We start from the raw sequence: 57671 nt of genomic DNA, 5'->3' as shown, positions 1-57671 counted from the left end.
GATTTAGAATTAAAAGGACATGATGCGCTACTATTTATTAATAACACTTGGTTTCCTAATTCACCAACTAGTACTTCTGGAAACAATAATGCTTTAGTGTATAATAATACATATACCATAAATACAGATGTTACATTAAACAATTTGATTGTAAACCCTACTTCAACTATTGAAGTTTTACCAGCATCGTCTTTAGTCGTAAATGGAAATATTGATAATAGTGGTACAATAAACTTAAATTCACAATCAACTCAATATTCAAGCCTCATTGTAGAAGGTGAAGTTTTTGGCGAAGTAAATTACAAAAGACACATTAATGGCTATAATGGAACGTCAGGTAATGACTTAATTTCTTCTCCTGTTTCTGGTCAAACCTTTGGTGATTTTGCTCAATTAAATCCAAATATTTACGAGAATCCTAACAATACAGATCAAAAACTATTTGGGCCTTTTAACAAAACGACAGGAACTTATCAAACCTTTTCGATAGCCTCTGGATCTCCTGAATTAACAACAAATTTAAGTAGTGGTGTTGGCTACCGAACCGCTAGAGATGAGGCTGAAGACGGATTATACGGAACAACATTTACATTTTCAGGAAAAGTGGTTTCAAGTAATGTTAATGTAGGTCTAGTAAATTCTGGACCTATTGAATCTAAATGGAACCTTATTGGTAACCCATACTCTTCTTATATTAACGTTCAAGGTTTTCTTAATCATGAAGTTAGCTCTGGTGTTACTAACATTAATTTATTTGATACTAATACTGCTGCTATTTATGGATATGATGGTAATTCTTCAAATGGGCGGATTGTTTATAATTTAGCAACTACAACTGCTTCAACTGTTATTGCCCCAGGACAAGGATTTTTTGTAAGTGCTGATGCAATTAATGCTCCACTTTATGATTTAGAATTTACTCCAGCTATGCGTTCTCTTGGAACAGCTGATGATTTTATTTTAGGACGAAATAGTGAATTAACCTATTTAAAACTGAGTGCGAGTACTAATACAAATACTTATACCACAGATTTTTATTTCACAGACAATGCAACTTTAGGTTTAGATTCTGGATATGATGCTAGTGTATTTGGTGATTCAGCTCCTAGTTTTGCTATATATTCTCAATTAGTAAATAATAATCAAGGAATTGATTTTGCTATACAATCTTTAAATTCAACTGATCTTAACAACAATCTTACAATTCCTCTAGGTGTTAATGCTACGGAAGGACAACAAATAACTTTAAATATTACTAATACAACTTTAGATGAAAATATAAATATTTATCTTGAAGATAATGTAACAAATACTTTTACTTTTTTAAACACATCTAATTATTCCTTTACTACTAATTCAAATCTTAGCGATGTTGGACGTTTCTTTTTACATTTTCAAAATGATCTCTTATCAACGACAGATAACGAATTAAATAGTTTGGTGATTTATAATACATCGTCACCTAAAATTTTACATATTAAAGGACTAGTTTTAATGCCTACTAAATTACAGTTGTACGACATTCATGGTCGTTTAATTATGTCCAATCAGCTAAAAACAAATGAAAACAATCAACAAATAGATTTGTCACATATTAATTTAGGAGTATACTTTATTAAAATAACATCTCTTAGTATGAACTTATCCAAAAAGATAATTATAGATTAAAAATTTAATAATATCATATGTTTGAGATTACTTGATCATAATTCTTCTTAAATCAATTTCATTTATACCAATACTTAAAAGTTCAAATTTCCATATCTAAAATTTCAGTCTTACATTTGGCACAATAAATGTTGAATGTATCGTTATTAAACAAAACCGTACTCATGAAATACATCCTTTTAATTATTTCACTTTTTGTTTTTACTTTATCCCAATCTCAAAATAAGGCAATTGGTACAAACGAGAACCTTACGTTTAGTGCATCTTATAACATGTCTGGTCTTCTTACAGAACTTGCTCAAGTCACTTTAGAAACAAGTGAAGTAAAGACATCGAAGTCTACATTATTGCGTTTAAAATGTACAGCTGCAACCTATAGCAAATGGGATAGTTTTTTTAAAATTCGTGATTTATACGAAAGCTATGTTAGCCCGAAAAGCTTGACACCATATCTGTACAAAAGAGATATTAACGAAGGTGGTTATGAAAAATTTATACAATATAAATTTAAACGCAAGACTAATACTGTCGAAAGTATCAAACGTAAAAAAAGAGGTGATGGAACAACATGGGAACAGAAAAAAAACGTACCTATCAACGCTTCAACCAAAGACTTAATAAGTACAATTTATAATATTAGAAATCTAGATATTCACAAAGCAAATCCTGGTGATAGTCAAGTATTCAAAATCATTTTTGATAATGAAGAGTTTTCAATTAATGTTAAATATCTTAAAAAGGAAACTTTACAAACTAATCTAGGAAGCAAAGAATGTTACAAATTGGCAATTTCTATCAACAACAGCAATGTTCTTAAAGGCAACAATGATAACCTTTTATGGCTAACAGCTGATGCTAATAAAATTCCAGTATACGCTAAGTTTAAAATTGCAGTTGGTAGTGGTGAACTTAAAATTAAATCCGCAACTGGGTTAAAAAATTAAATGATTATGAAAAAATTAGTAATTGTATTAGGATTTATTTCTGCCATTTTAGCTGTAATTCTTGCAGTTACACCTTTATCCAAAATTGCATATATACCAGGTGTTGTCGCTTTAATTATAGGAATTCTAGCCATCAATTTATCTAAAGAAAAAAAAGATTCAAAAAAATCAATTCAGCTCATTTTTTTATTAACCATTATTGCATTAGTGGTTACAACATATAAGTCCGTTTTTAATACTGCGGAAGTAGGCAATACTGAAGAATTACAAGAAAAGGAAAATGAATCTGAAGAAGAAGCTATTGAAGAACTTAACGACCTAGAATTAGACGAGGTAGACTTTGAATAATTTTATTTTAAAATTAAACAAGTTCAAAACTTCTATATTATCTTTTTTTTTATTTTATTTGACTGAAAATTAGAGTGATATCGATATAACTCTATTTTTTTATAAATAGAAATTAAATACATGAAAGCCCTCATAGTTGCCTCAGCACTCACACTTGTTGGTTCTTGCGCTACATTAAGTCACACCAAAAAATTGCAGAATATTAAAGATAGTATCGTTTTTACTGATGCTAATATCATTAATAATTATGCAAATACGATTACTGTAGCTGAACTTAACACACATGTATATAAATTTTCTTCTGATGAATTTGAAGGTCGAAGAGCTGGCGAACCTGGACATCATAAAGCTGCAAACTATTTAAAAGACTACTATATAAAAGAAGGAATTGCATCACCTTTAGGAACTGATAATTACTATCAAATTGTTCCTGAGTCATTTTTTGATAATGGCATAAAAAGTTCCCCAAATGTGATCGCTTATATTAAAGGCACAGAATATCCTGATGAAGTATTAATCATTTCTGGCCATTCAGACCATGAAGGTTTTACAGAAAAATTCATTTATAATGGTGCTGACGATAATGGTTCAGGAACAGCAGCAATGCTAGAAATGGCTCAAGCTTTTAAAAAGGCCGAAAATGAAGGGTTCGCTCCTAAACGAAGTATAGTCTTTTTACACTTTACTGGAGAAGAAGTTGACTTAACAGGCTCAAGGTACTATACAAAACACCCCGTATTTCCATTGCATAATACCATTGCAAATCTTAATATAGATATGATAGGTCGTGTTGATGATTCACATGAAGACAATCCAAATTATATTTATTTAATTGGCTCAGATCGATTGAGTACAGAACTTCATTATATATCAGAATCTGCTAATGAGAATTTCACTAAACTTGAATTAGATTATCGCCTTAATAGCGATAGCGATCCAAATCAATATTACAGCAGATCAGATCATTATAACTTCGCTCAAAATGGTGTGCCAGTCATTTTTTATTTTAATGGAACTCATGATGACTATCACGAACCTACAGATACTGCAGAAAAAATAAACTTTCCCTTATTACAAAAACGCACCAAACTAATCTTTACAACGGCTTGGTATATTGCTAACAATGAAAAACCTATTAAAGTTGATCTAGATTCATAGTTCCTGTTAAAATTTGTTAAAGATAATAGTCAATAAAAATCTAACCTCATAGATTTTCGTATTATCGCATTTTAAAACACGTAACAAAAATGAAAAAGAATTTACTCCACGGAATTCTATGTCTTTTAGCAATGTCATGTGCTAAAGAACCTGCAGATCCAACTAAATATGGCAACACAATTACCTCAGACGATCTTAAAGTACTACTCTATAAATTTGCTTCTGATGATTTTGAAGGCCGAGAAACAGGTGAACCTGGTCATGATATGGCTACAGATTACTTAAAAGAAAAATATATAAGTATGGAAGTCGCTTCTCCTTATGAAAATGGTCAATATCTGCAAGAAGTTCCTTTAGAACGTCAGAAATTGCCAGAAGCAAATATAACTGTGAATGGAAAAAAAGCTACTATTTATGATGATTTTATCCCTTCTAAAGGTGTAAATGTCCAATCATTAAAAGTGAATCAAATTGCTTATGCTGGCTATGGAATTGATGCCGAAAACTATTCAGATTATAAAAACCTAGACGTTAAAGGTAAAATTGTTGTCATCAAATCTGGTGAACCTTTAAACACTGATAGCACTTATGTTACAACTGGCACAAAAGAAAAATCGCAATGGACTTCTGGAAGAAGAGCTAGAAATCTAAAAATTGAATCTGCAAAAAATCGTGGTGCCAAAGCTGTTTTTGTTTTGAATGCTCCCACTCATAGTTACTTTTCAAAACGCTATGCAAAAATGGTTGACACAGAATATGAAGGTTCAATAAGATCAGTAGGTCATGAAGATGATATTTCCGATTTTATAATTAGTAAAGCTTTTGCCAAACAAATAGTAAATGATATTGACACAAATCATACACCTAAAATTATTGACATTGAAATTGAGTTATCTATTAAAAAGAATTTTGAAACTTTTAATTCCAATAACGTCGTCGCTTTCATTAAAGGCGACAAAAAACCTGACGAAATTATTGTGATTTCTGCGCATTTAGATCATTTAGGAATTGAAGATGGTGAAATAAGTAATGGTGCTGATGATGATGGATCAGGAACCGTTGCCATGTTAGAAATTGCTCAAGCATTTAAAGCTGCTATTAAAGATGGATATTCTCCAAAACGTTCTATTTTGTTCTTGCATTTAACTGCTGAAGAAAAAGGACTTCAAGGCTCTAAATATTATACAGACGTTAACCCAATTTTTCCCTTAGAAAATACAGTTGCAAACCTTAATATTGATATGATTGGTCGTGTAGATAAATTACACGAAGAGGATAGGAATTATGTTTATGTTATTGGTTCTGATATGTTAAGTACCGAACTTTTCAAAATAAGCGAAAATGCAAACCAGACCTATACTAATATTAATTTAGACTACAGATACAGTAACAAAACAGATCCTAACCGTTACTACTACAGATCTGATCACTATAACTTTGCTAAACACAATATCCCTATTGCCTTTTACTTTAATGGAAAGCATGAGGACTATCATAGAGCAACAGATACTCCTGACAAAATTCAATATGACCTTCTAGAAAACAGAACTCGTCTTGTGTTTTATACGGCTTGGGAATTAGTAAATAGAAAAGATAGAATAATTGTTGATAAAGCTGAAACTATTGAATAAGTATTCACCAATTGTCACATAAAAAAAGCGATACTTTAATAAGGTATCGCTTTTTTTTATAGACTAACATGAGTCACACAAAAAGTCTTCAATTTTCATTGAAGACTTTTGCTTTTGGGTGGAAGACCGGGTTCGAACCGGCGACTTTCGGTACCACAAACCGACGCTCTAACCAGCTGAGCTACAACCACCATATTATTTTATTTAAACTCCGAAAAGTTTTCCAAAAGGAATGCTCTAATCAGCTGAAAAAGAGCCACCATTTAAATTGGACTGCAAATGTAAATTATTTCACAGTTATGACAAAGACTTTTTTTTAAAATTATTACTTCAAATCAAACAAACTATCTACAGCAACATAACGCTCTACTGTAAAGCCTTCAGCATACTCTACTCCTACCAAACGACCTAGGTCTCTTGCTCTGTAATTTATACTATCAGTAAAATTTTTACTCGAAATAGGTGTTTGAGGCTCCTTACTATCAGGATCATAAAACTGTGTTTTATAAGCTAATACAGATGCCATTTTAGTATCTATAAAACCTGTAACATCAACTGTTAACTCTGGTTCTATATTTTTCCACTGTATGTAATGATACACTTGTTTTGGTCGCCATTGCTTTTGTTGGTTCCCCTCAAGTTCTGTTTCTATTTTTATCAATCCACTTAAAAAACAAGCATCACTGACCAATTTACTTCCTTTTCCATGATCTATGTGTCTATCATCAATAGCGTTACAAAGCACAATCTCAGGTTGATACTTACGTATCATTTTAATAATTTTTAATTGATGACTCTTATCATTAACAAAAAAACCATCAGCAAAGGCTAGATTCTCTCTAACAGAAACACCCAAAATTTCGGCTGCATCACTTGCTTCCTGATCTCTTGTTTCTGCAGTTCCACGTGTTCCTAATTCACCACGTGTTAAATCGATAATTCCAACTTTTTTTCCGTTTGCTACTTCTTTTGCAATGGTTCCACCACAACCTAATTCTACATCATCTGGATGCGCTCCAAAAGCGAGTATATCTAATTTCATTTTCAAAATATTTAAATGTCGTAATAACTGTTGACGACATTTTTAAAATGAAACACTTAAAAACATCAAGCAAGAATTATAAACAAATCAAAATTAACTTAAAAAACAAAGCTACCATTTATAACTCAATACTACTCACTCGTTTTCGTAAATATTTTATGCATTAATTTTAATAAAATTTAGTGAAAATCACAAAAGTATATCAATAAACCATTCCATGATATATGTCATATTTAATCCTCGGCATTACTTATAACTTTATATTATAAATAAAGGTAACGTCTTATGTATCTAATGCTTATCATATTAATAATCACAATTACTCTTTTTGTTTGGGGCAAATTTACACCAGACATCATTGCTTTATTATCTATGATAAGTTTGTTCCTTTTGGGAATACTAGACCTAAATGAAACACTGAGCGGATTTAGTAATCCGACAGTCATAATGATTGCTGCTCTATTTATTATTGGTGAAGGACTCTCACAAACTGGTTGGACAGCTGTAGCTGGGAAAAAATTCATAAAACTCGCTGGAAAAAGCACAACAAAATTACTTTTAATAACAACGCTTGGCTCTGGAATTTTATCAGGTGTTGTAAGTAATACAGGAACAGTAGCAACCATGATGCCTGTAACCATTGCTTCAGCTTGGAATATTGGAACAATGCCTTCAAAGTTATTAATGCCAGTAGCTTTTGGCTCTAATACTGGTGGACTTCTTACTTTAACTGGAACTCCTCCAAATATAATTGTAAACAATACAATGATTGAAAGCGGATTAGAAGGCTTCTCCTTTTTTGAGTTTGCGCTTATTGGTTTACCTCTATTACTAATCACACTTCTATATTTCAAATTCATAGGATTCAAATTATTACCTAATAACAAAACGAATAATAAACCTGTAGATATTAGTACTACACTTCATAAATGGATTGAAGCCTATAAAGTTGATGATGATTATTACCGACTTAGAGTGAGGTCTGTATCTCCTCTTTTAAACACGAAACTAGGTGACTGGAATTTTGAAACAGAACATCATGTATCTATAATCAGAATCAAACGAAGACATCCTAACCTCCTCAAAGGAAATGATCCTTTTATTGAGTTCCCAACCAATAGTACAGAATTCATGTATCATGATATTATTACTGTAAAAGGTAATACTGAAGCTATAAATGCTATCATGATACAATTCAGATTAGGTCTATTACCCTTAGAGCCTATTGCAGATGAATTACAAAACAATCTTATTAACCAAGAAGTTGGCATGTCTGAAATCATTGTAACTCCAAAATCTATTTTAGTCGGAAGAAAAATACGTTTAGGGAATTTCTTTAAGCGATTCGGAGTTCAATTAATGGCTGCTTCTCGTAATAATGTTCCATTTACTGAACGCGAAATAATTATAAAAGCTGGAGATGCCTTTTTAATTAGAGGTGCTTGGAGTGACATTGAACAACTTAAAGAACATCATGAAAACTTAGTCATTATTGGTAGTCCTGAAGGCATTGCAAAAACTGTAACTAATATTACATTTAAGTCTTATGTAGCACTATTTGCTTTAGTACTAATGATTGTATTATTAGTATTTAAATTAGTTCCTGGAGCAATTGCTGCACTCATTTCAGCAGGTATTGTTCTACTATTTGGTTGTGTTCCTATCTCTAAAGCATACAAAGGAATAAGTTGGATTAGCGTGATTATGATTGCAGCAATGATACCTATGGGATTAGCACTACAAAAAACAGGAACTGCAGAATTAATTGCTAATGGCTTAGTTGATACTCTAGGAAGTTTACATCCAATCGTATTACTTGGAGGTGTTTTTCTGTTAACAACAACATTTAGTCAAGTCATTAACAATTCTGCAACAGCTGTACTTATGGCTCCAGTTGTAATTATTTCAGCTAGTACACTAAATATGTCTGCAGCACCTTTTATGATTGCTGTTGCTATTAGTGCATCTACAGCATTTTTAACACCAGTTGGCACAACAACCAATGCCATGGTTATGACTGCAGGAGGCTATAAATTTTCAGATTATTTCAAAGTAGGTTTCCCTTTATTGATACTATTTCTTATAACAACACTACTACTCGTGCCATTAATTTGGCCATTCTATAACATTTAAATTATTAATCATGAAAACACTTTTAAAACAACCAAATATGAAAACAAGAGACCTTAGGAAGTACGGATTAAAAGACACAAATGCACATTGGAATCTTTCCCCTGAAGAATTACAACGCATCACTGTTGAAAAAGGCATGGGAAAAGAAACTAAAAACGGAACACTAGCTGTCAACACAGGTAAATACACAGGACGTTCACCTCAAGATCGCTTTATTGTTAAAGACGATTACACTAAAGATCGTATTTGGTGGGGAAAAACAAACAAAGCCATTTCATCTGAAAACTTCGATTATTTACAATCTGAAATCACTAAATATTTAAGTGGCAAAGAAATTTATGTAAGAGATGCATACGTTTGTGCAGATCCCGAATACAAAACTAATGTTAGAACTGTCACAGAATATCCTTGGTCTAACATGTTTACTTATAACATGTTTTTAAGATCTGACGAATCTGAACTTGAAAATTTTGAAGAAGAATGGTTAGTGCTTTGCGCTCCAGGATATGAATGCCCAGAACCAGCTAAATATGGTTTAAGGCAAGGGAATTTTTCATTGTTAAACTTCACTAAAAAAATTGCTCTCGTTGGCGGTTCTGCATATACAGGTGAAATAAAAAAAGGGATCTTTTCTTCTCTAAACTTCATATTACCTGTAGAAAAAGAAGTCTTACCAATGCACTGTTCAGCAAATGTTGGTGAAGCTGGTGATACTGCAATTTTCTTCGGATTATCAGGAACTGGAAAAACAACTTTATCTGCAGATCCAAATCGTAAACTTATTGGCGACGATGAACATGGTTGGACTGCAAACAACAATATCTTTAATTTTGAAGGTGGTTGCTATGCAAAAGTGATTGACCTTACTGAAGAAAAAGAACCAGATATCTTTAGAGCAATTAAGCCAGGTGCTATCTTAGAAAATGTAATTTTCAAAGACAATGGTGAAGTCGATTATATGGACAGTAATATTACGCAAAATACTCGTGTAAGTTATCCTATTTATCATATTGATAACATCCAAGAACCTTCATTTGCTGGAAATCCAACAAATATTTTCTTCTTAACCTGTGATGCGTTTGGCGTCCTACCTCCTGTTTCAAAATTAACACCAGGACAAGCGGCTTATCATTTCATTTCTGGTTATACAGCAAAAGTTGCAGGTACAGAAGCAGGAATTACTGAACCAGTTCCTTCATTTTCAGCTTGTTTTGGCGAACCATTTATGCCTTTACATCCAACTAAATACGCAGAAATGTTAAGTAAAAAAATGCAAGATGCAGGTGTTAATGTTTGGCTAGTAAATACTGGCTGGAGTGGTGGTCCTTACGGAACTGGCTCTCGTATTAAACTGAAATATACTCGAGCAATGATTACTGCTATTTTAAATGGTGAATTAGATGATGTCGCATTTGATCAACATCCAATATTTGGATTATTTATGCCAAAAGCTTGTCCTAATGTGCCAACTGAAATTTTAGATCCTATAAATACTTGGGAACAAAAAGGAAATTATATCAGTAAATCAATTCAGCTAGCACATTCATTTCACTTAAATTTTGAAAAATTTGCAAGTGAAGCTTCAGATCAAATCATTGAAGGTGGCCCATTAATTGATGAGCATCACCACTTAAATGATCATGTATAAACTATAAACAAAATGAGGTTGGCAACGACCTTGCAAAGGTTAATCCATAACTCTTAAATTAGCCAACCTCATTTTTATTTTTCACTATAATTCATTTAAAGAACTATTATGAAACGCTATTTTATTAGTATAGTGTTTTGTATCACTACCTTTTTGTCTTTCGGACAAACAAATCCGGAAAAAGAACTAGGCAGTTGGTATATGCTTTTTGGAACACATCAAGTTTCAGGTAAATTAAGTATAAATACAGGAATACAATTAAGAAACTATGAGGTTGTTTCTAATTACAACCTGAATTTACTCTATACTGGAATCAATTACAAAATTGACTCAAACATATTATTCACTTTCAATTATGGGTATTTAGATATTGATAAAAGCATCGAATTCACAAATATCAAAAATACAATTGAACATCGCTTTTGGGAACAATTATCATTCAAACATAAACTTTCAAAGATTCCTATAAATCATAGATTCCGTTTTGAGCATCGCTTTCTTCATGACTTAACTGACAATAGTATTCAAAATCGAATTCGGTATCGATTAGGAACACATATTGACTTAAACCAAACTTTTTTTATTGTTGCAAATAAAGAGTTTTTCTTAAATATTAAAGGAGAAACATTTAGAGAGAATCGGTTGTATTTTGGATTAGGGATAAAGCTGAACAAACAGTTCAAACTTCAATTAGGTTATTTGAATCAACATATAAACAACTTAAATTTAAACCGATTACAATTTGGGCTATATATTAAAACTGATTTACGAAAAAGAAATAATTCCAATTAACTAAGACGTCCATTCCTTCTGTTCATCTTCAGTTAAAAAAGTCCAGGCCACTACTCTACTAATCTTATTTCCTAAAGAAAGCTGTAGAATTTTAAAATCAGTAACTCCAAGTTTTTTCAATGATGCTTCCATACTTAGAACGTGTTGGGTTTTAGATACCAAACAGGTATACCAAAAGCAATTTGTTTTTAGAAGCGAGCTTTGATACAAGTAATTATGAACAAAGGCTTTCTCTCCTCCTGGATACCACAATTCTTTTGCAGTACCACTAAAATTGCGTGCAACTTTATCCGTTTGTTTTCCTAATCCTTTTTGCTTCAACAGTGTATTTTCATTAGCTTCTGCTTCATTTTTGTAAAAAGGCGGATTACAAAGTACTGCAGAAATATGTTCCGAAGGCAATAAAACGCCATTTAAAATAGATTGTGGATCATCTTGAAATCGCAATTCTATATGCTTGCTTAAACTATTTTTTTCTACAATTAACTTAGCATTTTCAAGCGCTTTTTTATCAATTTCAGAAGCTATAAAATTCCAATTGTATTCTTTATGACCAAGTAATGGATAAATGCATGTTGCTCCTGTTCCTATATCAAAAACTGTAATATCTTTTTTTAATCCTGAAGCCTTCAGCAAATCATTTAGTAAATGAACATATTCAACTCGCCCTGGTATTGGTGGACATAAGTTCTCATCAGGGAATTTCCAATAATCAATTCCGTAATGCGTTTTTAATAATGCAGAATTAAGATACTTTACCGCCTTAGGATTTGCGAAATCTATAGTGTTTTTAGCGTATTTACTTTCAAAGACAAATTCTGCTAATTGAGGAAAGTTAGCTATAAGTTCTTTAAAATTATAGTCTTTAGAATGTTTATTATTTTTATGCACAACTAGCTGTTTTTATTTTAATTAAAGCCTGTTTAATATCATTTTTTAAATCCCTAAACGTTTCAATTCCTACAGAAAAACGAATCAATTGATTACTAATTCCAACGGCATCACGTTCATCTTGAGTTAAAAGCGCATGAGATGTTTCAGCAGGCAATAACATCGTACTTTCAACACCTGCTAAACTCATTGATGATTTTATTAAATTAAGTTGGTTTTGAAATGCCATAGCATCAATGCCTTCAACTAATTCAAACGATAGCATTGCACCAAAATCATGCATTTGGGATTTTGCCAATTCATGTTGCGGATGATGTTTTAATCCTGGATAATTTACTTTAGCAATAGCACTATGATTATCTAAAAACTGAGCCAACTTCTTAGCATTTTTGGTTTGAGCTTTTACTCTCAATGTTAATGTTTTCATACTGCGCTCTAACATCCAAACTGTAAAGTCACTCAAACTTCCTCCTAGATTTTTACCAACATTCCAAATGCGTTCAATATGTTCTTTTGAACCTGCTACTGCTCCAGCCAAAATATCGCTATGACCACCTAAATATTTCGTTGCAGAGTGCATAACAAGATCAATTCCGAAGTCAATCGGATTTTGATTAATTGGACTAGCAAAAGTATTATCAATTGAAGACAAAATTCCTTTGGATTTTGCCAAACTAGCAATTGCTTTAATATCTGTAATCGTTAGCAATGGATTTGAAGGTGTTTCAATATGAATCAATTTAGTATTCGGTTGAATGGCAGCTTCAAAATCTGAAACGTCATAGCCATCAGTAAATGTATACTCAATTCCGTATTTAGAAAACTCTTCTCTAATAAAGTTAGTCGCACCACCATATAAGGTATTTTGAACAACCAAATGATCTCCTTTTTGAAGAAATGCTAAAAACATATGACTAATTGCAGCCATTCCGCTTGCAAAAATGAGCGCATCTTCAGTATGCTCTAAAGCAGCTATTTTTTTGACTAAGTGTTCTTGATTTGGTGTATTAAAATAACGAGGATAGCGTTTAACATCGACGTTATCAAATTGATATGAAGTGGATAAATATATAGGAGAAATTGCACCTTTAAACTGTTCGTCCTTAATCTCACCAATGTGAGTACAAATGGTATTGAGACCTAACTTTTTCTTTGACATAACCTTATGCATTTTAAAATTTAAAGTTAATGAAAAAAGTACAGTTCGTCGAACATTGATGCACCTCAACAATTGTATCCGAAAGGTATTGATTATCAGCACTCTTTTATTTATATTCGTGACAACTAACTAACAAACTATATGTTTAAAGCTGTATTATTTGATATGGATGGTGTTATTGTTGACACTGAACCACTTCACCATAGTGCGTATCATGAAATGTTTAAAGATGTAAATATTGAAGTTTCTGATGATTTGTATGCCTCTTTTACAGGACAATCTACTTTTACAATTTGTGAGCAGTTAATAGCGCATTTTAATTTACCCTTAAGTCCTCATACGCTTGTTGATATCAAACGTGATCATTTTAAATATTTATTTGAACATGATAAAAGCTTAGCATTAATTGATGGTGTTCTTGATCTTATAAAAGATTATCATTCTAACGGAATGACTTTAGTACTAGCTTCATCTGCATCTATGGTAAATATCAATCGTATTTTTGAACGCTTTGATTTAAATCAATATTTTAAAGCGAAAATTAGTGGAGCTGATTTGGTAGCTTCCAAACCTCATCCTGAAATTTTCATCAAGGCTGCGGAATTATCTGAACACAAACCTGATGAATGCTTTGTGATTGAAGACTCTACTAACGGAATAGTCGCTGCAAAATCAGCAAACATTTTTTGTATAGCATTTAATAGTCCACATTCAAAAGGACAAGATTATTCAAAAGCAAACGTAGTTATTGAAAACTTTAGTGAAATCACATACAATAAACTAAGCGATTTACTTAGTGCTGTATAATACTATGACCTACTTTTAAGTAATGTATTTTGTTCTTCAATTAATTCAGTAAGCTTAGATAATAACTCAATATCTTTAGGAGTTGAAACCACCTCATTTTTAGGGTCTTGAGCTTTATCTCTTAATCTATTCATTCCTTTTACAACTAAAAATACTGTCAGCCCTATGATTAAAAAATCTAGGAAGGTTTCAAATAAGACACCATATTCAATCGCGACTTCTTGAACTGTGATTTCTCCATTAGCATTTGCAATAGCATCTCTTAGAACATACTTTTTATCTTGATAATTAAGTCCATCTGTCATTAATGATAATGGTGGCATGAATACTTTTTTTACCAATACATCAATCACTTTATTAAAAGAAGCACCAATAATAATACCAATGGCCATATCCATCATATTACCTTTAACCGCAAACTCTTTGAATTCTTTAAAAAATTTCATAAGATTCTATTTTTTATAGAATTTGACATACTTCCTATATGCGAAATAACCTAGAAGTGCAACAGCAATTAAGATTCCAGCTATATATTGATAACTTAAAATCTGTTGACCAGATTGATATGAATGCAATCCTGAAAGGTAAAAGTTAACACCAAAGTATGTAAATACGATAAAGGCAATACCTATTATAGAGGCAAAATTAAATCCGAAACGCCCTCTTAAACCAGGAATCAAACGCATATGAATAATAAATGCATAAGCCATAATACTAATCAATGCCCAAGTTTCTTTAGGATCCCAACCCCAATATCTTCCCCAACTTTCATTTGCCCACATACCTCCTAAGAAGTTTCCAATGGTAAGCATGATAAGACCAACCGTTAAAGCCATTTCGTTAATGATTGTAAGCTCTTGAATGTTGAGCAACATTTTTTGTTTGTTCTTTTCAGTAGTAAAAATCATCAATATCATTACTGTGACGCCTAAAACCATTCCTAAGGTAAATGGTCCATAACTTGCAACTATAACAGCAACATGAATCATTAACCAATAACTATCTAAAACAGGTTGCAAGTTTGAAATTGCTGGATCCATCCAACTCAAATGCGCTACCATTAAAAGCATAGATGTTACAAAAGCAGTCGCAGCAACAGTTATATCTGAAGATTTATTAAGAAATAAACCATAAAATGGAATCACGAAAGATGATATGGTAGAACCTAAGGTTTTTTCTTTTGCTCTGTCTTTTCTTCTATGTGCCAGCATTAACCCAAATAACATTGTTGCCCAAGCCACATAAATTATTGATTCATAAGCATCACTCCAAGGTGCATGTCCTGAAATGTACCATCGCACAATTAATCCAGCAGTATGAAGTAAAAACAAGAAAACTACAATACCTACTAAAATTTTAATACTAAGGCTTAATATTTTACTATAAGATTTAAAAATTTGAATTATAATTAAAACAAACAATATAACACCTGCATACATATACCAGCTGAAAAGCTTCTTAAAAATATCGTATTTATTATATAGAATTTCAGCTTTAACTCTATCATCAGAAATCATTACTTCACTACCTAATTTCTGTTGGTTTTTTTTAAATCCTTCAAGAAGCTTGTTTGAATTGGTATAATCACCTGTTTGTTTAGCTTTATACAATTCAGAAAGGTAGTAACCGAAACTATTTTCGATAAATTTTCCATAGATAGAATCGTTTACTTTTTCTTCAAATTGTTCTCTATATTCTATTGGAGAAATCCACGTATTTTTTTCATCTTCTGGAACAGGAAAAATCTTTAAAGAACGTCCTTCAATCGTATTAAACAAAAGACTGATACGTTGGTCTGTTTCTTTAAATTCTTTCTGAAAACCATTTGCAACTTGATTTTTGTAGGCGTCTTCTAGATAAGGTGCTAATTTATAGCTTCCATCCTGCTCTAAAAAATCTGTAAGAGCTACATACTTTTCACTTTCGTCAACACCAATGATATGTCTAATAGAATCTCCTTTGCGCTTTGCTAAATATATCATTGGAACATTATACCAAAACAACGGACTTTCCTGCATTGACAAGATAACTTGATTTGAATCGAATTCTTCGTAGTGATCTTGTTTACTAACCTTACGTAAGACTTCTGAGCCATAAGTATTCATAGGCATCATTCGTCCGCTATAATCTTGAATCACTAATTCTCCAAATACATCTGAATGCGATTTAGGTGTAATATTAGCTCTAATCACAGAATCAATCTGCGCTTTTGTAGGCTTTACAATCTTAACTTCACTACCATGATCATGTCCATCATTTGCTGAATGCTCTTGAGTAAAACCTAAGAAACCAAGGCATAATAAAATAATAGAGAGTAGCTCAGCTTTTTTAGATTTCACTTTATCAAGCGAACGTTTAAGATCTGCGAATCTTGTTCCTTTATCAAACATAATAGCCATCAATCCAAAATACAGTAGCATATATCCTAAATAGGTTATCCAAGTTCCCCATTGATCATGGTTTACTGAAAGTTTTGTTCCTTTTAGGTCTTGATCAAAACTTGCTTGAAAAAACCGATATCCTTTATGATCTAAAACATGGTTCATATAGATGTGGTAATCAAAATCTCCTTGCTCTTCATCAACTACTGTTACAAGACTTTCAAAGGCAGAAAAGCTATCTTCAGTTCCAGGAAAAACATCAGCATTAAAATCGTTTAGTTTTATGCTAAATGGTAATTCCTTTACCATAGCACCATACTTCAAAGCAACATCTAAACCTCCAACTTTAACTTGCTCAAATTGTCCGCTAATATATTGTCCACCAAGAAGGTTAACCGTTTTTGTTTCACCATTAGCAGTTATGTTCATTACGATTCCATCTTCACTTCCTCTTAACATTTGTGAACGTTTCACAAGCTCAAACTGGCCTTGAACGACAGGTTTTGGAAACACCATTGACAAGTTAGCGATTTGATATCTTGAGCGCAATACTAATGGTTGCAACGAATCTTTTACCAATTTGCCAGTAGCTCTAGTTGCCATAGTCATGTAATCCCCTTCAAAAGGCGATTCAATAAAAATTCCATTAGTGCTATCTGTTGTGATATTGATAGCTCCTTTTTTAGGGCTATTTAGAGTAAACACTAAATTATGAATGAGTTGATCTTCACCATCTTTCAAATAGTGATTGTGAGGTTCTCCTCCTGAGGATTCAACAATTTTTAAATAAGATTCTCCATTATCGCTTGGAACGATATCAATTTCAGCACCTTTTATAAATTTTTCTACAGCTAAAGTCACTGGTGTTCCATTATATTCTGTAATAATGTCAAGATCATTATTTAAACGCTCTGAAAAATCAACACGTTCATTAACTACCTTACGTTGCGCTTTTCCATCTATAACATAATCACCATCTATATATGCAGTAACAAAAATATCTCTAGTAAGAAAGTTATTTGTGGTTTCACCTTCTCTAATAGGCATCCAACCTTCATAACCAATGTATCGCGTAATTCCTGCTCCAATAAATATAAAAATGAATGCCAAATGCAATGTTAATGTTGCCCATTTTTTCTTTTTATACAATCGATATCTAAAAAGATTTCCAATAAAATTAATTGTGAACAAGACCATGATAAGTTCAAACCACCAAGCGTTATAAATCCAGTATCTTGTGTATGGCGTTGGAGATGTTTCTTGACTAGCATCTAAAAAAGTACCAGTAATCATTGCTGCTGCAAAAACAATAAATAAAATACCTGTTAGACGTGTTGAAAAAAGGATATTAGTAATTTTTTTTAGCATAGCTTTTGATTGAAATTTTACATAACTTTTTTAGCTGTGCAAAGGTAACTATTTTAGTTCATTTACATCTAAAGAAATCCGTTCTAAAAAGTGTTAAAAAGATGCGATTGAGTTATTTCTGTCGTGCTTCAAAAATCTTTAAATACATAAATGCACCCATTTTTCGAGCTCTTCGTTTGGCATTTTCTACTACTTCACCTTCAAATAATTCATCTAAAGTCTCATACCAGAGGTTAAGCCAAATTCCAAAATGAAGCTCTGTTATTGAATGATTAAAATTTTCATCAACTTTAACATGAGCTTCAAGCGGGTTTCCATAATACTTTTTCTCGAGCTTTCTTGTCATAAATAAACTGGTTTCCCAAAACGCAGTTAAATGATTTAAATGGTCTTCCCAATGTTTAATAGTATCATTAAAAAATGGTCCCAAAACCTCATTTCGCCTTACTTTTTTATAAAACTCAGAAACCAATAAGGCTATGTCTTCTCTATTTTGAATGTCCTGTTTCATTACTTGTAAAGTTAATTGTTTAAAACTAAACAGGAAATCAAAATAACATAATTTATATGTCGTAATTCTATTGTATTTTAGCAGTATGATTTCAGTAGTAATATTAGGAGCAGGCAATGTTGCCACGCATTTATATAAAGCATTTCAAGCATCAAAAGACGTCACTGTTAAACAATGGTATAACAGAAGTTTAAAAACAATTGAAACGTATAAAAATAAAGTTGAAACCACAGATGACCTGTCAAAATTGGTAGAAGCAGATGTTTATATTTTAGCCGTTAATGATGATGCCATTGCAGAATTATCGTCTCTATTGCCATTTGAAAATAAATTTGTTGTGCACACTTCAGGAAGTGTAAGCCCTTACGATATTGATAAAAAAAATAGACGTGGTGTTTTTTATCCGTTGCAAACCTTTTCAAAGGCCGCTCCAATAGATTTTTCTGAAGTTCCGCTTTGTCTAGAAACATTAAGAAGAACAGATTATGCCCTTTTAAAAAAACTAGGTGCTAGTATTTCTGATCATGCTAAACGCGTTAATAGTGATCAACGTGCTTCACTTCATTTGGCTGCTGTTTTTGTGAATAATTTTACAAATCAGATCTATCGCGTAGCACAAGAAATCACAGAATCTCAAGGCGCAGAATTTGATATGTTAAAACCTTTAATTCTAGAAACTGCGAAAAAAGTGCATCATATGTCGCCATATAGAGCGCAAACTGGTCCAGCGAAACGCAACGATAAGAAGACCATAAAAAAACATTTGAAAGCGTTAGACAATGAGCATCACGAAGCCATTTATAAACTGCTGACAGACTCAATCAAAAAAACTCATGGAAGATAAAAGCTATAAAGAACATTTACACAAAATCAATACCTTCATTTTTGATGTAGATGGCGTACTCACTGATGGTACAGTTACCATTATGACAAATGGTGATATGCTAAGACGTATGAATATTAAGGATGGTTATGCACTAAAAACTGCTGTTGATGCTGGATTTAATATTTGCATTATTTCTGGCGGAAGTAATTTAGGTGTACAAAAACGTTTAGAAGGTTTAGGCATTAAAGACATCTATCTTGGAGCTCACAATAAAATTGATCAGCTCAACGAATACATTGAAAACAAGAATTTAAAATTAGAGAACATTCTATATATGGGAGACGATATTCCTGATGTTCCTGTGATGAAATTGGTAGGATTACCTACGTGTCCACAAGATGCAGTTTACGAAGTTAAAGCCATTAGCAAATATATTTCTCATAAAGATGGTGGCAAAGGCGCTGTAAGAGATGTGATTGAACAAGTCTTGAAAGTTCACAATAAATGGGATGGTAATTTTGATGCCAAATACGATTAATTTTCAGAGTAAAAAACTATAAAACCTTCAATCCTTGCCTATTTTAAATCTTATTCGTTACAAGAATTTATTACTAATTATAGTAGTTCAACTCTTAATCCGATTTGCCTTATTTGAACCTTTTCAGATTGATGTAAAATTGAATCTGCTAGGCTATTCCCTATTAATTTTAGCAACAATTTGTATTGCTGCTGCAGGAAATATCATTAATGACATTTACGATATCGAAACTGATACTGTAAATAAACCTGACAAATTAATTATAGGTAAATCTATTTCAGAGAAAACGGCTTTTAATCTTTATATCACTTTAAACTTAATTGGTGTTGGACTTGGGTTTTATTTATCACATAGTGTTGGTAAAAGCGCTTTCTTTTCCATTTTTGTAATTATTTCTGCAGCATTATATGTCTATGCTTCCTTTTTAAAACAGACTCCTGTTATTGGTAATATTGTTATTTCATTACTAGTAGCAATGAGTATTTTAATTGTTGGGATTTTTGATTTGTTACCAGCTATTACTGAAGATAATAAAACAACACAGATTACATTTTTTAGAATTCTTGTCGATTACGCTGTATTTGCATTCCTTATAAATCTGGTTCGTGAAATGATAAAAGACATTGAAGATATAGATGGTGATTACAATGCTCAAATGAATACACTTCCGATTGTTATTGGTCGTGAACGTGCAAATTATATTGCAATAGCGGTTAGCTTATTACCAATTATTGCAGTCATTTATTTTATAGTCACCTATTTATACAAGCAACAAATCGCAATTGGTTATTTTCTAACCTTTATTTTGGCACCTTTGATTTATGCTACAATTAAATTATATAATGCGACTTCAAAAAAACACTATCATTATATTAGTACGACATATAAAGTCATCATGCTTTTAGGAATGTTATCTTTGTTATTATATCCTTTTATTCTGAAATAATTTAGTTTATGTTAAGCGACAAACTGAAAAACCACAATCTCATTTTAGCTTCTGGATCTCCAAGAAGGCAGCAGTTTTTTAAAGATTTAGGTCTTGATTTTGAAGTAAGATTAAAACCTGTTCACGAAGAATATCCAAAACGACTCAGACACTTTGAAATAAGTGATTACTTATCGCAATTAAAATCGCTTCCATTTAAAGATGATTTAAAACCAAACGATATTCTTATTACAAGTGATACTATAGTTTGGAATGATGAAAAAGCCCTCGGAAAACCTTCTAGTAAAGAAGATGCTTTTAATATGCTACAATCTATGAGTCATAAAACTCACGAAGTGATTACCTCTGTTAGTTTTACAACAGCTTCTTCTCAAAAAACCGTAAATGCGATTACTAAAGTTACCTTTAAAGAACTTACTGAAAAAGAAATCATCTACTATTTAGACCACTACAAACCATATGACAAAGCAGGCGCTTATGGGATTCAAGAATGGATTGGTCATATCGGAATTACAAGTATTGAAGGATCCTATTTTAACGTCGTCGGTTTACCTACACATTTAGTTTATAAAACATTAAACAGTATGGTTTAGTTAAACTATTTCTAAGTTACCTTTACTGTTTAAATAAGACATTATAATTTTCTAACTATGTTTTTTGAAACTTATCAAACTGAATTGATCTTAACTGCAATAGTACTTCTATTTCTTTTTATCATTAGAATTATAGCGCACACATTAGTAAGAAAAATAGGAAGAAAAAGCGGAATTAATGATGCGCGAATTAAATTGATTTGTCGGTATGTTTCGGTTGCTCTTATTCTTATTGCATTACTTATTGAAGCCTTTGTTTTTGGTGCTCAATTAAAAGAAGTTACAGTATTGTTTTCTTCAGTATTTGCAGTAATAGGTATTGGACTTTTTGCAATTTGGTCTATATTAAGTAATATCACCTCTGGAATTATTATGTTTTTCAATTTTCCTTATAAAGTAGGCGACAAAATTGAGATTCATGACAAAGACTTTCCTATAGAAGCAATTATAGAAGATATTAGAGCATTTCAATTACATTTAAGACTAGATAATGGTGATTTGGTAACCTATCCCAATAATCTAATGTTGCAAAAAGCAGTGACTCTCGTTGAAAAAGATGCAATAGATGACTTTTTTGACGAAGGAAGTGATTCTATTTAATAAAAAAAATCCTTGAAGATTTTACCTCAAGGATTTTATATATTAAAATATTAGATCATTTATAAAACGGCCTTAGCCTTTCTATCTGGAACTATTGAAGAGGTATCATATCCTGAAAACTTTTTCATATAATGCTTTACAGTAGAACCATAAGCATCTGAAAAATTCTGATGACCATAACTTCTTAAGTACTTCTTTACAGAACCTGGACCAGCTAAATGTGCTGCAGCCAAAATACCAGACTCAGTTACCAAAACACCATTGATTTTCTTTCCATCAAAACGCTTGATATCTTTTCTAAGAATCCATTTGTTACGCTCTGCATTGGCAAGAAACGCTTTTTCCTGTAATTCAGGATTGTATAAAAATTGATTCGGATTGTAAATTCCAATCATTTTTAAAGTTTCAGCTCCAAATTGGTACTTTCCTAAATACCCTAAAGTATTTACGGTAAAATAGTTTCCTCTTGATTCTTTAAAGGCTAAAGCTTCTTTAAATCCTGTATACGATTTTCCTATATAAGGGAAATACGTGTGCTTTTTTTGAAAAGGATTTGACAAATGTGTTTCTGTAGCTTCAGTTGTTGAAGCTACATCATGTTGAACTGTGAAGTCCAATTCTAATCCCTCAGTCGAATACATAGCGACATCTAATGAAGGGCTCGGTTTTAGTGCCATAAACATAACACTACAAATAGCTAGAGGGATAGCAAAATAATTACTTACTTTATTCATCATAATAGCTAACTTTATGTATGGTAATATTGTCCCTTTAATTACCTTACAATTTCAGCATGCAAATATAAGCCATTTTTTAAATTATTGAAAATAAGCAGTTAAAGTGTTGTTAAAAGTAGATGTAATGGAACTTTACCGTCCCTTTATCGTTGAACTGCATGGTTGGAAATGGTACTTTAATCGTGTTAAAAACGTCAAACAACGATCTCAGCAGCCTAGATTTTGTCTTGATTTTCGACAAATCGACGTCTAAACTCAGGTAATATTGACGCTGTCTATTCTGACTTATGAATAAGTTATTAACGTTTTCGCTTTTTCCAGTTAACATTCCATCTGCACCATAGCCAAAAGCGACGTTTAGCCAACCTGGAAGTGTACTCGATTTTACAAAAGAATTTACATTTGCACTCAACCAATAGGTCTGACCATTATAATCTTTTAGGAATTCTTCCATGAAACCATCGCCTAACTTATCAGGACGCAGAGATGCATATTTTGTTTGATGAAACGAATATTTTAATAAGATGCGTTGTTCTTTCCAAAGTAATTCTTGTCCGATATACAATCCTGTACCTGCTGCATTTGCTGCCATATCAGACCATGAAAATCCCCATTCTGCGCTGTAACCATCTAAAACTTCAACAGCTGTGAGAAATGTAAACCCTAATGTAGCACCATATATTAATTGATCTTTTTTATTGACACCACTCCATTTTAAAACATCTGCTCCAACTTTTCCTAATTGATAGGCAGAAAATGCATGACCAAGTTTATCCATTTGAAGCCATTCATCTGAATCATTAATCGTATGAAAATTAGAGCGCGGAAAATCTTTATACCATAATTGATCTAAACCAGCTAAAGTTAAAGCACCTAAAGCGACTTCAGTGATTATAACGGTATTTCTTCGTGACGTATTTAAAGTATCACTTGGTTTTAGAAAAGTATCTAGTTTAGACTGTGAAAATGAATTGATTGACACAAATAAAAGAAGACAAATATGTGCCAAACGATATTTCACTCCTATCTATTAATGCCTTGAGATGATAAATACCTCTGATATTCTCTTGCATTTACATTGTGTTGAGATAACGTTTTAGCAAACTTATGAAAACCAGGTTTTTTTGCATTTGCTGCGAAATATAAATACTTGTGTTTCTCGAAATTCAATACAGCATCTACAGCAGAAATGTCTGGCATAGCAATCAATCCTGGAGGCAATCCAGCATACTTATACGTATTATATGGAGATTCTATTTCTTTATGAATATTAAGGACTCTTTTGATTACAGTGTTTTTATATTTTGGTAGTTTATAAGCAGCAAATTTTAATGTTGGATCCGCTTGTAAAGGCATGCCAATTCTAATTCTATTTAGATACACTCCAGCAATTCTCGGTTGCTCGACAGACTGTTTTGATTCTTCATAAACAATTGAAGCTAAAGCCATCACTTCATCTCTAGACAATCCTATTGCTTTTGCTTTGGCATTTCTATCCGTATTCCAAAAGCGATTATACTCTTTAAGCATTCGGTCTCTAAATGCTTCTCCTGATGTATTCCAAAACACCTCATAACTATTGGGAATATACATGCCTAAAGCTGTTTTATCTGAAAATCCACTTGACTTTAAAAATACGTCGTTTGTCATTGCTTCGATTAATGACAAGCTATCAGCTTCTATTTGCTGACTTACACGTCCTGCTAATTTCTCAAGAGATTCTTGATTATTGAATGACAATTTTATAGGTTTATTTCCAATTCGAATAGAATTGATAATATCATTATTACTCATTCCTTTTTTAATAACGTATTTACCAGCTTTTAGATTAGTGGTGTATTTTTTTTGAGTTGCTAAAGCATCAAAGCCATCAATATCAATTAGCAAAGGTTCTAATTGTTCTCTCACGTCTTCGTAAGAAGCATTACTAGACACATAAATATAAGCTTCGTTATTATTAAAAGCAGTATTCGCTTTAAACATGGCTCCATACACAAAGTATGCAAAATAAGCTGCTACTAACAAGCCGATAAGTGCGATTGCCCAAAGTATTTTTTTGATATACATATTATTTCAATATTCGTTGTAAGAAATATTCATTTTTGAAAGCACCATTAACTAAATTCCAGTCTTTTTTAAGACCTACAATTTCAAAACCATGATTCTTAAACAGTTTCAAACTCATTCTATTGTCTTCGGAAACATTACAATATAATTGTTGCAAATCTAAATGATTGGCAGAATAATCAATTAGTAATTCTAAAGCTTCATTGCCAAATCCTTTTTGTCTATTAGCTATATCTTTTATTAAGACACCAATTCCTGCGCGTTTATTTTTAAAATCGAAATCAAACAAATCTATAAGTCCGACTGCAAGATTATCAGAGTTACAAATCACCAAACGCAATTGCTTTGCCTCAAAAATATCTTGATGAGCATTTTCAAGATACTGCTTGATTAAAAATCTGGAATAAGGCGTCATGGTATTACTAATTTCCCAAACCGACTGATCATTTTCAATCTCATAGATAAAATCTAAGTCTTCTGGCTCTAAAGCACGCAAATAAATATGTTTACCTTTTAGATTTATCATTAAATTTCTCCTTTAAAAACTAGAGTTGCTGGACCAATTAACCAAATATTCTTATAACCTTTATCTACTGTTTCAAAAGACACATTTAAAAGTCCACCTTGTGTTTGCAGTGTTATTACATTCTTTTCCGTTTCACCTATAAAATGCATTGCTAGAGCTACTGCTGTAACACCTGTTCCGCAAGATAGTGTTTCATCTTCTACACCACGTTCGTAGGTTCTTACCGAAAAATTAGTCGTAGTGTTTTTAGACACGAAATTCACATTACTACCTACTTCATTATAAGGTGCTCCATATCTAATTTGATATCCTTTAGTCTTGATATCAAGTTGTTCTAATTCTTCTTCTAGTTGCACATGATGTGGAGAACCAGTATCTAAAAACACATGCGTATTATGATTTTCAATAATTGAAACATCTTGCATTTTCAAACTCACAATAGCATGATCAATTGTAGCTTCATGAAAACCATCTATAGCTTCAAAAGTTGCTGAATCTTTTATAATTCCAAGATACTTTGCAAAAGCAATAATACATCGTCCTCCATTACCACACATCGAACTTTCATTTCCGTCAGCATTATAATACACCATTTTAAAATCTGTTGTAGCATGATTCTCTAAAAGAATTAATCCATCAGCACCAATTCCAAAACGTCTGTCACACAAAAACGCGATACGTTTCGTGTCTTTTTTATCAAAAAACTGCTGACGATTATCAATCATCACAAAATCGTTTCCTGTACCTTGATATTTATAAAAAGTCAATTGCATATGGATGCAAATATAGGAATAATGCCACGATAATTATAGTGTTAAATGAGCGTTAAAAGTGACGTTAAAAATCGTTAAAGTTGAATTGCGAATTCAATAAATAGCTAATTTTAATGTTACCTAATTATAAATATATTTAAAAAATGAAAAAAATCTTAACTTTAGTATTTGTTTCAGTATTAGGTGGAGTAATTACATTATCTGCCTACAAACTATTTTTGGAAAAAGAAGATCCCATCACTGTTCAAAATTCAGTAGAACAGCCCTTTTTTGTTCCAACAAATTATAAAACGAACAACGCTAATTTAGTAGCAGCAGAACACCATAGTTTTGTAAATGCTGCAGAAAAAACTGTTGACGCTGTTGTTCATGTTAAAAACACAGCTTTAGTTTCTGCTCCAATGACGATGCAAGATTTATTCTTCGGAAGACAACAATCTAAACGCGCACAAGTAGGTACTGGAAGTGGTGTTATTATTTCACCAGATGGATACATTATTACCAACAACCATGTGATTGCTGGTTCTGAATCTATTTCAATAACTTTAAATGACAATAAGATATATGATGCTGAACTTATTGGAACCGATGAAAAAACAGACATTGCTCTTTTAAAAGTTGAAGCAGAAAATGAGTTGCCTTTTATCACTTTTGGCGATTCTGATGCTGCACATATTGGTGAATGGGTTTTAGCAGTTGGCAATCCGTTTAATCTAACATCAACAGTTACTGCTGGAATTATTAGTGCAAAAGCAAGAGATTTATCTGGTAGAAATTCGCAATCTTTTATTCAAACTGATGCAGCCGTAAATCCAGGAAATTCTGGAGGAGCTTTGGTAAATACCAATGGAGAACTCGTTGGAATTAATACAGCTATTTCGTCTCAAACTGGATCATATATTGGATATTCGTTTGCTGTACCAAGTAATATTGCCAGAAAAGTTGTAGAAGATATTATAGAATTTGGAAATGTTCAAAACGGAATTTTAGGCGTTTCACTTCTCAACACCAATTCTAAAGAAGCCATTGAAAAAGGTCTCAATGAAATTAATGGTGTATATGTAGCTGATGTCACTGAACAATCAGGAGCTGAAAAAGCTGGCATTAGAACTGGTGATATCATCAAGAAAATAGATAATATAGAGATTTCTAAATTTTCAGATTTAAGTGGCTACCTCAAAACCAAACGTCCTGATGATGTTGTAAATGTTGAAATTATTAGAGATGATAAAGTAAAAACATTTCCAGTTTCACTTTCAAAAACTGACATTCTTACTGTTACTTTTATGAAAATGGAATTGAAGAATCTTTCAGATGAACGCAAATTAGAAAGTGATATTGATTATGGTGTTGAAGTTGTAAGAAACAATAATGATTGGTTATCTGAAAATCTTGGCATGTCTTCAAATTATATCATTACAGATATTAATAACATTAAAATAAAAAGCATTGAGGATATTTCTGTATTAAAACAAAAATATGGCGCAAATCCTGAGCAATACATTAAAAAAATCGGACTTATTAATAAAAACGGAGAGCGTGAGCAATTTTTAATTCGCTAAAAACACTAAATTTTTAGCACAGAAAACCCATTAAAATCAAATGAATTTAATGGGTTTTTTATTTTTCAAAAAAACGCTACGAAAACGTTTGAAATATATTATTTTTGCAAACTGAAACAGAGACGTTTTTACAATTTTAAGAGATTAAAGTTGAAGCGTTAAAACAAAAACACAACACACTAAATTTAAAACAATGAGTTTGAACGGAACTTATGAAAACGAATTAGCTTTTCAAGCAGATCGAAGAAGAGCAACAGTAGAATTTATTAAAATCGTGAGCGACCTTTGGTACGACAAATCTATCGAATTGGTATTGTTCAGAAACCAATTAATTGATAGAAATGTTAGCGAAATTTTAAATCTGCATGAGTATGCTGGAGAATTTGTACAAAAACCAATTTCAATTTTTGATTCGGTAGAAATAGCACAAGCTATTAAAACATTAGACCTTCCTCCTGCCAAATTAGACATTGGAAAACTAACTTACGAGTTTCACTTAGAAGACCAAAAGTATAGTAATGCTACTGGTTTTGTCGCTAATAAACTAAAAGGCGCTAAGAAAAATAAAAATATCAAACCAAAAGACGTCGTATTATACGGTTTCGGAAGAATTGGTCGTTTAGTGGCTAGAGAATTAATGACTAAAACAGGTAAAGGAAGTCAATTGCGTTTAAGAGCTATTGTAACTCGTGGAACGATTAACCAGACTGTTTTAGAAAAAAGAGCCTCTTTATTAAGAAATGATTCTGTACATGGTGATTTTTCAGGAACTGTAATTGCGGATGCAAAAAATAGTGCTTTAATTATTAATGGAACAACGGTTAACATCATCTCTGCGAATGCACCAGAAGATATTGATTATACAAAATATGGTATTAAAGATGCATTAGTTATTGATAATACAGGAGCCTTTAGAGATAAAGAAGCGTTAAGCAGACACCTAAAATCAAAAGGTATAAATAAAGTATTATTAACAGCACCAGGAAAGGGAATTCCAAATATTGTACATGGCGTAAATCATTTAGAAAATGATCCAGATAAAGTCGATATTTTCTCTGCAGCGTCTTGTACTACTAATGCCATCACTCCTATTTTAAAAGCCGTTGAAGATACATATGGAGTTATAAGTGGTCACTTAGAAACGATTCATGCGTATACTAATGATCAAAACTTAGTTGATAATTTCCATAGCAAATACAGACGTGGACGTGCAGCTGGATTGAACATGGTAATTACAGAAACTGGAGCTGGCAGCGCAGTATCTAAAGCATTACCATCTTTTGAAGGGAAATTGACTTCAAATGCAATTCGTGTACCAGTACCAAATGGATCTTTGGCTATTCTAAATTTAGATTTAGAAAAGAAAACTTCTGTTGATGCTATGAATGCAATGATGAAAAAGTATGCATTAGAAGGTGATTTAGTTGAGCAGATTAAATATGAAATGAGTGATGAATTAGTATCTAGCGATATTGTAGGAAGCTCAGCGCCTTCAATTTATGATAGTAAAGCTACAATTGTAAGACCTACAGGCAAAAACACCATACTTTATATTTGGTATGATAACGAATATGGTTATAGTCATCAAGTGATTAGATTAGCTAAATATATTGCTAAAGTTAGACGTTTTACTTACTACTAGTAGATAGAACATCTAAATTTATTTTTAAATCGTATATACTTTAGCCTCACAATTTGTGAGGCTAATTGTTTAATTATTTTGAAGTAAATCTTTATAATTTTATTATATTGTTCCCTAATAATCACACTATTAATTTTACCAACCAAGATGAAATTATTTAAAACGCTATTACTGTTAATATTTGCTGCATTCTATATAAACGCAAATGCACAAGATGTAGACGAAACTGATAAACTATCACTCAATAGTGGTACAATCGATAGTCAGTTTGAATATGTCTTTAGAAAATCCGGAAACTTTAAAGGCACTAAAGGCCAAAAATACGAAGCTGTAAAACAAGCTTGGTTACTCAAATTAAAGGCTAACGTTTTAGATTCACTAAAAACCACTTACCAAGATCTTGACGAAACACAAATAGTAGTAACAACTCAGGCCAAAACTATTGACGATTTAAATACTGAATTGACTAATACTAAGTCGGAATTATCGAATACTATTTCAGAAAAAGACAGTATGCAATTGTTTGGCATGCAAATGACTAAACCCAACTACAGCATGTTTTTATGGAGTATTGTTGGTGTGCTTTCTGCATTATTATTGTTTTTCATTTATAAATTTAAGAACAGTAATTCGACAACAAAACAAGCTAAGAAAACATTAGAAGAAACTGAAGAAGAATTTGAAGAGCATAGACGTAATGCTTTGGAGCGTGAACAAAAAGTAAGACGTCAATTACAAGACATGATTAATGAGCAGAAGAATGCTTAATAATTTGTCATATTGAACTTGTTTATTCATTAATACTTACTTTAAAGTATAAAATTCATAACTCTTTGAGTTCAGTATCTTATAACAATATCAATAAAAATCTGTAATTTCGATTACAGATTTTTTTATACATTACTATGTCATCATGCTGAACTTCTTTATTCATTGATAATTATTTTAAATTAAGTATTTATGAATCTTTGATTTCAACATCACACAAAATTATATTTTCATGAACATATACCAAGCAAAATATAAAAATCTAGAGACGTTAGTTCCATTATTTGATGCCTATCGTGTATTTTATAAACAAGAATCTAACCTAGATGACGCAAATACATTTTTAAAAGAACTTTTAAAAAAAGAGAAATCTGTCATTTATATAGCAACAATTAATAACAAAACTGTCGGATTTACTCAATTATATCCATTGTTTTCTTCTGTATCTATGAAACCTATGTATTTGTTAAACGATTTATATGTTGACTCAAACTATAGAAATAAAGGCATTGGTGAAGCTTTAATTAATAAAGCAAAACAATTATGCAAAGATGAAAACCAAAAGGGTTTAGCAATTCAAACAGCATTTGATAATCCAGCGCAACATCTATATGAACGTTTAGGTTTTGTTAAGGATACAGATTTACAGTTTTTTTGGAAGTGTTAATTAAGATCAAAAAGTCTCCAAACTTGCGCTTCTTTAAACCACCCAATTCACATATCTTTGCACACTATAAACAAAACTAATGCGCATAGACATCATAACCGTATTACCAGAATTAATCAAAAGTCCGTTTGAAGCCTCAATCTTAAAACGTGCAATTGAAGCAAAATTGGTAAGTGTCCATTTTCATAATTTACGTGATTTTGCAACAGGTGGTTACAAAGCCATTGATGATACACAATTTGGTGGAGGCGCTGGAATGGTCATGATGGTAGAACCAATTGATAAATGCATTACAAAATTACAATCTGAAAGAGACTACGACGAGATCATATATATGACGCCTGATGGTGAACGTTTAAATCAGAGCATCGCTAATCAAGTTTCAATGACAAAGAATATGATTATTCTTTGCGGACATTACAAAGGTGTAGATCAACGTGTACGTGATAAATTCATCACTAGAGAAATTTCAATTGGAGATTATGTATTGTCTGGAGGCGAATTAGGAGCTGCTGTGCTATGTGATGCAGTGATCCGATTAATTCCAGGTGTGTTAGGCAATGAAACTTCTGCCCTAACCGATTCGTTTCAAGATGGATTATTAGCACCTCCTATTTATACAAAACCTAGAGAATATGATGGTATGAAAGTCCCTGAAGTTTTGTTTAGTGGTAATTTTCCTGAAATAGAAAAATGGCGAGAAGAGCAAGCGTATTTAAGAACTAAAGAACGTCGTCCTGATTTGTTGGATGATGAATAAGGCAAAATAGTAAGTTAAAAGGCATAAGAAAATAATATTTCATCATTAAATATTATTATAAATAACACAGAATCCCTTTTACCTTAAACACTAATGCATCTGTGTTAAGGATTGCAGCATTGTTGAAGCTCCTCGCAGAGAGCGACTGCGGAAAGCCTGACCTTTTGCCATCCAATTATGATTAAAAACCTAGTAAACATGAGCAAAAGGGAACACCCAAATCAAATTCTAAAAACTTTTATCTTTTAGCGTTCTACTTAAAACTTTTTAATTATCTTTGCAGCCACTTTTGGATTAACCTCTGGCGAAAATCGTGAATGTTGGTTTGGAATAATTTATATAAATATAAAAAGATGAGTTCTTTAGTAAAATTTGTACAAGACGAATTTGTAACAAGAAAAGATTTTCCAGAGTTTGGAGCTGGTGATACAATTACAGTGTATTACGAAATTAGAGAAGGAGAAAAAGTACGTACACAGTTTTTTAGAGGTGTCGTATTACAACGTAAAGGTTCTGGTAGTTCAGAAACATTTACAATTAGAAAAATGTCTGGAACTATTGGTGTAGAGCGTATCTTCCCAGTTAACTTACCTGCACTTCAAAAAGTTGAAGTTAATAAAAGAGGAAAAGTTAGAAGAGCAAGAATCTACTACTTTAGAGGCCTTACAGGTAAAAAAGCAAGAATTAAGGAAGTTAGAAGATAATTTTCTAATTAGATATAGAATTAAAGCCTTGACAATGTCAAGGCTTTTTTGGTTATGAACTTTTGTTAATAACTTCGGTTCATAAAATGTGAATATCTAAAGTCTGTAGGTATTTGAAAATCACAAACAAAATCATAATTTAGCATAACAATTAACAACAAACATTGTTTGGTTTTGAATTAAATTTTGAATTTATGTTAAATTGCAATAAAGTAACGTTCTTTATATTAATTGTTTTTTGAGATTTTGGAGTCGCAGGTGTATGCGTGTTAGCCAAAAAAATCATGAAGCTTTAAAAGGTGTTGAATGTTTAGGCAGTTGACAAAAAGAAAAGTGGAAAGCTTGGAAAAAGTAACAGGAGCGAAAGCAAATGAGAATAGGAAGAGCAATGTCTTAGAAACGTCCAACGTGAAAACGAACAGATAGTGAAAAAGAGATCAAGAAAATCAGTTAAAACCGAAACAAAGTAATAACAGGTCAATACATTTTGAAAGTTATGAAATGTTTCATTGAGATAGTAAAGCTTGAACCGAAATGAAATGTGGGAATGTAAATTCAGCGATTTCAATTTTAGCAGCAATGTTAAATAGGTCATGTTAACACTAGATCAAAAAAGCCATGTCAACGTAGTTTTGCTACAGTGATATGGCTTTTGTTTTTTTTATATACTTCCCTTTTAGTACTTTTAGCAATCTAGTCACATTATATGGATCTCAATTTTATAAACGATAAAACCTTTACTGGTGTCTCCTATACTTCTACGTCTTTACCAAAAGGTGAATATGATAATTGCACGTTTATAAATTGTGATTTTTCAGAATCTTATTTGAGTTCCATTAGTTTTTTAGAATGTGTGTTTATCGATTGCAACTTAAGCATGGTAAAGACTAAAGGCACAACTTTGAATGATGTTGTGTTCAACAACTGCAAATTATTAGGATTTCCTTTTCATGATTGCAATGCTTTTTTATTAACCATCACTTTTAATGATTGTCAGTTAAATCTAGCCTCTTTTTTTAATTTGAAACTTAAAGCAACCATGTTTAACACATGTAAATTGGAACAAACAGATTTCACAAATGCCGATTTGAGTGCATCAAAATTTATAGAATGCAATCTTTATCAAGCCGTTTTTGATAACACTAATTTAGAAAAAGTAGATTTTAAAACATCGTATAATTTGACAATCAATCCCGAAACAAATCGGATTAAAAATGCTAGTTTTTCAAAAGAGAATGCTTTAGGATTATTAAATACATATCAAATTAATATAGAATGATTCTGTATGTGCTTTTCCTCTATGTTCATTATAACATTTCACTTTATTAACTATTAGTTTATTTGTATATTTGCTAGGCTTAAAAATTAGGCAATTCAGATTAAAATAAATTCTAAACTTCTTATGGCAAATACTCCTACAATAATTTACACAAAAACAGACGAAGCACCAGCATTAGCAACACATTCGTTGTTACCAATAATAAAATCATTTACCGCTTCTTCTGAAATAAATATAGAACTTAGAGACATCTCATTAGCCGCAAGGATTTTAGCGACTTTTCCAGAATTTTTAACTGAAAATCAACGTGTTCCTGATGCCTTAAAAGAATTAGGAGATTTGGCTAAATTACCAGAAGCAAACATTATTAAATTACCAAATATTAGTGCTTCGGTTCCTCAATTAAAGGAAGCCATTAAAGAATTACAAGCTCAAGGTTACAAGTTGCCAAATTTTCCAGATGAACCTGAATCAACTGAAGAAAAACAAATTCGTTCTCGCTACGACAAAATAAAAGGAAGCGCAGTAAATCCTGTTCTTCGTGAAGGCAACTCAGACAGACGTGCTCCAAAAGCCGTTAAGAATTTTGCAAAGATGAATCCGCATTCTATGGGAACATGGTCTTCAGATTCTAAAACACATGTTGCAACTATGGCTCATGGTGATTTTTGTCATACTGAAAAGTCTGTAACAGTTTCAAATGCTATAGATGTGAAAATTGTACATACCGATGCTTCTGGAACAACAACCACATTAAAAGAAAGCACGCCTTTACTTGAAGGTGAAATTATTGATGCTTCAGTGATGAGTAAAAAAGCGTTATTAGATTTTCTTAAACGAGAAATTAAAGACGCAAAAAACAACAATGTATTGTTTTCATTACATATGAAAGCAACGATGATGAAAGTTTCAGATCCAATTATTTTTGGTCATGCTGTTCGTGTATTTTTTGAAGATGTATTTAATAAACATAATGCAACTTTCGAAAGTATAAGTGTTGATGTCAATAATGGTTTTGGCAATCTAATCGGAAAATTAAATGAATTACCTGAAGCAAAACGTTTAGAAATTGAAGCAGATATCAAAACTGCTTTTGCTAACGCTCCTGATGTCGCTATGGTAAATTCTGATAAAGGCATTACTAATCTTCATGTTCCTAGTGACGTAATTATTGACGCATCTATGCCAGCCATGATTCGTACTTCAGGACAAATGTGGAATGCTGAAGGCAAACAACAAGATACTAAAGCTGTAATTCCAGATAGTAGTTACGCAGGATTATATGCAGCAACTATTGATTTCTGTAAAAAGCATGGAGCTTTTGATCCAACAACAATGGGAACCGTTCCAAATGTTGGATTGATGGCTCAAAAGGCTGAAGAATATGGATCTCATGACAAAACATTTGAAATTGCTTCAAACGGAACAGTTCAAGTAATTGATGCTTCTGGAAATATTTTAACGTCTCATGAAGTAGAAGCTGGAGATATTTGGAGAATGTGCCAAGTAAAAGATGCACCGATTCAAGATTGGATAAAATTAGCTGTCACTAGAGCTAGAGCTTCACAAACACCTGCTGTTTTCTGGTTAGATTCAGAAAGAGCACACGATGCAGAATTGATTAAAAAAGTAAATCAATATTTACCAAATTATGATACGTCTGGTTTAGACATCAGAATTTTGTCTCCTATTGAAGCTACACATTTTACACTCGCTCGTATTAAGGATGGAAAAGATACAATTTCTGTAACTGGAAATGTTTTACGTGATTATTTAACAGATTTGTTCCCTATTTTAGAATTAGGAACTAGTGCAAAAATGTTATCGGTTGTTCCTTTAATGAATGGTGGAGGTTTATTTGAAACTGGTGCTGGTGGTTCTGCACCAAAACATGTAGATCAATTTACTAAAGAAAATCACTTACGTTGGGATTCTTTAGGAGAATTTTTAGCACTTGCAGTATCTCTAGAACATTTTGGAGACGTAAACAATAATACTAAGGCAAAAGTATTATCTGAAACTTTAGATGATGCCACTGAAAAATTATTAGCCAATGGAAAATCGCCTTCAAGAAAGGTAAATGAGCTAGACAACAGAGGAAGTCATTTCTATTTGGCATTATTCTGGTCTGAAGCTTTAGCAAATCAAACACAAGATTTAGATTTAAAAAATGAATTTGCACCAGTGTTTAAAGACTTACAAACTCATGAAATAAAAATCGTTGACGAATTAAATTCGGTTCAAGGTCAAGCAATGGATATTGGTGGCTACTACTTGCCAAATGAAGTAGCCACATTTACAGCAATGAGACCTAGTGATACATTCAATAACATTTTGAAATAAAAACTGACTTAAAGAGGCCATTAAAGAATGGTCTCTTTTTTTTAATAGCTCTATATGACTAAAGAGGACTTCACTAATTGTTATGAAAGAATTAGGCCTTATATTCATAAAACGCCTATACTCACTTCTAGCCTTTTAAATAAACTAGTAGGTACAGAACTCTATTTTAAATGTGAAAATTTCCAAAGAGCAGGAGCTTATAAAATACGTGGTGCTACTAATGCCATCATGCAACTTTCAAAAGCAGAACAGCAAAATGGAGTCGTCACACATTCGTCTGGAAACTTTGCCCAAGCACTATCACTTGCAGCAAAAAATTTAAATATAAAGGCTTATATCGTTATGCCTTCTAATTCTCCTCAAGTCAAAAAAAATGCAGTTTTAGAATATGGAGGAAAAATTATAGAATGCGAACCAAACATAAAAGCCAGACAAGATCAAGCTGACCAAATAGCGAATGATACTGGAGCAACCTTTATTCATCCTTCAAACAACCTTGATGTTATTATTGGTCAAAGTACTGCTGGATTAGAATTGCTTGTAGAACATTCAAATCTTGATTTTATAATGTGTCCAATTGGTGGTGGAGGATTAATATCAGGAACAGCGTTAGCTGCAACTTATTTTTCTGACCATTGCAAAGTATTCGGAGGAGAACCTATTGAAGCAGATGATGCTTATCGCTCTCTTATCAGTGGGAAAATTGAAACCAATATCACCACAAATACAATTGCTGACGGATTAAGAACTCAGTTAGGATCTCACAATTTTCCTATTATAAAAGAACATGTAAAGCAAATTATAAGAGTAACTGAAACTGAAATAATTGAAGCCATGCAACTCATTTGGGAACGTATGAAAATAATTATTGAACCTTCAAGTGCCGTTGCTTTTGCAGCAGTATTAAAAGAAAAAGAGACATTCAAGAATAAAAAAATTGGCATCATAATTTCTGGAGGAAATGTAGATGTAAATAATTTACCCTTTTAGTGTAACAATAATTAAAGTCATTCGTTTAACCTAAGTATAATTCATCAATCAAATAAATCAATCACAAATCATGAAATTTCCTCTTAGAGTAATTCTACTCTTATTTTTAATAAGCCCATTAGGTCTTTTAGCTCAAGAAAAATACACACTTAGTGGTGTTATTACTGATCAAAGCAGTAATGAAACATTAATTGGCGTTAATATTTTATTTCCCGATCAACAAACAGGAAGTATCACCAATGAGTATGGTTTTTATTCCATAACTCTTCCGTCTGGCACTTACAAATTAGTAATTAGTTATTTAGGGTTTCAGAATATTGTTAAAACAATTGATTTAACTTCGGATACAACTAAAAACTTCAGTTTAATTGAAACGACTGAATCATTAGATGAAGTTATCATAACAGAAGATATTGAAAAACTAAATATTAGAAAACCTCAAATGAGTGTTAACGCGCTCTCAGCAAGTACAATTAAACAAATTCCAGTTGTATTAGGTGAAGCAGATGTTATAAAAGCAATTACAATGTTGCCAGGAGTTACTACTGCAGGTGAAGGCGCTTCTGGATTTAATGTTAGAGGTGGTTCAGCAGATCAAAACTTAATACTTTTAGATGAAGCCATTATATATAACTCTTCGCATTTGTTCGGTTTCTTTTCAGTATTTAATCCAGATGCTATTAAAGATTTGCGGTTATATAAAGGGGGAATTCCTGCGCGATATGGTGGACGTGTCTCTTCTGTTTTAGATATTTATCAAAAGGAAGGAAATAGTAATGAGTTTCATGCTAATGGAGGAATTGGTTTAGTGTCTAGTAGATTGTTAGTTGAAGGTCCTCTAAAAAAACAAAAAGGCTCCTTTTTATTAGGAGGAAGAGCATCTTATGCACATCTATTTCTACCGCTTTTCGATATAGACAACATTGCATATTTTTATGATTTGAATACCAAATTAAGTTATAAACTAAACCAAAATAACAATATTTATTTATCTGGCTATTTTGGGCGTGATGTGTTTAGTCTTAATGATAGTTTTAAAAACACATATGGTAATACCGTTTTAAATTTCAGATGGAATCACCTGTTTTCAGATAAATTATTTTCTAATCTTTCCTTAATTTATTCAGACTATTACTATGGCTTAAACCTAGACCTTATAGGATTTGATTGGAATTCAGGTATAAGAAATTTCAACTTAAAATACGATCTTAAACATTACCTAACCGATAAAGTAAAATTACAATATGGTATAAATAGTATATATCATAAATTTAATCCTGGTGAAATAGAGCCATCCAATAGTGATTCAGGAATAAATAAACAAAAGTTAATTGATAAATATGCTTTAGAAAATGCTTTATATTTTGATATCGAACATAAATTAAGTAACAAATTAACAGCTTCCTACGGATTGAGATACAGCAATTTTCTAAGATTAGGTCAAGATGAATTAAATGTCTATACAAATGACAAAGCCGTAATCTTTAATGACCAACTTCAAATTTACGAAAAAGCCGAACCTATTAGTACCGAAAAATTTGATCGCAGTGATATTATTGAAACATTTAATAATATAGAACCTCGTTTAGCTCTAGCATATCAATTAAATAACAAATCTTCTATTAAAGGAAGTTACAATAGAATGACGCAATATTTACACTTACTGTCTAATTCAAATTCACCTACGCCTTTAGATGTTTGGACACCAAGTGGAAAATATGCAAAACCTCAAATATTAGACCAATACGCAATAGGTTACTTCCGCAATTTTTCAAATAACACATACTCATTAGAATTTGAAACCTTTTATAAAACTGTAAAAAATAGAATCGATTACATCGATGGGGCAGACTTAATTGCAAATGATGCAATTGAACAAGTTATTTTAAATGGAAAAGCTAGAGCTTACGGTTTAGAACTACTTTTAAGAAAAAATGAAGGACGATTTACAGGTTGGTTAGCATATACACTTTCAAAATCTGAACAACAAACAAAAGGAAGAACACCCAATGAAACTGGCATAAATAATGGTGAATGGTACAATACACCTTATGACAAAACTCACGACATCTCATTTACAGGAAGCTATGAATTTAACAAAAAATGGACATTTAATGCAAATTTTTTGTTTCAAACAGGTCAGCCAGTAACCTATCCAAATAGTCAATATGAATATAATGGCATTAGAATACCTAATTATACCAACAGAAATGAATATAGATTACCAACGTATCATCGCCTAGATTTATCTGTTAATTACACACCAAAACCAAATAAAACAACTGGATTTAGAGGTCATTGGGTTTTTGGTGTTTACAATATTTATAATAGAAGAAATGCAGCTTCAATTAGCTTTAGCCAGAACAGAGACACATCTAAAAATGAAGCTCTAAGACTGGCAATATTTGGAATTGTACCATCTATATCTTATAATTTTAAATTTTAAATTTTAGAAATGAAAAAACTCATATACATAACGCTCCTATTTTTCGCATATTCTTGCGAAGATGTAATTGATTTAGAATTACCTACTTCAGAACCAAAATTAGTTATTGATGCATCTATAGATTGGATTAAAAACACTAGCGGAAATGAACAAAGTATTAGATTGAGCTTAACAGCTCCATATTTTGATCTTGAAGTTCCTCCTGCAAATGGTGCTATTGTAAATATTACCGATAGTAACAATAATGTTTTTGAATTCATAGAAAATGAGAATACAGGAATCTATGAAAATAATGCATTTATACCAGAAATTAACGGAGTATATAATCTAACGGTAATTTATAATGGTGAAACATATTTTGCTACAGAAACACTTAAACCCGTTAATGAAATAACTCGTGTTGAGCAAAATTTAGAAGGTGGATTTTCTGGTAATGAAACAGAGATAAAAGCTTTTTTTAATGATCCAGGAGAAGAGGAAAACTATTACTTTTTTGAATACACTCCTAGCTTACCAGTGACTCCTACCTTAGACACTTTTAAAGATGAATTTGTAAATGGTAATGAAATTTTCGGATTATATATTGAAGAAGATTTAGATTCAGGGCAATCAGTGATTATTAGAAACCATGGTGTTTCAGAACGTTTTTATGAATTCATGTTTATTTTACTCCAACAAATAGAAAGTGGTGGAGGCGGATTTGAAACTCAACCTTCTACAGTTAGAGGCAACTGTATTAATCAAACCAATCCTGATAATTTCCCTCTTGGCTATTTTAGACTGTCAGAAGTTGTAGAATTGGTTTATACAGTCGAGTAGAGTAAATAAAAAAAGTATTATATCTATAATATTTTGGGCGTTACGCTTTGATAAAACAAATCAAAGCGTCGTGCTATTCGTTGTATCTTTTTGAGAAAAAACTCAAAAAGGATGTCACTTCTATCACTAACGCAGTAGAAAAATTTAGTTATTTTTACACTATGACATTCACAAAAACCACTGAGCAAGATTCAAATTATAATCATTTAGAAAAAATGACTATAAATGAATTATTGACCAACATGAACAACGAGGATAAATCCGTTCCTTTAGCTGTAGAAAAAGCAATTCCACAAATTGAAATACTAGTAGAACACATAGTAACTAAACTAAAAAAAGGTGGACGCTTATTCTATATTGGAGCTGGCACAAGTGGACGACTTGGTATTTTAGACGCTTCAGAATGTCCTCCAACTTTTGGAGTATCTCACGATTTAGTTATTGGTCTAATCGCTGGAGGTGATACAGCAATTAGAAAAGCTGTTGAATTTGCTGAAGACTCAACTTCTCAAGGTTGGAAAGACTTAGAAAGTTATGATATAAATTCAAATGATGTTGTAATTGGTATTGCAGCTTCTGGCACAACACCTTATGTGATTTCAGCATTAGAGAAATGCAATTCAAATAATATAATTACAGGCTGCATAACTTGTAATCAAAATAGCCCATTATCTAATGTTTCACAATATCCAATAGAAGTTATTGTCGGACCAGAATTTGTCACTGGAAGTTCTCGAATGAAAGCAGGAACTGCTCAAAAACTGGTCTTGAATATGATTTCAACATCCACTATGATTAAACTTAATAAAGTAAAAGGTAATAAAATGGTTGATATGCAACTTAGTAATAATAAACTTGTAGATCGTGGAATTAAAATGCTAATAAAAGAGCTTAACATTGATAAAACTGAGGCAGAATTATTATTAGAACAACATAAAAATGTACGTTCTGCAATTCAAAGCTTCAAAAATGGAAACTAAAAGAACAGATAAAGACATACTATATAAGGGGATTAAAACAATGGGACTTACATTAGTATTAATGTTTCTAGGTCCTACTCTACTTTATGTTGCTTTTTCTAATGAAGAAAAACCGCTTTATATTCCTTTATTAATTATCGGTATTTTCATTTGCGGATTAGCAATTTACTTCGCCTTTAAGGGGTTAAAGACAATTATGGATAGTATGTTTAATAAAAAATAGCTTCCGTTAATTTCATATACAAAGAAGTTCTTAAATTGTTTAGGATTAAACGTTTACAACTATAAATTATTAGAAATAAATAAAATTGTCTACTTTAAAGGTTCTAATATGCTTTAATGTCCATTTTAAAAAAATCAAGTAGTCTCTTAATATGCTGTATTTTATGCATCACCTCTTTTGCTCAACAAAAAATTAGCAACACCAAAATTGCAGATTCACTCGAAGAAAACAGTGGTCAATATTTAAAATCTCTTCCATATAGAACACTTGCACTAGAAGAAACAAACCATTCTGAAAATTATAAAAAACATATTGAAGCCAAATGGAATTTCACAAAATCATGTATTCATGAAGGTTATGGTGGTTTAGAAAATCACACAAAAGCATTAGAATATTCTATAAAAGCTAGAGAAATTCTCAACACGTCTTCAAATCCAAGTATTTGGTTTAAATATCAAATTGCTAATCGTATTTATCATCAATATGGTTATACTCAAAATTGGAAAATGACTTTGGTCGAGGCTAAAGAAAATTTAATAATATTACAAGATACATTACCAGAAGAACACATTAAAATATTGCGTATAATAGACGATTTAGGCTATATAAACACGAAACTAAATGACTATCAAACATCCTTAACATACTATAATAAATCTATTGCCTTATACAAAACACATCATAAAGAAAACAAGATAGATTTAGCCATGAACTATAATGTTTTGGCTAATAATTATAAAGCATTAGGACTTAAAAACAGAGAACTAAATTCTTTATTATTATCTGCCAAATATTGGGAAGAACTTGATAAAAGATATAATAATTCAATTTATAATACCTATAAAAAACTAGCATCATGGTATTTGTATTATGGTGATTATAATTTAGCCGAAACCTATTTAAATAAACAATACATTATTATTGATTCGGTAAAACATAAAAAAGCGGAATATAAATTTCAAAGAAGGCATAAATATTTAGATTTATATTCAAATTATATTGACCTAAACTTAAAAAAGAAAGCTTATGTAAAAGCAAAAAAGTATATTGATCTCGCCCAAAATGAGCTAAAATCGTCAACAAGAGAATTTATTGAAGATGTAAAGTTTGAAGCATTGATATATTCATATAATTCGCAATTACCAAATATCTCTGAGAAAGAATCTATTAGGTTTCTTAATGAAGCCATTGATTTAACTACAACATACAAAGCACAATTTTTTTTAGACCCAATACCTTATCAAATTGCTCTTTTTGAAAAATATAAGGACTTAAAATATGACCTTAAATCCGAAGAACTTTTAAAAAGCATTTTAATCAATTCCAATCATGATAATGCACATGAACAATTCTATTTAACAAGTAATTACGGCAATATTTTTTCTAGAAAAGGAGATTATAATACTGCTGATCAATATTTTATAAATGCATTTAAACTATTATTAAAGGAAGGTTCTAATAGTATTGATTTAAGGACATTAAAAAGTAATCAACTAAAGGATTTTGATTCATTTGAAGCCATAAATAGCATATTATTAATAGCTGAAACTTATTTTAATTGGTATCAAATTTCTAAAAACATATCGCATTTAGATACATCACACAATATATATCTTTTAGCTTCTGATGTTTTAAATAGCCTCTATTTGGGGAAAAGATATAATGAAAACTTATATAACACCTATAAAAGCATAGAAAACGGACTTATTAAAACTTTAATTCCTGCATATTCCGAAGAAAAAATAGTGTCCTCAATTGAAGCTTTAGAACATTCAAACTCAAAATTAACTTGGTCAAAATTTTTATTTAATAAACAAAAACATAAACTTAATATTCCAGACAGTATTTTAAATACAGAAAGCGATTTAAAAAATCTAGTCAATTACTATCAAAATAAATTATTTTCTAAAGATGAAAATAGTCAATTTCAATCTGATGCTTTAAATACACGACTTAAAGATTTAAAACTTGAGCTATCTAATTTACAAGATGTTATAAAAAATAATTACACTAATTATTATTATAGAAATTATAATACGTTTAAGCTTTCCACATTTAGAAAAACTTTAAATAAACATCAACTAGTTATAAAATACATATTAAATGACAATCATTTATACTGCTTTACAATTTCAAAATCTAACATTGATTTTAAAACATTAAACGTTTCAAATTCAATACAAAAAGACGTCTCTAATTATGTAAAATCATTATCCACTTTTAATTCTGAAAGCACAAAGTATTTAGAAAAATTAAAACCTATTATTCAACCATTATTAGAGAATAACACACATAAAAATATTACTATTATTCCTGATGAAATTTTAAACTACCTGCCTTTTGAAACTCTGTTTTCTAAAGGCGATTTCTCAACTTATAATACAAGTTACGCATCGTCTTTAACGTTATTAAACGAACAAAATAATCTAACCACAACTGACGAATTACAAATTGGAATTTTCTCAACAAATAATTCATCATCAGAACTACCGAGTATTTTAAAGGAAACCAATTCAATATTAAATTATTTTTCTGGAAAGCAATACAAAAACACAACAAAAGAAGCCTTTTTAAAGGCTGCTAACCATTATGACATTTTGCATTTGGCTATGCACTCTAATATTAACAATGTAAATCCAGATTTTTCAAATTTAGAATTTACTGATGGTAATTTATTGGTAAGTGAATTGTATAATGAAACCATAAATTCAAAATTAGCGGTTTTAAGTGCCTGTGAATCTGGAAGTGGAAACTTTGAAAAAGGTGAAGGCATTCAAAGCATTTCTAGAGCCTTTACATATACAGGAATTCCAAGTACTGTTATAAGTTTATGGAAGGTTGACGATTTAGCAACGTCGAAAATTATGAGTGCATTTTACAAACATTTAAAACAAGGGAACACTAAAGATGAAGCACTTAAAAACGCAAAATTAGACTATATAAAAAACACACCTGAAACAGCATTACAGCATCCATATTATTGGGCAGGTTTTATTATTTCTGGTAATACAGATGCTTTAGTTGTAAGTCATTCTAATTATTTATATTTTGGAATTGCTATTCTTTTTGTTGTTGTACTTTTCTTTTTCTTCAGAAAGAAATCATAACTTTTTAAGCAATGTTTTAGCGTCTTCTTTTTTGAAAGTTACAGATGTATCTTCAACGAATTTAGTTAATATCATTTTCGCATTCTTAATATCATCATTCTTTAAATAAGCCAATGCTAAATACCATGGTGTCATTTCTGAAACAGCGTCTTTATACTTTAAATGTGCCTTAAACTTTGAAATAGCTACATCAGTTTCATTTAATTCTAAAAGCGAAATACCTTCGTAAAATAATAGTTCAGAATCTTCTGTAGAAGTATATAATTTATTAAATAATTTTTCTGCCTCTACATAATCTTCTTTTTGATACGCAATAAAAGCTTCTACTTTTTCTGTTTTAGAATTTTCATTTCTAACAATAGGCTGTACAATATTTTTTGCTGGCTCATAATAACTTGCATAAAGGGCTTCACTCGAATACTCTTTGTTGAAATAAGTATATGTAAACGTCAATACTACTATTAGACCAATGCTCGCTGCAACTAACCAGATTCTTTTTTTTGGTGTTTTGCTCTCTTTTTTAATAGAATGATCTAAATTTTTAAAATGTTGTTTTAGTTTTTGGTGTTCTTTTTTATGAATCGCATTATTAACACGCACTTCAAAATCGACTTTATTTTTAAAATCAGAATCTGTTTTTATTAAATTATCAAATAGCTTCTGCTCTTCTTCAGAAAGGCAATTGGAAAAATAATTTGCTATTAATTGTTCTTTATCCATTTTGTTCTTGTTTGTAAACCAAATTCTTTAAAGACCTTAAACATCTTGATTTCTGACTTTTTACCACATTATAATTATCATAATTAAAATAAGCTTGAATCTCTTTTAATGTTAATCCATCATAGTAAAACAATTTTAATAGTTCTTTGCACTTTTCACCTAAATCTTCAAAAGAATTATTTACGTGTTGCTGTAAAACATCTATATCTTCATTATAATTTAAAGGCAAGCAAAAATCAACTTCTGAAATATATTCTTGTTCAAAAGCTTCACTTTTTTTTATGGCTTTAAACTTCTTATAAATCATAAACTTGCCAATCGAAAATAGATAGGTTTTAATACTACTATTTAATGTCTGTACTTTTCCATTTACAATATTATCACGTAGTGCTATTATTGCATCTTGATAAATGTCTGTAATATCTTCTTCAGGTAGGTCAAAATGATTGGTAAACTTAAAAAATGGTAACCTGTAGTTTCTGTATATAGTATCCAACAACCTTAGATCCCCTTTTTTAAGAGCCATTTTTAATTGTTCAAAATTGGGTTCAATCATTTGTTATAGAAACACTAGAAAGGTTAACATGTTTTTCTAAAAATACTAAAATAGAAGAACGCATAAAAACTCATGTTAACCTTTTTTAATTTAATGTACTAATAGGTATAAATAGCTAAGCTAGCGTAAATAAGTGATTATCTATAACATCAAACATATCTTAATAAAAACTTGGTATGTCGCTTTCTATGTATTAAGTACTTCAATAACTTTTTCTCAAACTCAAAAAACATTTCAACAACTATCTATTAAGGATGGCCTTTCACAAAGCTCTGCCATTTCAATAGCTCAAGACAGTACTGGTTATTTATGGATTGCAACACAAGAAGGCTTAAATAAATACGACGGAAAAACATTTATGCACTACAAAAAACAATTTGAAGACATTACAAAGGCTAATTACAGTAAGTTAGGAAAGGTATATGTTGATAGAGAAAACGTAATTTGGATAATAACAAATTCAGGAAATCTAGAAAAATTCAATAGAAAAAACGAAACTTTTAAAAAAATAGAATCTATTAAAGATGTTAGTGCCATATTTCAAGACACGAAGCTAAACACCTACATTGGCACCTATAATAATGGCTTATATAAGATTGATAAAACCACTAAAGATACGCTTCAAGTATTTAAAAAAGAAGACTTTCAGAAATCTATATCTAGCATTATTCAACAAAAAGACGCAGTAATAATAACTGCATTAAATGGTGTTATAAATTTAGATATAAACACAAATTCTTATTCAAATAACTCACAAACTAAAGCTTATTATAGCTGTATTGATATATTAAAAGATGGCTCTCAAGTAATTGGAACTTATGGTAATGGATTGTTCATTCAAAGCAATGGTGAATATATTCCATTTAATACTTTAGGCAAATCTTCGCTACCAAATAACTTAAATATTCAATCGGTTTTAGTCGATAAAAACAACAAACTATGGATTGCAACTTATGGACAAGGTGTTTATGTATTAGATTTTGAACAAAAAACGATTAATCATATAAAAGTTAATAAAAATGATGTGTATGCCATTCACTATGATTATGTTTTAAGCTTATTTGAAGATTATTCTGGTATCGTTTGGATAGGTACAGATGGCGCAGGTTTAAGTTATTATGATGAACACCTTTCCAAATTCAACATACTAACAAACAACCAATTACCTATTGATGTAAGTGTAAATCAAATTAGATCTATTACAAAAAACAACAAATCAGATGATTTGTGGTTAGGGACTTTTGGAGAGGGCTTAACCAAAATAAATTTCATTACTAATCAACATAAAACATATACAACACAAAATTCTAAAATAAGGTCAAATAGAGTTGTTAGTTTAGCAATAATCGATGATGAGTTATGGATTGGTCATCAGGATTTCGGTTTAGAACTATTTAACAAAAATGGGGAATTCAGAGCATTGAATAACAAATCTAAAATAAAATTTGATGCACAAACAGTTTGGAATATTTTTAGAGATTCGAAAAATAGAATTTGGCTTTGCACCAGAGAACATGGATTATTTTTATATGATAAAAACAAAGGTGTAATAGATAATTATAGATTTGAAAAAGGAAATCTCAATTCTATACCAAGTAACAACATTAGAACGATTACTGAAGCTAAAAATGGTTTATTATGGATTGGAACAGACGATAATGGCATTTGTTCTTTAAACCCTGAAACAAAAAAAATTACACCACACAAAAAAATAAATGATAAAATAAAATCATTGTTAGTAGACAACAAAAGATCTATTTTATGGATAGGTACTTTTGGAAATGGACTAAAATCATATAATACTAAAACAAGAGAAATTAAAACATATAATACCGAAAACGGAATTTCAAATAATGTCATTTATGGCATATTACCAGATAACAATAATAATTTATGGTTGAGTTCAAATAAAGGGATTTGTAAATTTAATTCTGAAAATTTAGACTTCCCAAACATTATAAACTACAATATTCATGATGGTTTACAATCGCTAGAATTTAATACTGGAGCATATTTTAAAGATAAAAATGGACTCTTATTTTTTGGCGGATTAGAAGGTTTAAATTGGTTTAACCCAAATTTATTAACTACAAACCCAGTAAAACCAAAAACGGTTATTACAAAACTAGAATTATTTAATAAAAAACATAAAATCCTAGAAAACGAAAAATTTAAGCATAATCTAAATACATTCACTTTTAATTTTGCTGGACTACATTATTCCTTACCAAACAGAAATAGCTATCAATATCAATTAGTAAATTACGATGAAAATTGGATACAATCAGGAAATAACACTATAGCACATTATTCAAAACTTAATCCAGGTGACTATACTTTTAAAGTTAAGTCTAGTAATTATGATGCTGTATGGAATGATATTCCTGCTACTTACAGTTTCACCATTTTACAACCTTGGTATTTAAGTTACATAGCTCTTGTTTTTTACTTCTCAGGCTTTTTCCTCACCATTTATGGTGTATATAAATACTTGAAATGGAAATGGCATATGAATATACAATTACAATTAGAACAAGAAGAAACAGAACGATTAAAACAATTAGACGAATTTAAAACCAAACTTTACACTAATATTTCACATGAATTTAGAACGCCATTAACCTTAATCTCTGGCCCTATTGATAAACAACTTGAAAACCCTAAGCTCTCTAAAAATGATAAAAAAGAACTGTCGTTAGTTCAACGAAATTCAAAACGCTTATTAAACTTAGTAAATCAACTTCTAGATTTATCTAAGTTAGAAACTGGCAATCTTAATTTAACTGTTTCAAATGGAAATTTAGCCGTTTTATTAAAACAACTTGTTGCGGCTTTTGAGTTTAAAGCAAAAGAAAAAAATATTGAATTTAACTATAATATTCGACCTATAGATAAAGCATGGTTTGATAAAGATGTCATTGAAAAAATAGTGATTAATCTACTTTCTAACGCTATAAAATACACTAAAAAAAATGGAAGAATTCATTTTAACTCAACAATAAAAAATGGCCAAATTATAATTTCAATTATCAATAACGGAAATATACTTACACAGGAAGAGCTTAGTAAATTATTTCAGCGTTACTACCAAAACAATAAAAGCGCAGATGGCGTTGGTATTGGCCTGTCTTTAGTAAAAGAGTTAGTTATTTTATCACATGGAAATATATTAGCGAATACTATAAATGATGATGAAATTCAATTCACTGTTACGCTTCCTATTGAACGTTCATTTTTTAATTCTTCAGAAATAAATGAAGATCAATTATTTGAAACTAAAGAAATAACAAATCAAGAAAAAGATTATTCAACAACTAATAAAACTACATTTAACAATAACAAACCATTACTTCATATTGTTGAAGACGATGATGATATTAGACAATATATAGCTTCAATTTTTGAAGAAGACTATACTATTAAAGATTCTATAAATGGTGAACAAGGCATTGCTAATGCAATAAAAGAAATTCCAGATATTATTATTAGCGATATTATGATGCCCAAAGTAGATGGCATTGAACTCTGCAATACATTAAAATTAGATGAACGAACAAGTCATATTCCAATTATTTTGCTTACCGCAAAAAGTGGCGACCAAAACGAGATTATTGGTTTAAAAACAGGTGCAGACGATTATTTCGTAAAACCCTTTAATAGTAATAAACTTAAAATTAAAGTTGAAAAATTAATCGAATTACGTAAACAACTACAGCAACGCTATAGCAATTCACTAGAGTTAAAAGACATTACAACAACTTCAGTAGACCAACAATTTTTAAGTAGGCTAAAAAGCGTTTTAAATGAAAACATGACTAATACAGATTTTTCTTCAGAAGTATTAAGCAAAAAAATGTTAATGAGTAGAATGCAACTACATAGAAAATTAAACGCATTAACAGGATTGACTACAACACAATTAATTCGCAACGAACGATTAAAAATTGCTATAACACTATTAAAGCAATCTGAACTTACCATTTCTGAGATTGCCTATCAAATAGGCTTTAACACACCTTCCTATTTTATTAAAAATTTTAAAGATGTTTACAAATGCACACCTTTAGAATACGCATTAAAATACACTTAGTCAGCCACTTATACTAAATGTTACATAAGTGTAACGCAATGTTACATAAATGACATGCTCTTTTATGCATTAAAAATAGTTTTACAAAAGCTACCCTTAATACTATAATTAATGACACTAAACAATGAAATACAAGAAAAATCAAACCAGAAACAGCATATCTTTTTAAGTATAGACCACTTAAATGATGGTCGTTATGTTTTAAATATTATGATAAAAAATAAAATTATAAAATCTATAAAACTGAAGAAATAGTAAGCTGCTATTCGTCATTTTTAAAAAATATTAAAGAAGCTATTAATCAGTTGAGTAAAGGGAGTAACAAATAAAATGTGGAGTTAGCGTTGCTTCCTTTTCTTTTCAAACTTTAAAAACATAAAAAAACAAATAATAACGATATAAAACTTAATACTTATGAATACTAAATTAATACTCATACTAGCAGCCGTTTTTACACTCTCAATTAGTTGCACTGAAGAAGATGCAAATGAAATAGTTGAACAATTAGAAGGATTAGATGATTGTCATCAGAATGTATTAACAGAAATGCTTGCTATATATGAAGAATATGAAACACAAATAGCAGCAGTTTCTGATTCGGATCCTAATTTGGCTTGCCTGGAACGAGAACGAATTGCAAGAGATTTTCTAATGGAATTTTTAATTCTTGAATCCGGTATTAATAATACCAACACCCTAGAAAATGCAGGATGTCTTCCCTATCAAATAGATTCACTTCTTAACGAAGTAGGTAATTATATATCGCTTTTTGATGAAGAGATTTTACGATATGAGGAGTGTGAGTGGTAAAATCTAATTAAATACTATTTAAAAAGCAATTAATAAGAATTGATTGGTGATCAACTATTTAAAATAAAAAACACAATGAAAACCACATTAAAATTAATACCGTTTTTGATTATTATCACTGTTACCATTTTGTCTTGTAGTAAAGATGATGACAATCCTAATGATACAGCACAGCAACAAGACACATATACTAATTACAGTGTTGCAGGAAACCAAGTAAATGGCACCTATAACATCGTTGTTGAAGACCTTAACAATCCCAGCATATTAGCCTTCGCTAATGTATATCCCGAAAGCAATTCGCAGACCTTAAAAATAGCAGGAATGGGATTTGTAGATACTACACACATGCTAAATGTAGGCATGAGTATTCCTGCAAGAACTGGATTGGTTGAAATTTTAGATGACCATCCAGATTTTGATTTGGGTTTTGGTTTTGAGGATGTTGGGCTTGAAGCAAAATCTATATCAGTCAATGTCCTAGAAATTGAACGCAATGATAATTATGTTATTCATATAAAAGGCACATTTAATGGGATTGCGGTTTACAAGCATACAGTAAATGGTGATGAAATTGAAGAAACACATATTATAGATGGTGAGTTTGAGTATAATATAGCGCAATAACACATTAGTTAACAAGCTGTAACTTTCAATAAATAAAAATGACAACCATCAATTAATTTTTGCAAACAACTATTAATCAAATAAATATATCATGAAAAACATTTTAAAACTTAGAAACTTTTTTGCATTAATCATAGTTATAACCCTACTTTCTTGTAGTGATGATGATAGTACTACAGATGACCGAAATAATGATTTCGAAATTTCTTATGTAGGATTCACTATAGCAGGACCTATTACCAATGGAGATTATGAGTATAGAGATGTAAGTAGTAACGATGAATTTAGTACCCTTGGTTACTTCTATAATGCAGATGAAGACCCAGATTTATCTGAAGATGAAATTCAATTATACATTGGTAAATCGTTTACAGAATCTAACTTTTTATTGGTATCTCCGCCTGAAATTGGTATACACAATATAGGGAATCAAAATGGTGATGATTCTGAAATTAACATCGTATTAGAATCTATTGGAGAAAATTACAATGCTAAAGAGGTGAGCGTAACTATTACAGAATTAGAAATAAATGGTGATTTTGTAACCCATTGCAAAGGCACATTTACAGGAGAATTCTATAGAAATAATTCAGATATCACTGATGTACATGAAATCAATGGCGATTTTGAAATTAACAATTAATAATTATAGCTTTCAATATAGTACATCTCTAAAAGAAAAAACTTAACCTAATAATCTAATAGTAATATCGAGGTCACCAATTAGGGTTTCTAAGGGTATCCCTCAAGAAATACATACAAACCTTTAACCGTAATTTTATTAGAAATAATAAACATAATTAATAATTCACAAAAATCATGAAAAACATACAATTCAAAAAAACCGTTTGCATTATTATATTTTGTCTAATACCTATTATAGGTTTTGTGCAAACAAACGAAATTTGGGGAGTTACTAAAAACGGAGGTGCAAGTAATAATGGTACTGTTTTTAAAACAGATACTAACGGTAATAATCATACTGTAGTACATGAGTTTTTTAGCTATGAAGGTAACGATCCAAATTTTAATTTCCCAATGGAAGCTAGTAATGGAAACATTTATGCAACAACTAGTTTTGGAGGAGTTTACAACCAAGGTGTTCTTTTTGAATATAACCCAACAACAGATACGTATTTAAAAAAATATGACTTTCATTATTCTTCAAATATTCAACCAATACCCTCAGGTGTTCAACCAATAGGAAGATTAATTGAAATTAATAACAAGCTTTACGGAATAACAGGAAGAGGTGGCCAAAATGGTAGTGGAGTAATTTATGAATTTGCTTATAACACGAATACATACACGGTTCTTCATAGTTTTAATAATACTGATGGTCGCAATCCATCAGGAACATTGTTACATGCTACAAATGGTAAACTCTATGGAATGACAAGTAGAGGTGGCACAACAGATGATGGCGTTATCTATGAATATGATTTAAGCACTAATATTTATACAAAAAAATTAGATTTTGATGACAATATAAATATTCATGGTAGTGCGCCTCTAGGGCATCTCACAGAAGCATCAAATGGTTTAATATATGGAATGACAAAAGATGGAGGAGAAAATAATGTAGGTGTTCTTTTTCAATTCAACATTTCAACAAATGAATACGAAAAAAAGCTTGATTTTAATACATCTGGAAATAATGGTCATAGTCCATGGGGTGGTTTAATTGAAGGTCCCAATAATTCATTAGAATTATATGGTATGAATTCTGAAGGATCAATAGGTGATGGTGGTGTTTTATTTAAGTATAATATTACAACAAATGAATTGTCAGTTTTGAGAAACTTAAATCCTAATTCTGAAACATCTTTAGGGTCTTGGGCTAAAGGCAGTTTGTTTTTAGCACAAAACAACAAATTTTATGGTACAACACCAACTGGTTACACAGAATACGGAACTATTTTTGAGTTTGACCCCGTAACACTGCAATCTTCTGTTCTACATACATTTAATAATTTTAATGGGAAATATCCTGATGGAGATATCATACTAACTAATAGTGGTGACATTTATGGATTAACAACCCAATTTGGTTATGAAACATACACCAAACCCAGTGGTGCATTTTATAAGTTAAATATTAATAATAATGAATACACCGAATTATTCAAGTTGAATTATATGCCAGCAGGAGCTTTACCCGAAGGTGGTCTTACATTTTTACCATCAAATGGTAAGCTTTATGGTATGTCTAAGCATGGTGGCTTATATCATACAGGAGTGATATTTGAAATCAATCCAACAACTAATACACATACAAAGTTAGTGGAATTTGGAATACTAAACCTTGGAAATAATACTGGAGCTATTCCAAGTGGAAACCTCACACTTGCATCGAATGGATTATTTTACGGATTAACAGAGCAAGGAGGACTAAATAATATAGGAGCAATAATTGAATTTAATCCAATTACAAATTCATTAACAGTAAAGCACCACTTTAATAATATTGGTTCATTTCCAATGGGCAGCTTATTATTAGCAACTAATAATAAATTCTATGGTTTAACATCGGCTGGAGGTGATGGAGGAGTTTTTATGGGTACCCCAATACAAGGAGGCATAATTTTTGAATACGACCCACTCAACAACACTTTTAATAAACTTCATGATTTTAAAGTTGTAGATGAAGATGGAGGTAGTAACCCCTACGGAAGTTTAATTGAAGGTTTAGATGGGTCTTTATACGGGCTGACATCAATGGAAGGCATTACCAATGAAGGAGGTTTATACATTGAAGAGGCAATTTTTAAATATAACTTAACTACAGGTTATGAAGTATTACATAGTTTTAATAACGATGATAATTTTGATGGAGACAAACCTCTGGGGGATTTAATTCAAATTAATAATGGTAAACTTTATGGGTTAACTAATAAGGGAGGTACAAATAATAATGGTGTTATTTTTGAATATGATTTAGTATTGAATCAATTTACAAAAAGACATGATTTCTCAATAAACGATGGGATAAATCCTGAAGGAACATTAATTGAATCGTCAGTTGATGGAAAACTTTATGGTGTTACTACATCTGGAGGTATTAACAATCATGGAACTATGTTTAATTTCGATCCAAATACATTTGTTTTCACTAAAATTTTTGATTTTAATGGCATTAACGATGGCAGTTACCCTGTATCTATAAACATATTCAATACTGAAACTTTATCAACTAATAATCTGTCTTCAAATAATGAAATATTAGTTTATCCAAACCCAGTAAAAAACTTTATTTATTTAAAAAGCACAGGGAATATAATAACTTCCAAAATATATAATAATATAGGCCAATTCATTTTTGAAACTAAAGAAGACAAAATTGATTTACGCAATTTTATTGATGGTGTTTATTTTGTACATATAATAACAAATCAAGGTGTTGAAATAAAAAAAATAATTAAAAACTAGAAACTATAAAAGTAAAAAAACTATGCTTGTCGATTTGTTATCTATACTATTTTAGTATTAAGGTTTAAGAAAATCAAAAAACATATAATTAAAACTGTAATACTTTGAATTAAAAAGAACTTAGATCTTTTTATTCTATATTCATTCTGTTTAAGTGTAAATTTTATATCATTAACATCTTTCTTCATAAATAAAAAATTATTTAAAAAAAACAAATAAACGAATATCCGATAGACATTAATAAAAATGCTAAACTAATTATTGCAATTAAGAACACAAAAAATCTAATCTCTATAAAAAAACTATCGAATCTATATTTAACCTTAATAAAACTCAAATAAGAATTAATATAAACATATTCAAAAGCAACTTGAATACTTAATATCATTAATATACTCTCATCTAATTTATTTTGTCTCAAAATAAACTTTTTCTTTTTTGACTTTCTCATTGCTTAGATATTTAATTATTAAAAAAACTTAAACTATATAAATATCAAGAGATTACAAAAAATTATTGTAAGTATGTTTAAATAGTTAAAAAAGGGATAGAATAAAGATCTAAAATATATGGTATATAAAAAAAGCCCTTCATATTACTATGAAGGGCTTAAAAAAGGCGACGACCTACTCTCCCACAAATGCAGTACCATCGGCGCAAATGGGCTTAACTTCTCTGTTCGGAATGGTAAGAGGTGAGCCCCATCGCTATAACCACCTTAAATCTTTGGTTGTTATAAATAATCAACACTAATATCTTAACATATTGAAAAAAAATATCATAAAAATAATATTGCAACTCTAAAAAAACAGGTGTACAATAAGCCTATGGGTTATTAGTACTACTCGGCTATGACATTACTGCCTTTACACCTATAGCCTATCAACGTGGTCATCTTCCACGACCCTTTAAAGAAATCTCATCTTGTGGTAGGTTTCGCGCTTATATGCTTTCAGCGCTTATCCTTTCCCAACGTAGCTACCCAGCAATGCTCCTGGCGGAACAACTGGTACACCAGAGGTTAGTCCAACTCGGTCCTCTCGTACTAGAGTCAGATCCACTCAAATTTCTAACGCCCACAGTAGATAGAGACCGAACTGTCTCACGACGTTCTGAACCCAGCTCGCGTGCCACTTTAATGGGCGAACAGCCCAACCCTTGGGACCTTCTCCAGCCCCAGGATGTGACGAGCCGACATCGAGGTGCCAAACCCCCCCGTCGATATGAGCTCTTGGGGGAGATCAGCCTGTTATCCCCGGCGTACCTTTTATCCTTTGAGCGATGGCCCTTCCATGCGGAACCACCGGATCACTATGCTCTACTTTCGTACCTGATCGACCTGTATGTCTCTCAGTCAAGCTCCCTTATGCCATTGCACTCTACGCACGGTTACCAAGCGTGCTGAGGGAACCTTTAGAAGCCTCCGTTACTCTTTTGGAGGCGACCACCCCAGTCAAACTACCCACCAAGCACTGTCCTTCTCTCGAAGTTAGACTCTAGATAAGCAAAGGGTGGTATTTCAACAATGACTCCACAACGCCTAGCGACGTCACTTCAAAGTCTCCCACCTATCCTACACATTACTTATCCAAAACCAATACTAAGCTATAGTAAAGGTGCACGGGGTCTTTTCGTCCCACTGCGGGTAATCGGCATCTTCACCGATACTACAATTTCACCGAGCTCATGGCTGAGACAGTGTCCAGATCGTTACACCATTCGTGCAGGTCGGAACTTACCCGACAAGGAATTTCGCTACCTTAGGACCGTTATAGTTACGGCCGCCGTTTACTGGGGCTTCATTTCAGATCTTCGCCGAAGCTAAACCCTCCACTTAACCTTCCAGCACCGGGCAGGTGTCAGGCCCTATACATCATCTTTCGATTTAGCAGAGCCCTGTGTTTTTGATAAACAGTCGCCTGGACCTTTTCACTGCGGCCCACATTTCTGTGGGCGACCCTTCTCCCGAAGTTACGGGCCGATTTTGCCTAGTTCCTTAGCCATGAATCTCTCGAGCACCTTAGAATTCTCATCCCAACTACCTGTGTCGGTTTAGGGTACGGGCTGCTTCACTCGCTTTTCTTGGAAGTCGCTTCTCTGGATTATCACCTTGACCGTAGTCTCAGTGTACTATCGCGGTATTACTACTCGCTTCAACGTACTATTCCGTCAGTACGCACCAAATACACGCCTCCGTCACTTTTAGTGTGAGCAGGTACAGGAATATTAACCTGTTGTCCATCCACTTCCCCTTTCGGGTTCGCGTTAGGTCCCGACTAACCCTCAGCTGATTAGCATAGCTGAGGAAACCTTAGTCTTTCGGTGTGCGGGTTTCTCGCCCGCATTATCGTTACTTATGCCTACATTTTCTTTTGTAGCTTCTCCAGAATGCCTCACAGCAAACCTTCGGCGACACTACAATGCTCCCCTACCACTTTTACAAGTCCATAGCTTCGGTAATATGTTTATGCCCGATTATTATCCATGCCGAACCGCTCGACTAGTGAGCTGTTACGCACTCTTTAAATGAATGGCTGCTTCCAAGCCAACATCCTAGCTGTCTAAGCAGTTCAACCTCGTTTATTCAACTTAACATATATTTGGGGACCTTAGCTGATGGTCTGGGTTCTTTCCCTCTCGGACATGGACCTTAGCACCCATGCCCTCACTGCTGATTAACATTTTATAGCATTCGGAGTTTGTCAGGAATTGGTAGGCGGTGAAGCCCCCGCATCCAATCAGTAGCTCTACCTCTATAAAACTATAAATCAACGCTGCACCTAAATGCATTTCGGGGAGTACGAGCTATTTCCGAGTTTGATTGGCCTTTCACCCCTACCCACAGGTCATCCGAACACTTTTCAACGTATATCGGTTCGGGCCTCCACTGTGTGTTACCACAGCTTCACCCTGCCCATGGGTAGATCACACGGTTTCGCGTCTACCACTACTAACTAAAGCGCCCTATTCAGACTCGCTTTCGCTACGGCTGCGGACCTGAAGTCCTTAACCTTGCTAGCAACGGTAACTCGTAGGCTCATTATGCAAAAGGCACGCCGTCA

At 31.6% G+C, this 57671-nt stretch carries 46 protein-coding genes, 1 tRNA gene and 2 rRNA genes (2 of these 49 only partly in view); 33 read left to right on the top strand and 16 right to left on the bottom strand.

Features of this window, described 5'->3' with window-relative positions:
* From MUN68_RS04990 to MUN68_RS04970, 5 genes are all read left to right on the top strand, one after another.
* Positions 1–1668: the 3' portion of a metallophosphoesterase gene (locus MUN68_RS04990; protein ID WP_249995564.1), read on the top strand. It extends 2352 nt beyond the left edge of the window; the window shows 1668 of its 4020 coding nt (coding positions 2353–4020); its start codon lies off the left edge, out of view; it ends in the stop codon at positions 1666–1668.
* A 164-nt stretch (positions 1669–1832) separates the two neighbouring features.
* Positions 1833–2612 carry a DUF3108 domain-containing protein gene (locus tag MUN68_RS04985; protein WP_249995563.1) on the top strand — a complete coding sequence of 260 codons (780 nt, stop codon included), beginning with the start codon at positions 1833–1835 and terminating at the stop codon, positions 2610–2612.
* 6 nt (positions 2613–2618) lie between these two features.
* Complete coding sequence (locus MUN68_RS04980; protein WP_249995562.1) at positions 2619–2960, top strand: FUSC family protein; 342 nt, start codon at positions 2619–2621, stop codon at positions 2958–2960.
* Positions 2961–3080: 120 nt separating this feature from the next.
* Positions 3081–4118, top strand: a complete 1038-nt coding sequence (locus MUN68_RS04975) for a M28 family peptidase (protein ID WP_249995561.1) — start codon at positions 3081–3083, stop codon at positions 4116–4118.
* An 89-nt stretch (positions 4119–4207) separates the two neighbouring features.
* Positions 4208–5749, top strand: coding sequence for a M28 family peptidase (locus tag MUN68_RS04970; RefSeq protein WP_249995560.1), 1542 nt, complete (start codon positions 4208–4210; stop codon positions 5747–5749).
* A 116-nt stretch (positions 5750–5865) separates the two neighbouring features.
* Here MUN68_RS04970 and MUN68_RS04965 read toward each other — a convergent pair.
* A tRNA-His gene (locus tag MUN68_RS04965) sits at positions 5866–5941 on the bottom strand.
* Between the two features lie 133 nt (positions 5942–6074).
* Entirely contained in the window at positions 6075–6791 is a 717-nt protein-coding gene (bshB1, locus tag MUN68_RS04960) for a bacillithiol biosynthesis deacetylase BshB1 (RefSeq protein ID WP_249995559.1), read from the bottom strand.
* A 294-nt stretch (positions 6792–7085) separates the two neighbouring features.
* Between bshB1 and MUN68_RS04955 the strand changes: the two genes are divergently transcribed.
* The 3 genes from MUN68_RS04955 (at position 7086) to MUN68_RS04945 (ending at position 11364) form a co-directional block, all read left to right on the top strand.
* The gene (locus tag MUN68_RS04955) at positions 7086–8924 is read left to right on the top strand and encodes an SLC13 family permease (RefSeq protein WP_249995558.1); all 1839 of its coding nucleotides are present in this window, start codon (positions 7086–7088) and stop codon (positions 8922–8924) included.
* 10 nt (positions 8925–8934) lie between these two features.
* Positions 8935–10572 carry a phosphoenolpyruvate carboxykinase (ATP) gene (pckA, locus tag MUN68_RS04950; protein ID WP_249995557.1) on the top strand — a complete coding sequence of 546 codons (1638 nt, stop codon included), beginning with the start codon at positions 8935–8937 and terminating at the stop codon, positions 10570–10572.
* Positions 10573–10680: 108 nt separating this feature from the next.
* On the top strand, positions 10681–11364 hold the full coding sequence (locus tag MUN68_RS04945) for a DUF2490 domain-containing protein (RefSeq protein ID WP_249995556.1): 684 nt from the start codon (positions 10681–10683) through the stop codon (positions 11362–11364).
* On the opposite strand, the gene rlmF is transcribed toward MUN68_RS04945, so the two are convergent.
* Together rlmF and MUN68_RS04935 are read right to left on the bottom strand one after the other, a co-directional pair.
* Positions 11365–12255 (bottom strand): 23S rRNA (adenine(1618)-N(6))-methyltransferase RlmF, encoded by an 891-nt coding sequence (gene rlmF / locus MUN68_RS04940; RefSeq protein WP_249995555.1) that lies wholly within the window; start codon positions 12253–12255, stop codon positions 11365–11367.
* The gene (locus tag MUN68_RS04935; RefSeq protein ID WP_249995554.1) at positions 12248–13414 is read right to left on the bottom strand and encodes a trans-sulfuration enzyme family protein; all 1167 of its coding nucleotides are present in this window, start codon (positions 13412–13414) and stop codon (positions 12248–12250) included. The genes rlmF and MUN68_RS04935 overlap by 8 nt, the downstream gene beginning before the upstream one ends.
* Before the next feature lie 141 nt (positions 13415–13555).
* Here MUN68_RS04935 and MUN68_RS04930 point away from each other — a divergent pair, with 141 nt between their 5' ends.
* Positions 13556–14221 (top strand): HAD family hydrolase, encoded by a 666-nt coding sequence (locus MUN68_RS04930; protein WP_249995553.1) that lies wholly within the window; start codon positions 13556–13558, stop codon positions 14219–14221.
* 2 nt (positions 14222–14223) lie between these two features.
* Here the strand turns inward: MUN68_RS04930 and mscL are convergent, their stop codons facing one another.
* From mscL to MUN68_RS04915, 3 genes are all read right to left on the bottom strand, one after another.
* Positions 14224–14667, bottom strand: a complete 444-nt coding sequence (gene mscL, locus MUN68_RS04925) for a large conductance mechanosensitive channel protein MscL (protein WP_249995552.1) — start codon at positions 14665–14667, stop codon at positions 14224–14226.
* A 6-nt stretch (positions 14668–14673) separates the two neighbouring features.
* Complete coding sequence (gene ccsA, locus MUN68_RS04920) at positions 14674–17970, bottom strand: cytochrome c biogenesis protein CcsA (protein WP_249995551.1); 3297 nt, start codon at positions 17968–17970, stop codon at positions 14674–14676.
* Positions 17971–18082: 112 nt separating this feature from the next.
* Positions 18083–18481, bottom strand: a complete 399-nt coding sequence (locus tag MUN68_RS04915; protein WP_249995550.1) for a group III truncated hemoglobin — start codon at positions 18479–18481, stop codon at positions 18083–18085.
* Between the two features lie 85 nt (positions 18482–18566).
* Between MUN68_RS04915 and MUN68_RS04910 the strand changes: the two genes are divergently transcribed.
* The 5 genes from MUN68_RS04910 to MUN68_RS04890 are packed head-to-tail and all read left to right on the top strand — an operon-like array spanning position 18567 to position 21984.
* Positions 18567–19325 (top strand): Rossmann-like and DUF2520 domain-containing protein, encoded by a 759-nt coding sequence (locus tag MUN68_RS04910; protein WP_249995549.1) that lies wholly within the window; start codon positions 18567–18569, stop codon positions 19323–19325.
* A complete protein-coding gene (locus MUN68_RS04905; protein WP_249995548.1) occupies positions 19315–19845 on the top strand; it encodes a KdsC family phosphatase in 531 nt (176 codons plus the stop codon). The genes MUN68_RS04910 and MUN68_RS04905 overlap by 11 nt, the downstream gene beginning before the upstream one ends.
* A gap of 34 nt (positions 19846–19879) precedes the next feature.
* Positions 19880–20791 (top strand): geranylgeranylglycerol-phosphate geranylgeranyltransferase, encoded by a 912-nt coding sequence (locus tag MUN68_RS04900; RefSeq protein WP_249995547.1) that lies wholly within the window; start codon positions 19880–19882, stop codon positions 20789–20791.
* Positions 20792–20799: 8 nt separating this feature from the next.
* On the top strand, positions 20800–21384 hold the full coding sequence (locus MUN68_RS04895; RefSeq protein ID WP_249995546.1) for a Maf-like protein: 585 nt from the start codon (positions 20800–20802) through the stop codon (positions 21382–21384).
* A gap of 57 nt (positions 21385–21441) precedes the next feature.
* The gene (locus MUN68_RS04890) at positions 21442–21984 is read left to right on the top strand and encodes a mechanosensitive ion channel domain-containing protein (RefSeq protein ID WP_249995545.1); all 543 of its coding nucleotides are present in this window, start codon (positions 21442–21444) and stop codon (positions 21982–21984) included.
* Between the two features lie 59 nt (positions 21985–22043).
* Here MUN68_RS04890 and MUN68_RS04885 read toward each other — a convergent pair whose 3' ends face one another.
* The 5 genes from MUN68_RS04885 to dapF all read right to left on the bottom strand — a co-directional run bounded on the left by MUN68_RS04885 (position 22044) and on the right by dapF (position 26087).
* Positions 22044–22721 (bottom strand): lytic transglycosylase domain-containing protein, encoded by a 678-nt coding sequence (locus tag MUN68_RS04885; RefSeq protein ID WP_249995544.1) that lies wholly within the window; start codon positions 22719–22721, stop codon positions 22044–22046.
* A gap of 109 nt (positions 22722–22830) precedes the next feature.
* Positions 22831–23742 carry a DUF2279 domain-containing protein gene (locus tag MUN68_RS04880; protein ID WP_272792404.1) on the bottom strand — a complete coding sequence of 304 codons (912 nt, stop codon included), beginning with the start codon at positions 23740–23742 and terminating at the stop codon, positions 22831–22833.
* Positions 23743–23744: 2 nt separating this feature from the next.
* Positions 23745–24788, bottom strand: coding sequence for an endolytic transglycosylase MltG (mltG, locus tag MUN68_RS04875; protein WP_249995542.1), 1044 nt, complete (start codon positions 24786–24788; stop codon positions 23745–23747).
* Between the two features lies 1 nt (position 24789).
* Entirely contained in the window at positions 24790–25314 is a 525-nt protein-coding gene (locus MUN68_RS04870; protein ID WP_249995541.1) for a GNAT family N-acetyltransferase, read from the bottom strand.
* Positions 25314–26087, bottom strand: a complete 774-nt coding sequence (dapF, locus tag MUN68_RS04865) for a diaminopimelate epimerase (protein WP_249995539.1) — start codon at positions 26085–26087, stop codon at positions 25314–25316. Before dapF ends, MUN68_RS04870 begins: the two co-directional genes overlap by 1 nt.
* A gap of 143 nt (positions 26088–26230) precedes the next feature.
* On the opposite strand from dapF, the gene MUN68_RS04860 reads away from it, so the two are divergent.
* The 14 genes from MUN68_RS04860 to MUN68_RS04795 all read left to right on the top strand — a co-directional run bounded on the left by MUN68_RS04860 (position 26231) and on the right by MUN68_RS04795 (position 44377).
* Positions 26231–27649, top strand: coding sequence for a S1C family serine protease (locus tag MUN68_RS04860; protein ID WP_249995538.1), 1419 nt, complete (start codon positions 26231–26233; stop codon positions 27647–27649).
* Between the two features lie 193 nt (positions 27650–27842).
* Positions 27843–29291 carry a glyceraldehyde-3-phosphate dehydrogenase gene (locus tag MUN68_RS04855; RefSeq protein ID WP_249995536.1) on the top strand — a complete coding sequence of 483 codons (1449 nt, stop codon included), beginning with the start codon at positions 27843–27845 and terminating at the stop codon, positions 29289–29291.
* A gap of 147 nt (positions 29292–29438) precedes the next feature.
* Positions 29439–30059, top strand: coding sequence for a tRNA (guanine-N1)-methyltransferase (locus MUN68_RS04850; protein ID WP_249995535.1), 621 nt, complete (start codon positions 29439–29441; stop codon positions 30057–30059).
* A gap of 232 nt (positions 30060–30291) precedes the next feature.
* Positions 30292–30726 carry a GNAT family N-acetyltransferase gene (locus MUN68_RS04845; protein ID WP_249995534.1) on the top strand — a complete coding sequence of 145 codons (435 nt, stop codon included), beginning with the start codon at positions 30292–30294 and terminating at the stop codon, positions 30724–30726.
* A 79-nt stretch (positions 30727–30805) separates the two neighbouring features.
* Positions 30806–31486 (top strand): tRNA (guanosine(37)-N1)-methyltransferase TrmD, encoded by a 681-nt coding sequence (gene trmD / locus MUN68_RS04840; RefSeq protein ID WP_249995533.1) that lies wholly within the window; start codon positions 30806–30808, stop codon positions 31484–31486.
* 353 nt (positions 31487–31839) lie between these two features.
* A complete protein-coding gene (rplS, locus tag MUN68_RS04835) occupies positions 31840–32190 on the top strand; it encodes a 50S ribosomal protein L19 (protein WP_249995531.1) in 351 nt (116 codons plus the stop codon).
* 706 nt (positions 32191–32896) lie between these two features.
* A complete protein-coding gene (locus MUN68_RS04830) occupies positions 32897–33469 on the top strand; it encodes a pentapeptide repeat-containing protein (protein ID WP_249995530.1) in 573 nt (190 codons plus the stop codon).
* 123 nt (positions 33470–33592) lie between these two features.
* A complete protein-coding gene (locus MUN68_RS04825; protein ID WP_249995528.1) occupies positions 33593–35812 on the top strand; it encodes an NADP-dependent isocitrate dehydrogenase in 2220 nt (739 codons plus the stop codon).
* A 54-nt stretch (positions 35813–35866) separates the two neighbouring features.
* Positions 35867–36802, top strand: a complete 936-nt coding sequence (locus tag MUN68_RS04820; RefSeq protein WP_249995527.1) for a pyridoxal-phosphate dependent enzyme — start codon at positions 35867–35869, stop codon at positions 36800–36802.
* 70 nt (positions 36803–36872) lie between these two features.
* Positions 36873–39248, top strand: a complete 2376-nt coding sequence (locus MUN68_RS04815; RefSeq protein WP_249995526.1) for a TonB-dependent receptor — start codon at positions 36873–36875, stop codon at positions 39246–39248.
* Between the two features lie 9 nt (positions 39249–39257).
* A complete protein-coding gene (locus tag MUN68_RS04810) occupies positions 39258–40067 on the top strand; it encodes a DUF4249 domain-containing protein (RefSeq protein WP_249995525.1) in 810 nt (269 codons plus the stop codon).
* A gap of 161 nt (positions 40068–40228) precedes the next feature.
* Complete coding sequence (murQ, locus tag MUN68_RS04805) at positions 40229–41047, top strand: N-acetylmuramic acid 6-phosphate etherase (protein WP_249995524.1); 819 nt, start codon at positions 40229–40231, stop codon at positions 41045–41047.
* Positions 41037–41270 (top strand): DUF6095 family protein, encoded by a 234-nt coding sequence (locus MUN68_RS04800; RefSeq protein WP_249995523.1) that lies wholly within the window; start codon positions 41037–41039, stop codon positions 41268–41270. Before murQ ends, MUN68_RS04800 begins: the two co-directional genes overlap by 11 nt.
* A 116-nt stretch (positions 41271–41386) precedes the next feature.
* Positions 41387–44377 carry a CHAT domain-containing protein gene (locus MUN68_RS04795; RefSeq protein WP_249995522.1) on the top strand — a complete coding sequence of 997 codons (2991 nt, stop codon included), beginning with the start codon at positions 41387–41389 and terminating at the stop codon, positions 44375–44377.
* Here MUN68_RS04795 and MUN68_RS04790 read toward each other — a convergent pair.
* The gene (locus tag MUN68_RS04790; RefSeq protein WP_249995521.1) at positions 44372–45097 is read right to left on the bottom strand and encodes a tetratricopeptide repeat protein; all 726 of its coding nucleotides are present in this window, start codon (positions 45095–45097) and stop codon (positions 44372–44374) included. The genes MUN68_RS04795 and MUN68_RS04790 overlap by 6 nt on opposite strands.
* Positions 45090–45653 carry an RNA polymerase sigma factor gene (locus MUN68_RS04785; RefSeq protein WP_249995520.1) on the bottom strand — a complete coding sequence of 188 codons (564 nt, stop codon included), beginning with the start codon at positions 45651–45653 and terminating at the stop codon, positions 45090–45092. Before MUN68_RS04785 ends, MUN68_RS04790 begins: the two co-directional genes overlap by 8 nt.
* 133 nt (positions 45654–45786) lie before the next feature.
* Between MUN68_RS04785 and MUN68_RS04780 the strand changes: the two genes are divergently transcribed.
* The 5 genes from MUN68_RS04780 to MUN68_RS04760 all read left to right on the top strand — a co-directional run bounded on the left by MUN68_RS04780 (position 45787) and on the right by MUN68_RS04760 (position 54609).
* Positions 45787–49743, top strand: coding sequence for a hybrid sensor histidine kinase/response regulator transcription factor (locus tag MUN68_RS04780; protein WP_249995519.1), 3957 nt, complete (start codon positions 45787–45789; stop codon positions 49741–49743).
* Between the two features lie 414 nt (positions 49744–50157).
* Positions 50158–50553 (top strand): hypothetical protein, encoded by a 396-nt coding sequence (locus MUN68_RS04775; protein ID WP_249995518.1) that lies wholly within the window; start codon positions 50158–50160, stop codon positions 50551–50553.
* Positions 50554–50628: 75 nt separating this feature from the next.
* Positions 50629–51180: a hypothetical protein gene (locus MUN68_RS04770; protein WP_249995517.1), complete on the top strand. Its 552-nt coding sequence runs from the start codon at positions 50629–50631 to the stop codon at positions 51178–51180.
* A 91-nt stretch (positions 51181–51271) separates the two neighbouring features.
* Complete coding sequence (locus MUN68_RS04765; protein ID WP_249995516.1) at positions 51272–51823, top strand: hypothetical protein; 552 nt, start codon at positions 51272–51274, stop codon at positions 51821–51823.
* A gap of 176 nt (positions 51824–51999) precedes the next feature.
* Positions 52000–54609 (top strand): choice-of-anchor tandem repeat GloVer-containing protein, encoded by a 2610-nt coding sequence (locus tag MUN68_RS04760; RefSeq protein WP_249995515.1) that lies wholly within the window; start codon positions 52000–52002, stop codon positions 54607–54609.
* A 613-nt stretch (positions 54610–55222) separates the two neighbouring features.
* Here MUN68_RS04760 and rrf read toward each other — a convergent pair.
* A 5S ribosomal RNA gene (gene rrf, locus MUN68_RS04755) occupies positions 55223–55330 on the bottom strand.
* 94 nt (positions 55331–55424) lie between these two features.
* Positions 55425–57671, bottom strand: a 23S ribosomal RNA gene (locus tag MUN68_RS04750) (it continues 572 nt past the right edge of the window).

This window comes from Psychroserpens ponticola, assembly GCF_023556315.2.
GTDB classification, from domain to species: domain Bacteria; phylum Bacteroidota; class Bacteroidia; order Flavobacteriales; family Flavobacteriaceae; genus Psychroserpens; species Psychroserpens ponticola.
The sequence above is the reverse complement of the archived record's forward strand: the minus strand, read 5'-3'. Positions and strand labels throughout refer to the sequence as shown.

Bases quoted from the DNA above. Each gene is read 5' to 3' on its own strand.
- MUN68_RS04810 (WP_249995525.1), top strand. From the start codon at position 39,258: ATGAAAAAACTCATATACATAACGCTCCTATTTTTCGCATATTCTTGC.
- MUN68_RS04890 (WP_249995545.1), top strand. From the start codon at position 21,442: ATGTTTTTTGAAACTTATCAAACTGAATTGATCTTAACTGCAATAGTA.
- MUN68_RS04855 (WP_249995536.1), top strand. From the start codon at position 27,843: ATGAGTTTGAACGGAACTTATGAAAACGAATTAGCTTTTCAAGCAGAT.
- murQ (WP_249995524.1), top strand. From the start codon at position 40,229: ATGACATTCACAAAAACCACTGAGCAAGATTCAAATTATAATCATTTA.
- MUN68_RS04930 (WP_249995553.1), top strand. From the start codon at position 13,556: ATGTTTAAAGCTGTATTATTTGATATGGATGGTGTTATTGTTGACACT.
- ccsA (WP_249995551.1), bottom strand. From the start codon at position 17,970: ATGCTAAAAAAAATTACTAATATCCTTTTTTCAACACGTCTAACAGGT.
- MUN68_RS04970 (WP_249995560.1), top strand. From the start codon at position 4,208: ATGAAAAAGAATTTACTCCACGGAATTCTATGTCTTTTAGCAATGTCA.
- MUN68_RS04790 (WP_249995521.1), bottom strand. From the start codon at position 45,097: ATGGATAAAGAACAATTAATAGCAAATTATTTTTCCAATTGCCTTTCT.
- MUN68_RS04770 (WP_249995517.1), top strand. From the start codon at position 50,629: ATGAAAACCACATTAAAATTAATACCGTTTTTGATTATTATCACTGTT.
- MUN68_RS04885 (WP_249995544.1), bottom strand. From the start codon at position 22,721: ATGATGAATAAAGTAAGTAATTATTTTGCTATCCCTCTAGCTATTTGT.
- mscL (WP_249995552.1), bottom strand. From the start codon at position 14,667: ATGAAATTTTTTAAAGAATTCAAAGAGTTTGCGGTTAAAGGTAATATG.
- MUN68_RS04775 (WP_249995518.1), top strand. From the start codon at position 50,158: ATGAATACTAAATTAATACTCATACTAGCAGCCGTTTTTACACTCTCA.
- MUN68_RS04895 (WP_249995546.1), top strand. From the start codon at position 20,800: ATGTTAAGCGACAAACTGAAAAACCACAATCTCATTTTAGCTTCTGGA.
- MUN68_RS04915 (WP_249995550.1), bottom strand. From the start codon at position 18,481: ATGAAACAGGACATTCAAAATAGAGAAGACATAGCCTTATTGGTTTCT.
- MUN68_RS04850 (WP_249995535.1), top strand. From the start codon at position 29,439: ATGAAATTATTTAAAACGCTATTACTGTTAATATTTGCTGCATTCTAT.
- MUN68_RS04955 (WP_249995558.1), top strand. From the start codon at position 7,086: ATGCTTATCATATTAATAATCACAATTACTCTTTTTGTTTGGGGCAAA.
- MUN68_RS04905 (WP_249995548.1), top strand. From the start codon at position 19,315: ATGGAAGATAAAAGCTATAAAGAACATTTACACAAAATCAATACCTTC.
- bshB1 (WP_249995559.1), bottom strand. From the start codon at position 6,791: ATGAAATTAGATATACTCGCTTTTGGAGCGCATCCAGATGATGTAGAA.
- MUN68_RS04820 (WP_249995527.1), top strand. From the start codon at position 35,867: ATGACTAAAGAGGACTTCACTAATTGTTATGAAAGAATTAGGCCTTAT.
- dapF (WP_249995539.1), bottom strand. From the start codon at position 26,087: ATGCAATTGACTTTTTATAAATATCAAGGTACAGGAAACGATTTTGTG.
- MUN68_RS04830 (WP_249995530.1), top strand. From the start codon at position 32,897: ATGGATCTCAATTTTATAAACGATAAAACCTTTACTGGTGTCTCCTAT.
- MUN68_RS04860 (WP_249995538.1), top strand. From the start codon at position 26,231: ATGAAAAAAATCTTAACTTTAGTATTTGTTTCAGTATTAGGTGGAGTA.
- MUN68_RS04765 (WP_249995516.1), top strand. From the start codon at position 51,272: ATGAAAAACATTTTAAAACTTAGAAACTTTTTTGCATTAATCATAGTT.
- MUN68_RS04870 (WP_249995541.1), bottom strand. From the start codon at position 25,314: ATGATAAATCTAAAAGGTAAACATATTTATTTGCGTGCTTTAGAGCCA.
- MUN68_RS04795 (WP_249995522.1), top strand. From the start codon at position 41,387: ATGTCCATTTTAAAAAAATCAAGTAGTCTCTTAATATGCTGTATTTTA.
- MUN68_RS04825 (WP_249995528.1), top strand. From the start codon at position 33,593: ATGGCAAATACTCCTACAATAATTTACACAAAAACAGACGAAGCACCA.
- MUN68_RS04815 (WP_249995526.1), top strand. From the start codon at position 36,873: ATGAAATTTCCTCTTAGAGTAATTCTACTCTTATTTTTAATAAGCCCA.
- MUN68_RS04910 (WP_249995549.1), top strand. From the start codon at position 18,567: ATGATTTCAGTAGTAATATTAGGAGCAGGCAATGTTGCCACGCATTTA.
- MUN68_RS04800 (WP_249995523.1), top strand. From the start codon at position 41,037: ATGGAAACTAAAAGAACAGATAAAGACATACTATATAAGGGGATTAAA.
- MUN68_RS04945 (WP_249995556.1), top strand. From the start codon at position 10,681: ATGAAACGCTATTTTATTAGTATAGTGTTTTGTATCACTACCTTTTTG.
- MUN68_RS04980 (WP_249995562.1), top strand. From the start codon at position 2,619: ATGAAAAAATTAGTAATTGTATTAGGATTTATTTCTGCCATTTTAGCT.
- MUN68_RS04985 (WP_249995563.1), top strand. From the start codon at position 1,833: ATGAAATACATCCTTTTAATTATTTCACTTTTTGTTTTTACTTTATCC.
- MUN68_RS04975 (WP_249995561.1), top strand. From the start codon at position 3,081: ATGAAAGCCCTCATAGTTGCCTCAGCACTCACACTTGTTGGTTCTTGC.
- MUN68_RS04845 (WP_249995534.1), top strand. From the start codon at position 30,292: ATGAACATATACCAAGCAAAATATAAAAATCTAGAGACGTTAGTTCCA.
- mltG (WP_249995542.1), bottom strand. From the start codon at position 24,788: ATGTATATCAAAAAAATACTTTGGGCAATCGCACTTATCGGCTTGTTA.
- pckA (WP_249995557.1), top strand. From the start codon at position 8,935: ATGAAAACACTTTTAAAACAACCAAATATGAAAACAAGAGACCTTAGG.
- rplS (WP_249995531.1), top strand. From the start codon at position 31,840: ATGAGTTCTTTAGTAAAATTTGTACAAGACGAATTTGTAACAAGAAAA.
- MUN68_RS04935 (WP_249995554.1), bottom strand. From the start codon at position 13,414: ATGTCAAAGAAAAAGTTAGGTCTCAATACCATTTGTACTCACATTGGT.
- trmD (WP_249995533.1), top strand. From the start codon at position 30,806: ATGCGCATAGACATCATAACCGTATTACCAGAATTAATCAAAAGTCCG.
- MUN68_RS04785 (WP_249995520.1), bottom strand. From the start codon at position 45,653: ATGATTGAACCCAATTTTGAACAATTAAAAATGGCTCTTAAAAAAGGG.
- MUN68_RS04760 (WP_249995515.1), top strand. From the start codon at position 52,000: ATGAAAAACATACAATTCAAAAAAACCGTTTGCATTATTATATTTTGT.